Raw genomic sequence first — 51,187 nt, 5'->3', positions numbered from 1 at the left:
GGTGCTGGGTCACACAACGACCATCAACGCCTTGGGTGTGAACTTTGACCGCACGATCACAGCCGCTGCACAAAGCTTGGGCTTGACGGTCAACAACCTAGGCACCACCACCTTCAAGGGCGATGTAGACATTGGTTGGTTAGAGACAGACGGTGGCGGGACTTCAACTAACCAAGTGAACATCAACACAGCCAGCATCAAGAGCACTGGCATGCAGCACTATGGCGAGCGCGTGTCCTTGACGAGCGCGGTACCTGTGACTTTGACCGGTGCAGGTGTGACGTTTGCTGACACCCTCGATGGCCCACAAGCCTTGACGATTGAAGACTCAGGCGTGACGACGTTCACCAAAGAAGTGGGACAGGGCACGGCCTTGGCTAGCTTGACGATCAAGGACAACGGTGGCGTGCATGGCACGGTGCATATCGATGGTGGTGAAGTGACCACGACAGGCGCGCAAAGTTACGGTAACGCCGTGGTGTTGGGTCACACAACGACCATCAACGCCTTGGGTGTGAACTTTGACCGCACGATCACAGCCGCTGCACAAAGCTTGGGCTTGACGGTCAACAACCTAGGCACCACCACCTTCAAGGGCGATGTAGACATTGGTTGGTTAGAGACAGACGGTGGCGGGACTTCAACTAACCAAGTGAACATCAACACAGCCAGCATCAAGACCTCAGGCACGCAGCACTATGGCGAGCGTGTGTCGTTGACCAGCCCAGTGGTCACTTTGAGTGCTACATCAGTTACGTTTGATCGCCCTGTGGATGGGCAAAGCTTGATCGTTGACGCAATTGCCAAGATCAACGGCGGTGGCGTGACGACAACTGGTTTACAAACCTACAGCGATCAGATGATTTTGGGGGATGACACTACGTTGACGTCAACCACGGACACCTTGACTTTCCGAAGCATCACCGATGGTGCTTCGACTTCCACATCGACTCCGATACCCGTGTTCAATCTGAATTTGAAATCAGCCACGGCATTGACCTTGGGTGATGTCGATCTTGGCGGTCAGCTGCAGCTGACCACGCAAACGGGTGGTGTGTCACAACGTGCCAACACCCGTCTGAACATCGGTGGCGCTGCAACCCTGACTGCCGATGCAGGCACACACCAAGTGGCCGCGCTGACCAACGCCAACAACACCTTCACCGGTCTGCTGACCTTCAATCAAATCAACAGCGGTTCATGGGCCGATGTGTCGGTGACGACAGATGCACCATTGACCTTAGGACCGTTGCAAAGTGGTGGCTCAGTCAATTTGCAAACACAAGGTGCATTGACCACCAACACGATCAGCACATCCGGTAGCTTGACGGTGAACAGCCATGGCGGTGCGGTGTCTGTGGGGGCCAGCACTGTGTCTGGCAGCATGAGCGTGCAAACGGGTGGCGGTGCGATGGCGCAGACCGGACAGTTTGTGGTGACAGGTAACACCTCGGTCACCGCAGGCACAGGCACCATCACGTTGTTGAATGCACTCAATAACTTTGGTGGGTCATTGGCATTGCAAGGCACATCCACCTCGGTGGCGACCAGCGGTAATTTGCAATTGGCCAATGTGACCAACACCGGCCCCATGACCTTGCTCGCACCCAGAGGTTCGATTGACCTAGGCACGGCATTCATCACGGGGGGCGACTTGACTTTGCAAAGCCGTGACAACATGAACCTAGGCGGGGCCAACATCACGGGCAGCTTGAACATGAGCAGCACGACTGGCACGGTGTCGTTTGGACAAGCCACGGTGACGGGCAGTTTGACAGCGACAACACAGGGCCAGCAAGTGGACCTGGGTGCTGCCAATGTGGGCGGTAATTTGTCGGTGCAAACCAACGGCGGCAGCATCGTGCAAAGCACAACGCCCAACTCTGCTCTGCAAGTCACAGGCACCAGCACGCTGAATGCAGGCACGGGCAACGTAACCCTGCCCAATATGCCTAACCAATTTGGTGGTGCGGTCAGTTTGCAGGCGAACAACGTGCAGCTGGTGGGCAGCAATGGTTTGATCTTGGGCAACAGCACCGTTAGCGGCAACCTGAATGTGACCGCGGCCACAGGCAACGTCACACAAAGTGCGCCACTGACAGTGATGGGCACCAGCACCATCACCGCCACACGCGGTGATGTGGTGCTTGCCCAAGCCAACACCTTTGTACAGCCCGTGGCTGTGAATGCAGTCAACGTCAATCTGCATTCGACCTCGGCTTTGACCTTGGGGGCGAGCACCGTGACAGGCAATTTGATGGCCACGGTGGACCAAGGTGATTTGACGCAAACAGCCCCACTGACCGTGGGTGGCAAGACAGACCTGATCACCACCACAGGCAACGTGGCGTTGACCAACGCGGCCAACAGCTTTGCCGATCTTGTGTCGGTGGATACCGCTGGCACGCTCAAACTCACCAGCGGCGGCGCCTTGACTCTGGGTCAAGTGAAAACAGTGGGAGACACCGATCTCAAGAGCAACGGCAAACTCGATTTGGGCACATCGGTTTTTGGTGCCAAGGTGAATGCCAACAGCGGCGGTTTTGACATTGTGCAAACCGGCCCCATCAAAGTAGGCGGTAACTCAAACTTTGAAGCGGGCAATGCCAAGATTGATTTGTTCAATCCCAAGAACGCATGGTCGGGTTCCATCCTCTACAAGGGCGGCATCGTGATGATCAACCACCCACAACTGATGAACGCGGTGAATGCCGGTACGTTGGTGGTTCGCGCTGAAACATCAGCGGTGCAGCCCGCCAAAGTGAGTGCGCCGGCAAGCACAGGCAACGCTGCAGCCAATGGTGCATCCTCTGGCACGGCCAACGGTGACAGCGCTGTGTCAGTGTCTGCAACACGCCCAGCATCCAGCAACCAAACGGGCTTGATCACAGTGGCAGTGTCGTCAGAAGCCGCAGCTCCCGGACGCAGCTTCTCGTTCTCAATTGAGTCGCAGGTCCCGGCAGCCGCCGCAACCAACACCGAAGTGCGTGTCACACAAGCAGATGGCAAGCCACTGCCTGAGTGGTTGCGTTACGAGGCCACCACCAAAACTTTTGTGGCGACCACCGTGCCGCCTGGCGCGTTCCCGCTGCAACTGAAAGTGGGCATTGGCGGCGTGGAGACGTTGATGGTCATCAGCGAGAAGCCACCGGGTAAATAAAGACGCGCTTCTTCGTGTCTAGAATTTCACGCTTATGACCGAAGTTTTGTTCGTTTTGTATTTCTTGGTGCTCATCGCCACGCTTGTCGTCAAGACTCCCATCATCAAGGGGCCTTGGCTGTTTTTGCTGCGCGCGTTTTTTCCGAATTGGAAATTTTTTCATGCGGTGGGGCATGTGCCGCATCTGTATGCGCGTTCAGGCGTGCAGCTGGCATCGGGTGAACTGCAGTGGTCCGAGTGGGTGCTGATTTATCCACGCCGCGTACGCCGACTGAGCCATCTCGTGCACAACCCAGACACCAACATGGGTCTAGCCCAGCAAAACATGGTGGACCATTTTTGGGCCGATTTGTATGACTTGCCCGAGGGCGCGGACCCACGCGGTTTGGTCAGCTACAAGATGATGCAACGCCTGTGTGACCAAGTGCTGCGCGCACGTGATGTGAACTTCACACACCGCCAGTTTGAACTGCGCATGGTGCTGGATGGCCGCGCTGAAACTGTGGACACGCAAGTGATGATGACCTCGCCAGTGGAGGCCGCCACATGTTAAGTGCTGCGTTCATGCAGACGTTGATTCACGCTTTGGTCGACGCGCCTACCTTGATGGCCATTCGCGCCACCGAGTTGGTGTTTGCTTGGAGCCTCACGATTCAAACGCTGGAATACTTGCGCATGGGCAAGTACACCGCAGACGATGCGTTTTGGTCTTGGCCCTTGCAACGGGCTGATATTCCTAACGCGCCTGTGCGTGCTTTATTCGATGAGCTGTTCAAGCCGCAGATGCATCAGCTGCATTTGGTGTTGCGCCTTTGTGCGGTGGTTGCGTTGGCAGTGCAGGGCGCCTCGTTGCCGCTGATTGGTTTTTTGTTTGTGGGCAACTTGCTCATCCTCATCCGTTGGCGTGGGGCGTTCAACGGGGGCAGCGACTTCATGACCTTGGTGGTGCTCACGGGCTTGCTCATCTCGCAAGTGGTGGGGGCTTTGGTCAATGTTGAGCTGGGCTGGCAAGCGGGTTTTTGGTACATCGCCATTCAAGCCATCACGTCGTATTTCATGTCGGGTGCTGTGAAGCTGCTGCGCAGTGAATGGCGCAATGGCTCAGCCATGACCATCTTTTTGAACGGTGCCATTTACAGGCCGTTGTCGGCCACACACCCGCTGCGCAACAAGTGGCTGGCCATGCTGGGCTCGTGGGGTTTCATCGTGTGGGAAATTTTGTTTCCCATCAGCTTGGTCGACCCACGACTCGCCGCTGTGTTTTGCGCCGTGGCGGCGCTGTTTCACTTCTTGGTGTTTTGGTTCTTTGGCTTGAACCGATTTTTCTGGGCGTGGCTGTGTGCGTTTCCCGCCATCATTTGGTGCAGCGCGCAGTTCAGTGCGCGCTTCATTTAAATGATTTAAGCCATTGCAGCTTCTATCGCATCCATGGCCTCAGTCAGCTCTAGCCAACGCACTTCTAGCTCGGCCAATTCGTCTTCCACCGCTTTGAGGCGCTTGCCTGCTTCGGCAATTTCAGCAGGGGGCAGAGGTGTGGCAAGTTTGTCGTGCAAGGCCGTCTTTTCAGACTCGAGCGTGGCCATGGTTTTCTCCACGCCATCGAACTCCTTTTTCAACGGACGCTTTTTCTCGTTGATGTCTTTGCGCAGCTGCGCGTCTTCTTTGCGTTGGTCGCGAGAGGCCACCGGCGCAGCAGCTTTCGCTACAGGCGCCGCAACTTCAGCCACCGGCGCCACAACGGCAGGCTTGAGCGCTGCCGCATTGGCAGCCGCCACCGCTTCTGCACGCAAGCGTTTGCCTTCATCGAGCAAGTAGCGTTGGTAGTCGTCCAAGTCGCCGTCAAAGGGCTCCACGCCACCGCGTGACACCATCCAGAACTCATCACACACGGCACGCAACAAAGCGCGGTCATGGCTGACCAGCATCACGGTGCCTTCAAATTCGTTCAGCGCCATGCTCAGCGCTTCGCGGGTGGCGAGGTCCAAGTGGTTGGTCGGCTCGTCCATCAGAAGCAAGTTGGGGCGTTGCCACACCAACATGCACAGCACGAGGCGGGCTTTTTCGCCACCGCTCATGCTGCCTACGGCTTGCTTGACCATGTCGCCGCCAAAGTTGAACTGGCCTAGGAAGCTGCGCAAATCTTGCTCGCGTGTGGCTTGGCCGGCCAGCTTGCCGTCGCTGGTGAGTTTTTTCGCCAACGCAATCATGTGGTCGAGCGGGTTGTCTGCGGGGTGCAACACGTCGAGTTCTTGCTGCGCAAAGTAGCCGATGTTCAGGCCTTTGCCTTCGGTCACTTCGCCGCCCAAGGCACCCAAATCACGCGCAATGGTTTTCACCAGCGTGGATTTACCTTGGCCGTTGGCCCCCAAGATGCCAATGCGCTGGCCCGCCAGCACAGAGCGGCTGACGTTTTGCACGATGACGGTGGGTGGTGTGCCCGCAGGCGCGTCGGCAGGGGCGGGGTAGCCCACGCTCACGCCTTGCATGCTCAGCATGGGGTTGGGCAAGTTGGCAGGTTCTTTGAACTCGAAGCTGAAGTCGGCCTCGGCCAACAACGGCGCAATTTTTTCCATGCGGTCCAAAGCCTTGACGCGGCTTTGCGCTTGCTTGGCTTTGCTGGCCTTGGCCTTGAAGCGTGCAATGAACTTTTGCAAATGCGCGATCTTGTCTTGCTGTTTGGAGAATGCGTTTTGTTGCAGCTCCATTTGCTCGGCGCGCATGTCTTCAAACTTGCTGTAGTTGCCGCCGTAGCGCACCAGCTTGCCGGCATCGATGTGCAGAGTGACGTTGGTCACGGCATCCAAAAATTCGCGGTCATGGCTGATGACCACCATCGTGCCTTCATAGCGCTTGAGCCAAGCTTCCAGCCACACCAAGGCGTCCAAGTCCAAGTGGTTGGTGGGCTCATCCAGCAGCAGCAAGTCAGATGGGCACATCAGCGCACGCGCCAGTTGCAAGCGCATGCGCCAACCGCCGGAGAAGCTGTTCACGGGGTTGTCGAGCTCTGTCGTTTTAAAGCCCAGGCCCAAGATGAGCGCTTGTGCGCGTGACTGCGCATCGTGTTCGCCTGCGTCGTACAAGGCCATGTAGGCGTTGCCCAAACGTTCGCCGTCATCGGTGGCTTCGGCTGCTTTGACTTCGGTACGCGCGTTGTTCAGCACGGTGTCGCCTTCAATCACGAACTCGGTGGCACTTTGCTCGGTCTCGGGCATGTCTTGCGACACTTGGCCCATGCGCCATTGCGTGGGGATATAGAACTCGCCCGTGTCTTCTTGCAAGTTGCCGTTGAGCAACGCAAACAGCGACGATTTCCCCGCACCGTTGCGGCCCACCAAGCCTACTTTTTCACCCGGGTTGAGGGTGACGGTGGCGCCTTCGAGCAACACCTTGGCGCTGCGGCGCAAGGTGACATTTTTAATCGTGATCATTGTGTATTTGCGCCTTCGACAATCGCCTGGCGTGTGAGGAGTAAGACCTGGTCGTCACCAGCACTGGTCGATAGCCACACGACATCTAGGAAAGGAAAGGCTGCTTCAAAGTAATCGCGTTCGTGGCCAATCTCTAGGATCAGAACTGCGTTTTCGCTCATGTGTGCTGGGGCGTCGCGCAGCATTTGGCGAATAAAGTCCATGCCGTCATCGCCACCGGCCAAAGCAAGCGCGGGCTCGGCTTTGAATTCGGCGGGCAACTCGGACATGCTTTGTGCGTTCACATAAGGTGGGTTGCACAGTATCAGATCGAATACACCATCAGCCTTAGCCAAACCATCCGATTCGGCCAACGTCATGCGGCCTTCTAGACCGTGACGTTCGATGTTGATTTGGGCCACAGCCAAGGCGTCTTTGGACAAGTCCAAGCCTTGAACGGTGATGTCTGGATAGGCCAACGCAGCCAAGATGCCAAGGCTGCCGTTGCCAGTGCACAGGTCGAGCACACGCGTGGTGTTGGGGTCTAGCCAAGGATCGATGCTGCCTTCGGCCAAGACCTCCGCAATGAGTGAACGCGGCACGATGGCGCGCTCGTCAATGTAGAACGACACGCCTTGCAGCCACGCCTCTTGCGTGAGGTAAGCCGCGGGCTTGCGGCTGGCAATGCGGTGCTCAATGAAGGCTTGCACACTGGCCACTTGCGTGGCGGGCAGTTCGAGGTTGTGCGCCTCGTCTGACACATCGGTGTCGAGCGGCAAACCCAGCTTCCACAGCACCAGCCAGGCAGCTTCGTCGGCGGCGTTGGTGGTGCCGTGGCCAAAGCTCAAGTTGCCTGCAGTGTGGGCAGCGTCAAGCTGCTGCGCGCTCTGTGCAATGAGCGCGCTGAGTGTGAGAGATGGGTTCATTGTGCGGACGTGTTGGCCGGTGAGGCCAAGCCGTGCAGCTGTTCCAGCACACGGCGATAGATGTTTTTCAGGGGATCCAAATCAGCCACGGCCACAAACTCGTTGATTTTGTGGATGGTGGCGTTGGGCGGGCCGAGCTCAATGACTTGCGGGCAAACTTGCGCAATGAAGCGCCCGTCGCTGGTGCCGCCGGTGGTGGACAGCTCGGTGTCAATGCCGGTTTCGTCGTGGATGGCGCGTTGCACGGCGCCCACCAAATCACCAGGCGTGGTGAGGAAGGGCAGGCCACCGATGGTCCATTTGAGGTCGAAGTCCAAGCTGTGTTTGTGCAGCACCGCGGTCAGGCGCTGTTGCAATTGCTCGGGCGTGGATTCGGTGCAGAAGCGGAAGTTGAAGTCCACCACGCATTCGCCCGGAATGACGTTGCTCGCACCCGTGCCCGCGTGGATGTTGCTCACTTGCCAGCTGGTGGGCGGGAAGAAGTCGTTGCCTTTGTCCCATTCAATTGCCACCAACTCTGCCAACGCGGGGCTGAGCAAATGGATGGGGTTTTTGGCGAGTTGCGGGTAGGCAATGTGGCCTTGCACGCCTTTGACGGTGAGCTTGCCGCTCATGGTGCCGCGTCGGCCGTTTTTGATCATGTCGCCGGTGCGTTCTACCGAGGTGGGTTCGCCCACGATGCACCAGTCGAGTTTTTCGCCACGGGCCTTCAAGGCTTCGCACACTTTGACGGTGCCGTCTAACGCTGGGCCTTCTTCGTCGCTGGTGAGCAAGAAGGCGATGTTGATGGATGGGTCTTTGCACGCAATCGCAAACTCTTCACACGCCACCACCATCGCTGCCAACGACGCTTTCATGTCGCTGGCACCACGGCCAAACAATTTGCCGTCCCGGTGGGTGGGGGTGAAGGGGTCGCTGGTCCATTGGTCGATGGGGCCGGTGGGCACCACATCGGTGTGGCCTGCGAATACCAGTGTTTTGGCGTTTGCCTGTGAGCTGCGCTTGACAGCCCACAGGTTGCTCACGCGAAAGGTGTCTGGCCCGCTGTCGATGCGCTCACACTCAAAACCGATGGGCGCGAGCCGTGCGGTGATGATGTCCAAACAGCCCACGTCCTCGGGTGTGACCGAAGGGCGCGAGATGAGTTGCTCTGTGAGCTGGAGGGTGCGAGACATCGAAACTTGCTTTTTAAAAGATCAGTCGCGCAACAAGTCGTTGATGCTGGTCTTAGAGCGGGTTTGTGCGTCCACACGCTTGACCACGATGGCGGCGTACATGCTGTAAGGCGCGCCGTTGGCTGCGACTTTAGGGATGTTGCCAGCCACCACCACAGAGCCAGAAGCCACACGGCCGTAGCTGATTTCGCCTGTGGCGCGGTCGAAGATGGGGGTCGATTGACCGATGAACACGCCCATGCCGAGCACGGAGTTTTCTTCGATGATGACGCCTTCCACCACTTCAGAGCGAGCGCCGATGAAGCAGTTGTCTTCAATGATGGTGGGGTTGGCTTGCAATGGCTCCAACACGCCGCCAATGCCCACGCCGCCAGACAAGTGCACGTTCTTGCCGATTTGTGCGCATGAGCCCACGGTGGCCCATGTGTCGACCATGGTGCCGCTGTCCACATAGGCGCCGATGTTCACGTAAGAGGGCATCAAAATCGCACCAGCAGCCACAAAGCTGCCGCGACGGGCCACAGCGGGCGGCACCACGCGCACGCCAGCGGCTTTGAGTTCGTCTTCAGTCATGTGGCCAAACTTGGTGTCCACTTTGTCGTAGAAAGCCAAGTCGCCCGACTTCATGAGGCGGTTGTCTTTCAAACGGAAGGACAACAACACAGCTTTCTTCAACCATTGGTGAACCGTCCATTGGCCAACGCCTTCACGGGTGGCCACGCGCAAGCGGCCAGCGTTCAATTCGGCAATCACGTGGTCCACGGCATCGCGCACTTCGTGTGTGGCGTTGTCAATGCTGATGTTGGCGCGGTTGTCCCAAGCGTTGTCGATGACGTGTTGGAGTTGGTGTTGAGTCATGGTTGTCTTCTCTACGTTGAAATTAAGAAAGGAATCAGGAATGGTTTTGTTTGATGAACGCCACGATGCGTTGCGCGGCTTCTAAGCACTCGGCAGTTTCGGCCACCAAGGCCATGCGAATTCGACCGGCACCGGGGTTGAAACCTTGGGCGTCTCGCGCTAGGTAGCTGCCCGGCAGCACCGTCACATTGTATTGAGCCAGCAAGTCGCGTGCGAAGGCCACATCGTCTCCTCCTGGAACTGCCGCCCACAGGTAAAAACCAGCATCGGGCAAACGCACATCCATCACCGCTTCGAGCAGTGGGGTGACAGCCGCAAACTTTTGGCGGTATTGCTCACGGTTGTCCACCACATGGGCTTCGTCGTCCCACGCGGCAATGCTGGCCGCTTGCACCATGCCGCTCATGGCGGAGCCGTGGTAGGTGCGATACAGCAAGAACTGTTTGAGGATGTTGGCGTCGCCCGCCACAAAGCCGCTGCGCATGCCTGGCACATTGCTGCGCTTGGACAAGCTGGTGAAGGCCACCAAGTTTTTAAAGTCGGTGCGCCCCAATTTGGTAGCGGCTTCTAGGCCACCCAATGGTGCTTCTTCGCGGAAATAGATTTCGCTGTAGCACTCGTCGCTGGCAATGACAAAACCGTACTTGTCGCTCAGGGCAAACAGCTTTTCCCAGTCGCTCATGGGCATCACAGCGCCGGTGGGGTTGCCGGGTGAGCACACAAACAACAGCTGAGTTTTGGCCCAGACCTCGGCAGGCACGCTGTCCCAGTTGACGTTGAAGTTGAGCGCAGGGTCGCTGGGCGCGTAATAAGTTTGTGCACCTGCCAACAGCGCAGCGCCTTCGTAGATTTGGTAGAACGGGTTGGGGCACACCACCACCGCATCGCGTGTGGGGTCAATCACCGTTTGGGCAAATGCAAACAAGGCCTCGCGTGAGCCGTTCACCGGCAGCACTTGGGTGGCAGCGTCCAGCTTCAAACCATAGCGGCGCTGCATCCAATTCACACACGATTCGCGCAACGCAGGCAAACCTGCGGTGGCAGGGTAGGCGGCCAACTGCGCCGTGGCTTTGGCCAAGGCATCGAGCACCAATTGCGGCGTGGCATGGCGTGGCTCGCCAATGCCTAGGCTGATGGGCGCATACGCAGGGTTGGGGGTGACGGTGGAGAAAAGTTGCTTCAGCCGCTCAAAAGGATAGGGCTGAAGGCTCGAAAGAAGGGGGTTCATGGCTGCTATTATCCCCGCGCTCTGTGATCAATCTGAACCTTATGTCTATATCTCCCTTGCTTGACCTCACCCGCGCCAAAGAGTTCGCTTTTGAAGCGGGCCAATTGCGCGAGCTGGTGATGACGTTTGAGCAAAGTTTGACCCAAGAAATGGCCATCATCCAAGCGGGTTTGGCAGCGGGCGACGCCTTGAAGGTCGAACATTCGCTCCATGCCTTGAAGGGCTTCATGCCTTTGTTTGCGGCGCAACCGTTGGCGCAAGCCATGACTGACCTGTACCAAACCAGCCGCGAGAAGCCGCTGGACGTGACAGGCCCCATCTTTACTTCATTAGTTCCTAGTTTGGAGACCTTACTGGTCGAAGTTCGCGCGTGCCTCAGCGCTTTATGATTCAGGCTGTGTCTAGAGAGGCTTTTCAGTGCGTCTGAATTCAATCAAGTTATCGGGTTTCAAGTCATTTGCGGAACCCACCAATTTCCTGTTGCCCGGCCAATTGGTCGGCGTGGTAGGCCCCAACGGCTGCGGCAAATCCAACATCATGGATGCTGTGCGCTGGGTGCTGGGCGAGTCCAAAGCGTCCGAGCTGCGTGGCGAGTCCATGCAAGACGTCATTTTCAATGGCACCACCACCCGTAAAGCGGCCAGCCGCTCCAGCGTGGAGCTGGTGTTTGACAACGCCGACCACCGTGCAGGCGGCCAATGGAGCCAGTTCCCAGAAATCGCGGTCAAGCGTGTGCTGACGCGCGATGGCGGTTCTAGCTACTACATCAACAACCAACCCGTGCGTCGCCGTGACGTGCAAGACGTGTTCTTGGGCACGGGTTTGGGCCCACGCGCCTACGCCATCATTGGCCAGGGCACCATCAGCCGCATCATTGAATCCAAGCCCGAAGAGCTGCGTTTGTTCTTGGAAGAAGCTGCGGGTGTTTCCAAATACAAAGAGCGCCGCCGCGAAACCGAAAACCGCCTGAGCGACACCCGCGAGAACTTGACCCGCGTGGAAGACATCTTGCGCGAGTTGAACGCCAACCTTGAAAAGTTGGAAAAACAAGCCGAAGTGGCCCAGCGCTACCACGCGCTCAATGCCGATGTGACCTTGAAGCAGCACCAGCTGTGGTTCTTGCGCCGCGCTGAGGCCGAAGCCGACCAAGTGGGCATCAAAACCCAAGCCGACAAAGCGGTGAACGACCTGGAGTCGCGCATTGCCGATTTGCGCCACATCGAAGCCGACCTTGAAACCGTGCGCCAAGCCCACTATGCGGCAGGCGACCAAGTGAACCAAGCGCAAGGCTCGTTGTACGAAGCCAGCGCCGAAGTGGGCCGCTTAGAAGCTGAAATCCGTTTTGTGGTGGAAGGCCGCCAACGCGCCGAAGCCCGCCTGATTCAGATCAAAGAACAAACGGCACACTGGGCAGCGCAAAGCGAACAAGCACAGCAAGAGATTGAAAACCTGGCCTCGATGGCCATGGATGGCGAAGAAAAAGCCGTCATGCTCGCCGCGCAAGTGGAAGAGCAGGCCATGCAGCTGCCCGAGCTGGAAGATGCCTTGCGCGTCGCCCAACAGCGCAGCAGCGAGCAACGCGGCAGCGTGGCTCAAGTGCAGCAGCAAATTCAGGTGTTGGCCGCGGACCAGCGCAACATCGAAGAACAAAGCCGCAGCCTCAACGCCCGCCAAGAGCGCCTGAGCGCCGACAAAAATGCCTTGGCCGCACCCGATGAAGTGCGCCTGAACAACCTCAAAGACCAGTTGCAAGAGGCGCAAGCCCACGCCGAGGTGACGGCGGCCCAACTGGAAGAGTTGCAAGCCAATGTGCCCGTGCTCGACGACGCACGTCGCACAGCGCAGCAGGCCGTGAACGCTGAACAAACCAAGCAAGCTGACATCTCGGCCCGTTTGGAAGCCCTCAAAGCGCTGCAAGAAAAAGTGCAGACCGATGACAAGCTCAAGCCTTGGTTGGCCAAGCACGGCTTGGATGGTTTGCAAGCCTTGTGGAGCCGCATCCACATCGAAGCAGGTTGGGAAAATGCGTTGGAAGCCGCTTTGCGCGAGCGCATGGCCTCGCTGGAAGTGTCTCGCTTAGACATCGTGCGAGCCTTCCAAACCGATGCACCGCCTGCCAAGTTGGCGTTCTACACAGCCCCAAGTGCATCCGCGCCTGAATCACAAGGCAGCTTGCCTCGCTTGTCGGACCTGTTGCGTCTGAACGATGCAGGCCAAAAAGCGCTCTTGACCGATTGGCTCAACGGCTGTTTCACCGCACCCAATTTGGACGAAGCCTTGGCCAAGCGCAGCAGCTTGCAACCAGGTCAAGTGATTTATGTGCCGAGTGGCCACGCCATCAGCGCGCACAGCGTGAGCTTTTACGCGCAAGACAACGCGCAGTCGGGCTTGTTGGCCCGCGCCCAAGAAATTGAAAACCTCGACAAGAGCAGCAAGGCTCAAGCCTTCATCGCCGATGAAGCGCGTAACACCTTGGTGCGTGCCGAGGCCGCGTACAGCGAGTCTTCGCAACGTTTGGTGAGCATTCGCACCGAGGCGACCGCAGCGCAAGCCACTGCGCACGAACTGCAAGTCGAAACCTTGCGCTTGAGCCAATTGGCCGAGCAAACCCGCGCGCGCAGCGAGCAAATCAGTGGTGATTTGTCTGAGGTCGAAGCCCAATTGGCCGACTTGCAAGAACGCCGTGCCACGGCAGAAGCCCGCTTTGAAGAGCTGGACATGCAACTCGCCGACAGCCAAGAGCGTCACGCCCAGTTGGACGAAGCCGTCATCAACGCCGAGCGCCGTTTGAACGACAGCCGCGAACAACAACGCAGCTTGGAGCGTCAAGCCCAAGAAGCCCAGTTCTCGCAGCGCAGCTTGGCCACACGCGAAGCCGAACTCAAACGCATCATCGACACGGCCACGCAACAAGCCGCCTCGGTCGCGACGGAAGAGCAGCGTGTGCAAGAAGACCTCACACGCCTGACCGATGCCGCCGCACAAGCCGGCTTGCAAAACGCCTTGAACATCAAGATGGAGCGCGAAAACGCCTTGGGCGCCAAGCGCAGCGAGTACGACGACCTCACCACCAAGCTGCGTGCCAGCGACGAACGCCGCTTGCAGCTCGAGCGTGAGCTAGAGCCTTTGCGCCAACGCATCACCGACTTCCAACTCAAAGAGCAAGCCGCTCGTTTGGGGTTGGAGCAATACACACAACTGCTCACAGACGCCGAAGCCGACCTCGAAGCCGTGTCTGCTTCCATCCTCGCCAACAACGTGCGCTTGGGTGGTTTGCAAGGCGAGATTGACCGCTTGCACCGTGACATCACCGCCTTGGGCGCTGTGAACTTGGCCGCTTTGGAAGAGCTGGCCAGTGCCAGCGAACGCAAGCTGTTCTTGGACGCGCAAACCAAAGACTTGACCGACGCCATGAACACGCTGGAAGACGCCATTCGCAAGATCGACGGCGAAACCCGCGAGCTCTTGGGCGGCACCTTCAAGATCGTCAACGAACACTTTGGCCGCATGTTCCCCGAGCTCTTCGGTGGCGGCAATGCGCGCTTGGTCATGACCGGCGACGAGATTTTGGACGCCGGCGTGCAAGTGCTGGCCCAGCCGCCGGGCAAGAAAAACCAAACCATTCACTTGCTGTCTGGCGGCGAAAAAGCGCTGACCGCCATTGCCTTGGTGTTTGCGATTTTCCAACTCAACCCAGCACCGTTTTGTTTGCTGGACGAGGTGGACGCGCCGCTGGACGACGCCAACACCGAGCGCTATGCCAAGTTGGTGTCGAGCATGTCCAAAGAAACACAATTCCTTTTCATCTCGCACAACAAGATTGCGATGGAAATGGCCGAGCAACTCATTGGCGTGACCATGCAAGAGCAAGGCGTTTCGCGCATCGTTGCGGTGGACATGGAGTCCGCTGTGTCCATGGCTGATGCCGTTTGATAGCAATATAAAAACATGAGCACTCTTCAAATTGGTTTAGCGATTGCCGGCGGCGTGGTCCTCGCCGGTGTGGTGGCGCACAGCACGTGGACGTCACGCAAAAACAAGCCACGCCAAGCCGAGCCTTTGCCACAAGAAACAGCCGTCGAACCCACGGCCTACGCGCCAAGTTTTGGCCAAGCGCAAGAGCCCTCGTTTGATGCCGCACCGTCTTACGAGGAGCATCACGCGCCAGAAGTCACCAGCAGCATTGCGCCCACGTATGAAACCAGTGGCGGCCTCGACCCCGTCACCGACATCGCGCGCAGCATGATGGAAGAAGCCACCGCACACGCCCAACGCGTGCCGGATGAAGCCGAGCTGGCCCGCATTGCCGAGAGCAAAGCGGCTGCCGCCAAAGTTGCCGCGGAGCGTGCGGCACAACACGTGGCACAAGCACCAGCCATGACACCGACCTTGGCCAAGGTCATGGATTCGGCCACGGCTGATTTGCCCCAACCCGAAAAGCGCCCAGCCTTAGACGCCTTGATTGACGTCATCGCTGCGGTTGAAATTGACATGCCCGTTTCTGGCGATGCGGCCTTGGCCTCTATGCCCGCCACGCGCCGTGTGGGTAGCAAGTTGTTCAGCGTAGAAGGCCTCAACACCGAAAGCGGCTTGTGGGAACACCCACGCAACGGCCAACGCTACAGCGCATTCCAGTCAGGCGTGCAGTTGGCCAACCGCACCGGCCCCTTGAATGAAATTGAGTTCTCTGAGTTCGTCACCAAGACGCAAGCTTTTGCTGACGCCATCAATGGCGCGCCCGAGTTTCCAGACATGCTCGAAGAAGTGGCCCGTGCCCGCGAACTCGACAGCTTTGCCAGCGCCCACGATGCGCAATTGAGCTTCACCCTGAAGGCCACCAAAGCCGCATGGAGCCCTGGCTATGTGCAGCAAAACGCGGCACGCTTGGGCTTCATCGCTGGCGTGTTGCCCGGCCGCATGGTCGTGCCTGCGCCCGTGCATGGCTTGCCACCCATCTTGGGTTTGACCTTTGACTCGCAAGCCGCGATGTCGGAAGACCCCACGCAATCGGCCATTTACGAACTCGCCTTGTCACTCGACGTGCCGCAGGTGGACCGCAAAGAAGAGCCGTACGCCCGCATGATTCAAACCGCCTACGAACTGGCGCGTGTGATGGACGGCGCGATTTCAGACGACAACGGCCAGCCCTTGTCAGAAACCGCCATCGGCGCCATTGCCCGCGACTTGCTGGCGTTGTACGACACGCTCGACGCGCGTGACTTGTCGGCAGGCTCGCCGCAAGCGCGCCGCTTGTTCAGCTAATTTCAAGGTCACGCAGCATGAGCACCGCTGACTTATTTGGCAGCGATGCTGCCAACCTTCCTGACGGCAGCGATGCCAACGGCCACAACGATGTAGCCGCACGTGCCGCCAAACTGCGCACACAGCTGCACCACCACGGCCACCAGTACTACGTGCTGGATGCGCCCGTCATTCCCGATGCCGAATACGACCGCTTGTTCAAAGAACTGCAAGCGTTAGAAGCGGCACACCCCGAGCTCCTCACCCCCGATTCACCCACCCAACGTGTGGGTGGGAAGCCGCTGGATAGTTTTGCGAGCGTCAAACACGTGGTGCCCATGCTCAGCATTCGCACCGAGACCGACACCGAAGCCAGTGGCGCAGAAGCCTTTGACACGCGCATCCGCAAAGAGCTGGGCCTGACCGACGCTGACCCGTTGGTCGACTACGTGGCCGAGTTGAAGTTTGACGGCCTCGCCATGAGCCTGCGCTATGAAAACGGTGTGCTGGTGCAAGCCGCCACACGCGGCGATGGTGAAACCGGTGAAGACGTCACACAAAACATCCGCACCATTGGACAAATCCCTTTGCGCTTGTCCAGCGACGCGCCCAAGGTGCTGGAAGTGCGCGGCGAGGTCTACATGGCCCGTGGCGACTTTGAAGCCTTGAACGAGCGCCAACGTGCGCGTATTGCCGCAGGCGAGAAGGGCGAAAAAACCTTTGTGAACCCACGCAATGCCGCAGCCGGTGCCGTGCGTCAGCTCGACCCCACCATTGCGGCGCAACGCCCTTTGAGCTTCTTTGCTTATGGTTTGGGCGACATCACGCCAGCCGAAGAAGGCGGCCCATCTTTCAACACGCATTTCGATTTGTTGATGACGCTCAAACAATGGGGCTTCCCCGTGGCTGAGCAAACCGCGTGTGTGCAAGGTGCAGCGGGCTTGGTGGCGTTTCATCAACGCATCGGCCAAGCGCGTGATGCGTTGCCGTACGACATTGACGGCGTGGTCTACAAGGTCAACAGCTTGGCCGCGCAGCGTCAGTTGGGCTTTGTCACCCGCGAACCGCGCTGGGCCGTGGCGCACAAATACCCCGCGCAAGAACAACTCACCACCGTGCAAGCCATTGAGGTGCAAGTGGGCCGCACGGGCAAACTCACGCCCGTGGCCAAGCTCGCACCTGTGTTTGTGGGCGGTGTGACCGTCACCAACGCCACCCTGCACAACGAAGACGAAGCACGTCGCAAAGACGTGCGGGTGGGCGACACCGTGGTGGTGCGCCGCGCGGGCGATGTGATTCCCGAAGTGGTGTCGGTCGTTTTAGAAAAGCGCCTGCAAGATGCGCAAATCTTCACCATGCAGCACGCATGCCCCGTGTGCGGCAGCCCTGCCGTGCGTGAAGAAGGCGAAGCCGATTACCGCTGCACGGGCGGCCTGTTTTGCAGCGCACAGCGCAAGCAAGCCATCCTGCACTTTGCGCATCGCCGTGCGGTAGAAATTGAAGACTTGGGCGACAAGTTGGTGGAGCAACTGGTGGACGCGGGCGTGGTCAAAACCTTGCCTGACCTGTACCGCATGGGCTTTACCGCCTTGGTCACGCTGGAACGCATGGCTGAAAAATCAGCCAACAACGTGCTGGCCAGCATTGAAAAATCCAAACACACCACGCTGCCACGCTTCTTGTTTGGCCTAGGCATTCGCCATGTGGGCGAGGCCACAGCCAAAGAGCTGGCACGTCACTTCGGCAAGATGGACGCCATCATGGATGCCACGCTGGACCAGCTGCTGCAAGTGGCTGACGTGGGACCCATCGTGGCGCAAAGCCTGCGCACTTTCTTTGACCAGCCACACAACCGCGAAGTGGTGGAGCAACTGCGTGCTTGCGGTGTCACATGGACTGAGGGCGAACCCACCGCAGGCGCGAGCTTGCCGCTGGCTGGCCAAACTTTTGTGCTGACCGGCACCTTGCCCACACTCAGCCGCGACGAAGCCAAAGACATGCTCGAAGCTTTGGGCGCCAAAGTGGCAGGCAGTGTGAGCAAGAAAACGCATTGCGTAGTAGCCGGTGCAGAAGCAGGCAGCAAGCTCGACAAAGCGCAAGAGCTGGGCATCAAGGTGTTGGACGAAGCGGGTTTGTTGGCCTTGGTCGCTCAACACGCGGCTGAATAAGGACACGACATGACCGTCCGTGACATTTTGAAAATGGGTGACGAGCGACTGCTGCGCGTGGCACAGCCCATGACAGCCTTCAACACACCCGAGCTGCACGCATTGCTCAAAGACCTAGACGACACCATGCTGGCCGCCAATGGCGCTGGCCTAGCCGCGCCACAAATTGGTGTGGACTTGCAAGTGGTGGTGTTTGGCTCGGGCGAGGTCAACCCGCGTTACCCCGAAGCCCCTGTGGTGCCATACACCGTGCTGATTAACCCTGTGCTCACACCCATTGGCGATGAGGAAGAAGAGGGTTGGGAAGGCTGCTTGTCTGTGCCAGGCTTGCGTGGTGTGGTGCCGCGTTTCAAGCGTTTGCGCTACCAAGGCTTTGATGAAAAAGGTCAGCCGATTGACCGCACGGTGGACGGGTTTCATGCGCGGGTGGTGCAACACGAGTGCGACCACCTCATTGGCATGCTGTACCCCATGCGTGTGCGCGACTTCTCGCGCTTTGGCTATACCGATGTATTGTTTCCAGGGCTGGATGACGCGGACGATTAAGCGTCTAGTAGTCGTTCCATCAAATGCTGGCGGAAATCACGCATGCTTGGAATAAACATATAAATGGTTAGAAGCTCTGCGGAGTGGTGATAAACCACGTAAGCGTTTTTGTACTGATATTTCTTGAATCCTGTAAAACCAGTACCGTTAAGTTCGGGAATGTTGGTGCCTAAGTTTGGGTCTGCTGCGAGCTTATTGATTTTGGTTTGCCATTCGCTGTTGATGGCTGCCCATGTTTGAGCCCCAAATTTATGAGCCACATAATTTTTGATTTTTCGGTAGTCAATTTGTGCGGATTGAAGGACAACCGCTTTTCGCGCTTGTCCCATGTTCAATCATTCATCGCATTGAAAAATGTATCTGCCTCTTGATACTGACCTTGGGCGAGTTCTTTGTTTCCCATCGCAATGAGCTTGAGCAAGGCCATGGTTTCTTGTTGTTGCTCATAAGCCTGAATATCAAGCACAACCATCTTGGCTTCACCGTTTTGCGTGATGATGAGCGGTTGAGGGTTGGTTGCGAAATCTTTGATGATTTCGGCAGCGTGTGACTTGAGATATGAGATGGGCTTGATTTGTTGAGCGAGAGACATAGCAGGCCTAAAAAGTTAATTCAGACCAAATATAGACCGAATATGGTTTTTCGTCAATTCAAAATCAAGCCTGCAACGCGGCAAGCAACTCAGTCTCAATCTCCAGCTGCGCTCTGTTTTGCTGCAAAGCCGCGCCGTCAATCAAGAAGGTGTCTTCCACGCGCTCACCCAAGGTGCTGATTTTGGCCAGCAACAAGTTCACTTTGTGGTTGGCCAATACACGCGCCACGCTATAGAGCAAGCCCACGCGGTCGCTGGCCGAGATGCTCAGCAGCCACTTCTGAGCGCGCTCGTCGGGCTGCAAGGTCACACGCGGTGCGATGGGGAAGCTCTTGACGCGCCGTGACACGCGCCCTTTGCCAACGGTGGGCAGTGGTTTGGCTTGCACGATGGTGTCGGTCAAGCCGGTTTCCACCATGTTGATGAGGTTACGGTAGTGCTCTTCAAAATGGCTGCTCACCACTTGGAAGGTGTCCAGCGCGTAGCCGTTGGTGGCGGTGTGTACTTTGGCGTCCCAAATGTTGAAGCCTGCTTGGTCAAAGTAGCCGCAGATGCGGGCAAACAAATCGGGCTGGTCAGGCGAATACACCATCACCTGCAAGCCTTCACCCACGGGGGACAAGCGCGCACGCACGGTCACGTCCATGGGCTTGTTTTGGGCTTTGGCAATCGACAGGCTGCGCGAAAGCTGGCGTGTGTGCCATGCAATGTCTGCGGCGTCGTGGCGCATGAAGTAGCCCACGTCCAAAGTGGCCCACAAGTCTTTGTGGGCCTCAAACGGCAGCGCGTAGAGCGCGAGCATGGTGAGGGCTTCGGTTTTACGAATCTCAACTTCAGCGGCTGCATCAGGCGCACGACCACCCAAAGCGCGGGCGGTGTAGCGGTACAAGTCTTCGAGCAGCTTGCCTTTCCACGCATTCCACACTTTGGGGCTGGTGCCGCGAATGTCGGCTACGGTCAGCAGGTACAAGGCGGTGAGGTTGCGCTCGTTGCCCACGCGTTTGGCGAAGGCTTGAATCACATCGGGGTCGCTCAAGTCTTGTTTTTGGGCGACGTTGCTCATGGTCAAGTGTTCGCCCACCAAGAACTCAATCAGCTTGGCGTCGTCTTTGCTCAAAGCATGGTCGCGTGCAAATTTGCGCACTTCACCGCGGCCCAGCTGCGAGTGGTCGCCGCCACGGCCTTTGGCGATGTCGTGGAACAACGCAGCGGCGTACAAAATCCAAGGCTTGTCCCAACCCGCGGCGAGTTGCGAGCAAAACGGGTATTCATGCGCATGTTCGGCCATGAAGAAGCGTCGCACATTGCGCAGCACCATCAAGATGTGTTGGTCCACGGTGTAGACGTGGAACAGGTCATGCTGCATTTGGCCCACGATGCGGCGGAAGGGCCACAGGTAACGGCCTAGCACCGAGGTTTGGTTCATCAAACGCACGGCATGCGTCATACCGCTGGGCGCCTGCAAGATGCGCATGAACATCTCGCGGTTGGCTGGGTCAGCGCGGAACTTGCCATCCATCAAGCTGCGTGCGTTGTAGAGCGCGCGCAGGGTGCGGGCCGACAGGCCGCTGATGCCCACGGTGGATTCGTACAACCAGAAGGTTTCCAAAATCGCGTGGGGGTTGTTCACATACACATCGTCGCTGGTCACCTCCAACATGCCCGCCTTGTCGGCGAAGCGTTCGTTGATGGGGTGCAGCACTTGGGTGTTGCCGTTCAAGCGCTCTTCGATGTTTAGCAACAAAATTTGGTTCAGCTGCGTGACCGCTTTGGCCGCCCAGTAATAGCGCTTCATCAACGCTTCGCTGGCCGCGCGTGCGTTGAGCGTGCCGTCTTCTTCCACGCCTAGGCCCAAACTTTGGGCCACGGCATGTTGCAAGTCAAACACCAAGCGGTCTTCACGGCGTTTGGCGGCAAGGTGCAAGCGGGTGCGAATGAGCGCCAGTGCGTCTTCGTTGCGCTTGAGCTGCTTGACTTCAAACTCGGTGGCCAGCCCTTTGCGGCCCAAGTTTTCCCAGCTCGTGCCTAGGCCCGCAGCTTTGGCCACCCACAGCACCACTTGCAAGTCGCGCAGACCGCCGGGCGACTCTTTGCAGTTGGGCTCCAACGAGTAGGGCGTGTTTTCAAACTTGGCATGGCGTTGGCGCATCTCGGCGGTTTTGGCCACGAAGAACGCTTTGGGGTCGAGTGCAATGGCGTAGTGTTTTTGGAAGGTTTTGAACAGCTTGACGCTGCCCACCAAAAAGCGCGCTTCCAACAACGAGGTTTGCACCGTGATGTCCGTCGAAGCTTCTTGCACGCACTCGGTCACGGTGCGCACGCTGGAGCCAATTTCTAGGCCCGTGTCCCAGCAGCTGCCGATGAACTTTTCAATTTGTGCCTTGAGGGCGTCGTCCTTCTCGGGCGAGGTGCCATCGGGCATGAGCAGCAGCACATCCACGTCTGAGTAGGGGTACAACTCGCCACGGCCATAGCCGCCCACTGCGGCCAAGCACATGCCGTTGTCAAAACCAGCAGCGTCCCACAGCGTGCGCAGGGTGTCGTCGGTCATGCTGCACAGCTTGTGCAGCAGCGTCTTCACGCTACGTGGGGTGGTCGAGCTGGACGCGGCCAGCAGCAATGCCGCCTTGTCCTTTCGGTAAAGGTTGGCCAAGGCGTTCATCGCAGGGGTGCTTAACAGCAGGTGGTGGTCACAAAGTCGGGCAGGGCAGGGCTGCCTTCAGAGAGGGTCAACACCTCGTAGCCGGTGGGCGTGACGAGGATGGTGTGCTCCCACTGGGCCGACAACGAGTGGTCGCGCGTGACGATGGTCCAGCCGTCGCCCAACTCTTTGATGTCTTTCTTGCCCGCGTTGATCATGGGCTCGATGGTGAAGGTCATACCTTCTTGTAGTGTTTCGCCTGTGCCCGCTTTGCCGTAGTGCAGCACTTGTGGCTCTTCGTGGAACACCTGGCCAATGCCGTGGCCGCAAAACTCGCGTACCACCGAAAAGCCGTGGCTCTCGGCAAAGCGTTGAATCGCAAAACCAATGTCGCCCAAACGTGCGCCAGGCTTGACCTTGACGATGCCATGCCACATGGCTTCGTAAGTCAACTTAGACAAACGCTTAGCCGCGATAGACGTTTCGCCCACCAAGAACATACGGCTGGTGTCGCCATGCCAACCGTCTTTGATGACGGTGATGTCGATGTTGACCGTGTCGCCCTTTTTGAGCGGCTTGTCATTGGGAATGCCATGGCACACCTGATGATTGATCGAGGTGCAGATGGATTTGGGGTAGGGGTTGTCACCGCTGGGGTTGTAGTTCAGCGGGGCGGGAATGGCCTTTTGGACTTCGGTGATGTAGTCGTAGCACAGTTTGTCGAGCTGGTTGGTCGTCACGCCCGGCACCACGTGCGGGGTAATGAAATCGAGAACTTCGGAGGCCAGTTTGCCCGCGATACGCATGCCTTGTGCGCCTTGGGCGTCTTTGATGGAAATGGTCATGGGCTAGATTATCCCATCCGTCGCAAAACACCTGTCATTGACAGAGATATTGTGTACAAAACACCCTCGTTCGGCACGTAAAATCTAGCCTTTGCCGACCAGCCCCAGTCAGCGGCCCGGCTCGATTCGATTTCCGTCTTTTTCTCAAGGCTCCCTCGTGTCCCTGCACATCAGCATTTTCGAAGGCGGCAACGCCCTCAGCGATTTCCGTGTTCAACAGCTCTTGCCCCGTTTGGCGGCAATTTCCCCGCAAATCCAAGGTCTGAGTGCTCGTTTTGTGCACTTGGCCGCGACCGAGGCCACTTTGGATGCCGCGCAGCAGCAAACATTGGCCGCCTTGCTGACTTACGGCGAGCCCGCACACGCCGCGCCTGCAGGCACCTTGCTGGTAGTCACGCCACGTTTTGGCACGGTGTCGCCATGGGCGTCTAAGGCCACCGACATTGCACACAACTGCGGATTGCAGCTCAAGCGCATAGAGCGCATCACCGAGTTCCACATCCAGCTCAAAGACGGTTTGCTGAGCAAAGCCACGCTCACGCCCGAACAACTGCTGGGCGTGGCCGATGTGTTGCACGACCGCATGACCGAGTCTGTCATGCGCACACGCGACGAGGCGCTGGGTTTGTTCACCGAATTGCACCCCGCGCCTATGGAGCAAGTGGATGTTCTCCAAGGCGGCGAAGCTGCTTTGCAAGACGCCAACAAGCGCTGGGGCTTGGCCTTGGCCGAGGACGAGATTGCGTATTTGGTGAACGCGTTTACCCAACTCAAGCGCAACCCCACCGATGTGGAGCTGATGATGTTCGCGCAAGCCAACAGCGAACACTGCCGCCACAAGATTTTCAATGCCGAGTTCACCATTGACGGCGAAGCGCAATCGCACAGCCTGTTTGGCATGATTCGCCACACCGAAAAAACCAGCCCGCAATACACGGTGGTGGCGTATTCGGACAACGCCTCCATCATGGAAGGCCACACCGTAGAACGCTTTTTGGCCACCAACAATGGCAAAGACCTGCCTCAGTACGAAAAAGTATCCGCCACCAACCATGTGTTGATGAAGGTCGAAACCCACAACCACCCCACCGCCATTTCGCCTTACCCAGGTGCCTCCACCGGCAATGGCGGCGAGATTCGCGATGAGGGCGCAACGGGCCGTGGCTCCAAGCCCAAGGCGGGTATGTCTGGCTTTACCGTGTCTAAGCTGTGGGACAGCAAATTGGGCCGCCCCTCACACATGGCCAGCCCTTTGCAAATCATGACGGAAGGCCCTTTGGGCGGCGCTGCGTTCAACAACGAGTTTGGCCGTCCTAACCTGACCGGCTACTTCCGCGAGTACGAGCAAGACGTGGCAGGCGTGACACGCGGCTACCACAAGCCCATCATGATTGCGGGTGGCTTGGGCGTGATTGACAGCGAACAAACCAAGAAGATCGAATTCCCCGCAGGCAGCTTGTTGATTCAACTCGGCGGCCCCGGCATGCGCATCGGCATGGGTGGCAGCGCCGCCAGCTCGATGGCCAGCGGCACCAACGCGGCTGAACTGGACTTTGACTCGGTGCAACGCGGCAACCCCGAAATTGAGCGCCGTGCGCAAGAGGTGATCAACCATTGCTGGGCGCAAGGTGCGGCTAACCCCATCCTCGCCATTCACGACGTGGGCGCAGGTGGTTTGTCCAACGCATTCCCTGAGCTGACCAACGACGCAGGCCGTGGCGCACGCTTTGATTTGCGCGCTGTGCCGCTCGAAGAATCGGGCTTGGCCCCCAAAGAAATTTGGTCAAACGAAAGCCAAGAGCGCTACGTGATGGCGATTGCGCCAGAGTCACTTGAACAATTCAAAGCCTTCTGCGAGCGCGAGCGTTGCCCGTTTGCGGTGGTGGGTGTGGCGACTGAAGAGCGTCACCTGACCGTTGCCAATGAAGATGCGGCGCTGGCACACCATGTAAGCGCCCCTTCGGGTGGCAGCGAACCACACGAAGCGGGGGCTGCGGTTGACATGCCCATGAACGTGCTGCTGGGCAAACCACCCAAGATGCACCGCGACGTCACACGCGTTGAGCGCACAAGCACCCCCATGGACCTCACAGGTGTGAGCTTGCAAGAAGCTGTCATCAACGTGCTGAGTCACCCCACTGTGGCCAGTAAACGTTTTCTCATCACCATTGGCGACCGTGCCGTGGGTGGCCTGACGCACCGCGACCAAATGGTGGGTCCATGGCAAGTGCCGGTGGCTGACGTGGCCGTGACTTTGGCGGACTACCAAAGCTTCGCTGGCGAAGCCATGAGCATGGGCGAGCGCACACCGCTCGCGTCGCTCGACGCACCCGCCTCTGGCCGCATGGCTGTGGCTGAAGCCATCACGAACTTGTTGGCGGCACCGTTTGAGTTGCCCCGCGTCAAACTCAGCGCCAACTGGATGGCCGCTTGCGGTGAGCCAGGTGAAGACGCGGCCTTGTACGACACCGTCAAAGCTGTGGGCTTGGAGCTGTGCCCCGCCTTGGGCATTTCCATCCCCGTGGGCAAAGACAGTTTGTCCATGCGCACGCAATGGAGCGAAAACGGCGAAACCAAAAAAGTCACCTCGCCAGTGAGCTTGATCATCAGCGCGTTTGCATCCATCGCCGATGTGCGCGGCACGCTCACGCCGCAGCTCAACAACACCGAAGACACTACCTTGGTGTTGGTGCAGTTGGGCGAGGGCAAGCGCCGCATGGCGGGCAGCATCTTGGGCCAAGTGCTGAATCAAGCAGGCGACCAAGTGCCCGACCTCGACGATGCACAAGACTTGGTCAAGCTCGTCAATGCTGTGAACGCTTTGCGCGCACAAGGCAAGATCTTGGCGTACCACGACCGCAGCGACGGTGGCCTGATGGCCGCCGTGTGCGAGATGGCTTTTGCAGGCCAAGTGGGTGTGGCACTGAATGTGGACATGCTCATCACCGAAGGCGACGGCATCCACGACAGCCGCGCTGAGTATGGCGACACCAAAAACTGGGCCTCACAGGTGAGCGCACGTCGTGAAGAGCTGACGTTGCAAGCCTTGTTCAACGAAGAGTTGGGCGTGGTGCTGCAAGTGCGCACGTCTGAGCGCAACGAGGTGATGCAAACCTTGCGTGAGCATGGCCTGTCCAAGCACAGCCACTTTGTGGGCAAAACACGTCCCGCATCGGCTGCGTTGGAGCATGGCAAAGGCGCCATCAGCGTGTGGCGTGACACCAAAGAAGTGTTCACCGCCAAGCTGGCCGACCTGCACCAAGTGTGGGACAGCGTGAGCTGGAAGATTTGCCAACAGCGCGACAACCCCGCGTGTGCTGACGCCGAACACGCCGCAGCGGGCAACCCCACCGACCCCGGCATGCATGTGCATTTGCCCTTCGGTATCACCGACAACGTAGCCGCCCCCTTCATCAACGTGGCCGCCAAACCCAAAGTGGCCGTGCTGCGAGAGCAGGGCGTGAACTCACACATCGAGATGGCCTATGCGTTTGCAGAAGCAGGTTTTGATGCCTACGACGTGCACATGACCGACCTGCAAACCGGTCGCGCTAAGTTGCAAGACTTCAAAGGTTTGGTGGCTTGCGGTGGCTTCAGCTACGGCGACACCTTGGGTGCTGGCATTGGTTGGGCGCGCAGCATCACCTTCAACCCCGTTTTGTCGGAGCAAATGCAGGCATTTTTTGCACGCACCGACACCTTCGGTTTGGGCGTGTGCAACGGCTGCCAAATGTTTGCTGAGTTGGCCGACATCATCCCTGGCGCTGAACACTGGCCGCGCTTCACCACCAACCAAAGCGAGCGCTTTGAAGCGCGTTTGAGCATGGTGGAAGTGTTGGAATCACCGTCACTGTTCTTCGCAGGCATGGCAGGCGCACGCTTGCCGATTGCCGTGGCGCACGGCGAAGGCTTTGCCAACTTCAGCCAACGCGGCAATGCCGCCAAAGCCTTGCCAGCCATGCGCTTTGTGGACAACCACGGTGCAGCGACTGAAGCCTATCCGCTCAACCCCAACGGCAGTGCCGGTGGCTTGACGTCGGTCACCACCGCAGACGGCCGCTTCACCGCCATGATGCCGCACCCCGAGCGTGTGTTCCGCAACGTGCAAATGAGCTGGACCGACTTGGCGGCTTCGGGCGGTGTGGATGCGTTCAGCCCTTGGATGCGCATGTGGCGTAATGCGCGCAAGTGGGTGGGTTAATTCATCTGCTTCACGCATAAAAAAACCGCAGCTTAGACTGCGGTTTTTTTATGGCGTTGTCATCACTTGGTTTTTTCAGGTCTTGTTTTGTAAAACGTCATGGGCGTTTCCGTCATTTCTTTCACGCGCTGATTGAGCACCGACTTCTTCATCTTGCCCACCACATGCATTTCGCAGGGTTTGCAGTCAAAGCGCAGCGTCAGTTTCTCGCTGCCGTTGATCAGCATCAGCGGCTCGGCCTTGACCGTGCCTTGCACGCCTGTGACGCCCTTAGCCTGCTTAGGACACAGGCTCATGCTGAAGCGCACACAGTGTTTGGTGATCATCAAGCTGGCTTCGCCTAGCTCTTCGTGGCTTTCATATGCGGCTTCAATCACCTTCACGCCGTGTTTGGCATAAAAGTCGTGCGCCTTTTGGTTGAACACGTTGGCCAAGTAGGTGAGCGAGTCTTCGGGGTAGCTCACAGGCGGCACTACCGCTGCAGCGCGTTGGGGACGGTCGTAGGCTTTGAGACGCGCGAGTTCTAACTGCTCCACCGCATCGCGGCGCAAGGCGTTGAGCGATGAAGCGGGCACAAACCAAGGCTGGCTGATATTGATTTGCAGGTTGAGCACTTCAAACACGGTTGCGCCGAATTTGCTCAGGTGTTCGCGCAGGCTGGCATCGTTGCGCACCGCATCTTTGGCGAGTTCTTTGTGGCAGGCGAGGGTGGCGCTGCCTGTGTGGCCATCTTCATCGGTGAGCTTGAGCTCAAAGCCTTGCGGAGTTTCAGTAAATTCCACCCATGCGCCGATGCGGCGTTCGCTGGAGTTTTTCTCTAGGCCGCGCACCCAATCCATGTCGCGGTTGCGGTTGATGACCATGCCTGCACGCAAATCGCGAAAGCCCTCCATCGGGTCTTTGGGATACAAACGCCACACGCCTTTTTTTGGGCTGGGCTCTGCGCGGTTGATGGCCACGCCCACCAGTTCTTTTTGCAGGTCGTAGTAGCACAGGCCATCGCCGTTGTGCAGCACGGTGGCCTTGTCGTAAGGCTGCACTTCTAGCCAATTCGGGCCAGTGCCCATCACTTCGCCCAGCACGATGCCTGGGTTCTTGGGTGAGTCAAACGCGCCAATGTCCTCTTTGCGGCCTTGCACAAAGTAGTCGGTGAATTCACGGTTGAAGTTTTGTTCGGGGTTGGGCGTGAAGTACAGCGTGGTGTTGCCACTCGATGCACGGCTGAGCGGTGGGCGCTCAGGATCGGTTGAGTATTGACGTGCTTCCATCAGCTCGTCCATCAACACGCGGTAGTGGCCGGTGATGTTTTTCACATAGGCCATGTCTTTGTAGCGGCCTTCGATTTTGAAGCTGCGCACACCAGCATCGACCAAGGCAGCGAGGTTCTCGCTTTGGTTGTTGTCTTTCATCGAGAGCACATGTTTGTCGTGCGCGATGAAACGGCCTTGGGCATCGGTCACGTGATAGGGCAGGCGGCAGGCTTGGCTGCAGTCGCCACGGTTGGCGCTGCGGCCTGTGTGGGCATGGCTGATGAAGCACTGGCCGCTGTAGGCCACACACAGCGCGCCGTGCACAAAGAACTCTAGGTTGCAGCGCTCGGCGTCGAGCACGTCGGAAATAGCTTTGATTTGCGGCAGTGTCAGCTCACGGGCCAACACAATTTGCGAGAAGCCCACGTCTTGCATGAAGCGCGCTTTTTCAGGTGTGCGAATGTCGGTCTGCGTGCTGGCGTGCAGTTGGATGGGCGGCAGGTCCATTTCCAACAACGCCATGTCTTGCACGATGAGCACGTCGGCACCTGCGCGGTACACGTCCCAAGCCATTTGGCGTGCGCCTTCTAGCTCGTCGTCACGCAAGATGGTGTTGAGGGTGATGAAAATTTTGCTGTTGAAGCGGTGCGCCTCTTTGCACAAACGCTCGATGTCTTGCAGCGTGTTGGTGGCACTGGCTCGCGCACCAAAGGCGGGGGCACCGATGTACACCGCGTCTGCGCCGTGGTGAATGGCGGCAATGCCAATGTCGGCATCACGCGCGGGGGCAAGTAGTTCGAGTTGGTGGTTGAGCAAGGACATACGTGGATTATCTAAAAAAAACAAAAGCGGCCCGAAGGCCGCTGTGTGCATGGGGCGAAGGTGAATTACTCGACCTTGGCTTTGGCGCGCAGTTCTTGTTGGAAAGCGGCCATGCGTTGTTGTGTCATTTGTTGCACGATTTGTGGCTTCACGTCTTCGAGCTTAGGCAACTGGGCTTCGCGCACGTCGTCCAAACGGATGATGTGGAAACCAAATTGGCTTTGCACAGGCGCGGAGACTTCGCCTTTTTTCAGAGCCACCATGGCTTCTGAGAATTCTTTGACGTAGTTACCAGGTGCCGCCCAATCAAGGTCACCACCGTTGGCACCTGAACCTGGGTCTTTGGATTGCTTCTTGGCGATGTCTTCAAACTTGCCGCCTTTTTTCAGGCTGGCGAGGATAGCTTCGGCTTGTGCGGGGGTTTCAACCAAGATGTGGCGAGCGCGGTACTCTTTGCCACCGTTGGCAGCCACGAATTTGTCGTATTCGGCTTGCACATCAGCGTCAGTCACAGCCGACGTCTTTTGGAATTCAGCGAACAACTCGCGAATCAAAATGGTTTGGCGAGCCAGCTCAATTTGAGCTTTGTACTCAGGCGTTGCATCCAAGCCGCGCTTTTGCGCTTCTTGCATGAAGATTTCGCGCGCAATGACTTCTTCTTTGATTTGGGCTTCCACATCTGGCGTGATGGGACGACCTGAGCGGGCCACTTGCTGTGCCAATGCTTCAGCGCGGGCCGTTGGAACAGCCTTGCCGTTGACGATGGCGATGTTTTGCGCGTTAGCGCCCATGCTCAAGCAAGCGAACGCAGCGGCTGCAACAGCGGTCCAAATCATTTGTTTTTTCATGTCAGGTCTCAGGGGGTTTCTATGACTTCAATGGCCAAGGCATGCAAGCCTTGATCTATATATTCTTGCAACGCATCATACACAAGGCGATGCCTTGCCACGCGTGATTTGGCTGTAAAAAGTGGGCTCTGGATGCGTACCCGAAAATGGGTACCGAAGCCTGTCTCGTTGGCGCCTACATGGCCCGCATGGGCAGCGCTTTCGTCTAAAACTTCGACAAAAACGGGGTTTAAGCGTTCTTGTAAACGCTGTGTCAGCGCCTGTGCTGTGATATTCACACTTGGTCCTCTGGCTGCTCTTTGACGAAGCGGCTCATGTAGATGCCTTGCAGCACCACAAACACCAACATCAAGCCCAAACCACCAAAGAGTTTGAAGCTCACCCAGGTGTCGGTGTCAAAGTGGTTGGCCACCCAAATGTTGAGACAACCCATGACCGCAAAGAAGCACGCCCAGCTGTGCAGCAACACGCCCCACGCGTGTTCGGGCAGCTCCACCTGAGCGCCCATGAGTTGCTTCAGGAAATTGCGTTTGAACACGTAATACCCGCCCCACAAGGCGCTGCCCATCAACCAGTACAGCACGGTGGGCTTCCACTTGATGAAGGTTTCGTCTTGGGTGAGCAGCGTGGCACCACCAAACACCACGATGACGCCCAGACTGACCCATTGCATGGGCTCAACAAAGCCTTTTTTGTAACGCAAATAGCCAATTTGAGCCAAGGTGGCAGCGATGGCCACGGCGGTGGCGGCCATGATGCCCCACGCTTTGAAGGTGACAAAAAACAAGATGATGGGAAAGAAGTCGAGCAGTAATTTCATAAAGGCTTTATTTGTTTGGCACGAAGTCTAACGAAGCCGAGTTCATGCAATAGCGCAGGCCTGTGGGGGCAGGGCCGTCGTTGAACACATGCCCGAGGTGCGCGCCACATTGGCTGCACACGGTTTCCACGCGCACCATGCCGTGGCTGATGTCGCGGTGCTCGGCAATGGCATCTTCGCTGGCCGCGGTGTGAAAGCTGGGCCAGCCACAACCCGCGTCAAACTTGGTGGACGCATCGAACAGTTTGGCATCGCAACACATGCAGTGGTAGCTGCCTGGTGCCCAATGGGCTTCGTATTTGCCGGTGAACGGGCGCTCGGTGGCTGCTTTACGCGTCACTTCGTAGGCCACAGGTTCGGCGTTTTTGGCGGCCAGCAGGTCGCGCCATTCTTGTTCTGTTTTTTGAATCGTCATGAGGAGCAGCTGATTTCAATGGATGAAGCCCATTCTGGCGCAAGGCTAGCCCAAGCTTCGTAAGTGGGGTGTTCGTCAAAGGGCGCATGCAGCACTTGCAACAAGTCTTGCACCATCGCAAAGTTGCCGGCTTTGGCTTGGCGAATGGCCAGCTCGCCCAAGTGGTTACGCAAGATGTATTTGGGGTTGGTGCGCAGCATGGTGTCACCCGCGGCTTGGCGGGGGGTTTGGCCTAAGCGCTCTAGGTAGCGCGTACACCACGCGTCAAACACCTCGCGGAGCAGGAACAAGTCGCGCACAGGCTCAAAGGCGTGCGCACTGTGGGCCGACTCGCGCACGGCCACGCTCAAGCGTCGCCAAAACACGGTGTAGTCCACACGGTCTTGTTGCATGGCTTTCAGCAGGTCTTCCACCAAAGCGCGGTCGCCCTCGTGTGTGTCGGTCAGGCCCAACTTGCTGCGCATGCGCTGGTCCATGGCTTCGGGGAAGGCTTGCTTGTAACTCTCTAATGCGGCCAAAGCGGGGGCTTGCTCGTCGATGAGCGGCATCAAGGCTTGACCTAGGCAAAACAAGTTCCAGTACGCAATTTGCGGTTGACGTGCATAGGCATAACGGCCTTGGTGGTCTGAATGGTTGCAAATGTGGTTGGCGTCAAAGCCATCTAAGTACTGGAACGGGCCGTAGTCGAGCGTTAGGCCGAGCACGCTCATGTTGTCGGTGTTCATCACACCATGGCAAAAGCCCACGGCTTGCCATTGCGCCATCAAAGCGGCGGTGCGTTGAGTGACTTCGTGCAACAAGGCGGTGTAGCGCTCGGCCCCTTGCTTGTCTTGCAACGCAGGGAAATGCGCGATGACGACATGGTCAGCCAAGGCGCGCAGCTCATCGATTTGGCCGTTGGACGCGAAATGCTCAAAGTGGCCAAAGCGCACAAAACTAGGCGCCACGCGGGTGACCACGGCGGCGGTTTCGACCTCTTCACGCCGCACATGGGCGGGCGAGCCCGTGACGCACAAGGCCCGCGTGGTGGGAATGCCCAAGCCATGCATGGCCTCGCTGGCCAAAAACTCGCGAATGCTGGAGCGCAACACGGCGCGGCCATCGCCACGGCGAGAGTAGGGCGTGGGACCTGCGCCTTTGAGTTGTAGCTCTTGCAAGCCTGCAGGCGTTTGAATCGCACCCAGGTTCAACGCGCGGCCATCGCCCAGCTGGCCTGCCCATTGGCCAAACTGGTGGCCGCTGTAAACGCTGGCGTAGGTGGTGCGAGCGGCTGGCAGCGCGTTACCTGTGAACAAATCCAGCGCCTCTTGCTGTTGCCAAACGTCTGGTGGCAAACCCAGCTCGGCCCGCAACGCCTCGTTGCAACCCACCCAATGCGCGGCTGGCAAAGGCGTGGGTTCGGTGGGTGTGGCGAACTCAACCCCCAAAGAGGCAAAGCCCGTATCAAAAGACGCATTGAGCCATGGCAAGCTGGCAGTCGGAGTCATGGGGCGGTTAAACATGGCAGACATTGTCTCGGGTTATCCATAGGTTCGTTTTTTGTGGGCTTTTCCTAAAAAAGCAAAAAGAATTGGCACAATACAGAAAAAAGCACGACCGTGCGAAAATCAAAAATCTCCAGGAGACAACATGCTTGGACTGATGCAAGACCAACCGCTGCTGATTTCAAATCTGATTGAGTTTGCAGACAAACACCACGGTGATGGCGAAGTGGTGTCACGCCGCGTGGAGGGTGACATCCACCGCTACACCTGGTCTGATGTGGCGCGCCGTTCGCGCCAAGTGGCCAATGCGCTAGATGGTCTGAAGCTGGGTTTCAGCGACCGCGTGGCCACCATCGCTTGGAACGGCTATCGCCACCTAGAGCTGTACTTTGGTGTCAGCGGCTCGGGCCGCGTGCTGCACACCATCAACCCACGTTTGCACCCCGATCAAATTGCGTGGATTGCCAACCATGCCGAAGACCAAGTGCTGTGCTTTGACATGACGTTTTTGCCCATCATCCAAGCCGTGCACAGCAAGTGCCCGACGGTCAAACATTGGGTGGCCATGTGCGATGCAGACAAACTGCCAGCAGACACCGGCATTCCCAACCTCATCAGCTACGAAGCGTGGATGGGCAACCAAAGCACCACCTACCAATGGCCCGTGTTTGACGAAAACACCGCGTCGAGCATGTGCTACACCAGCGGGACCACGGGCAATCCCAAAGCCGCGCTGTACAGCCACCGTTCCACCACCTTGCACGCCTACGCGGCTGCGCTGCCCGATGTGATGTGTATCTCTGCGCGTGACGCGATCCTTCCTGTCGTGCCTATGTTCCACGTCAACGCGTGGGGCATTCCGTACAGCGCCGCGCTCACCGGTGCCAAGCTGGTGTTTCCAGGCCCCGGCATGGACGGCAAATCGGTCTACGAGATGATTGAGAACGAAGGCGTCACCTACGCCGCTGGCGTGCCCACGGTGTGGCAAATGTTGCTGGGGCACATGAAGCCCCATGGTTTGAAGTTCTCCACCTTGAAGCGCACCGTCATTGGCGGCTCGGCTTGCCCACCCGCCATGATTGATGCTTTCCGTGACGACTACGGCGTGGAGGTCTTGCACGCTTGGGGCATGACCGAGCTCAGCCCTTTGGGTACTTTGTGTACTTTGAAAAACAAACACCTCAAGCTGCCCAAAGAGCAACAAATGAAATTGCTGCTCAAGCAAGGCCGCGCTATCTACGGCGTGGACATGAAGATCGTCAACGACGCAGGCGATGAGCAGCCGCATGACGACAAAGCCTATGGCGACTTGTTGGTCAAAGGTCCTTGGGTGGTAGCCAATTACTACAAAGGTGAGGGCGATCCGCTGATCACCGACAAAGACGGCCAACGCTGGTTCCCCACAGGCGACGTGGCCACCATCGACGCCGATGGCTTCATGCAAATCACCGACCGCAGCAAAGACGTCATCAAGTCGGGCGGCGAGTGGATCAGCTCGATTGACATTGAAAACATCGCCGTGGCGCACCCCGCTGTGGCCATGGCCGCGTGTATTGGTGTGGCGCACCCCAAGTGGGACGAGCGCCCCATCGTGGCGGTGGTGAAAAAGCCCGACGCACAGGTGAGCCGCGAAGAACTCTTGGCCTTCTACGAAGGCAAAACCGCCAAATGGCAAATCCCAGACGACGTGGTGTTTGTCGATGCCATTCCGTTGGGCGCCACCGGCAAGATGCTCAAAACCAAATTGCGCGAACAGCTCAAAGACTACAAGCTGCCAAGCGCCTAACTAACCCCATCAGTTTTCATAAGGAAATGCAATGAGTGCAGACTACCAAGTACACGGCGATGTGGCCGTGATCACCTTGAACAACCCGCCGGTCAACGGCATGGGTTTGGAAACACGCCGCGCCTTGGTGGCTGGCATTGCACAAGCGCAAGCCGATGCAGCCGTCAAAGCGGTGGTCATCACGGGCCACGGCAAAGCCTTTTCGGGTGGTGCAGATGTGCGTGAATTTGGCTCACCCAAAGCCTTCCAAGAGCCCAATTTGCTCAGCGTGATTTCTTGCGTGGAAAACTGCAACAAGCCCGTGGTGGCTGCCATGCACACTGTGGTGATGGGCGGTGGTCTTGAGTTGGCACTGGGTTGCCACTACCGCGTGTGCGCACCTGGAACCAGCATCAGCATGCCTGAGGTGAAGCTGGGCCTGATCCCTGGCGCAGGGGGCACTCAACGCTTGCCACGTGCTTTGGGTGTAGAACCCGCAATGAACATGATCGTGAGCGGTGAAGCGATCAAGAGCGACATGCTCAGCATGTTGCCCGGCCAAAAGCTGTTTGACCAAATGGCCATGTCTCCACAAAGTCTGATGGACGAGGCTATTGCCTACGCCCGTGAAGTGGCCGATGTGCGCCCTCTACCCAAATTGCGTGATCTGCCTTGTAAACACCCCATGGGCGATGCCTATTTCCAGTTCTCGCGCAACATGGTCAAAGGCATGGCAAAGAACTACCCAGCGCCACCCAAAGCGGTGGATGCGGTAGAAATGGCCACCAAGAAAAAGTTTGACGACGGCATGATGTACGAGCGTGAGCAGTTCATCAACCTCATGTGGACACCCGAGAGCCGTGCGTTGCGACACTTGTTTGGCGCACAACGCGCGGCCAGCAAGATAGCCGATGTGCCCAGCGACACACCGGTGCGTGACATCAAACTCGTCGCGGTCATTGGTGCGGGCACCATGGGGGGAGGCATTGCGATGAACTTCTTGAATGCAGGCATTGCAGTCAAGATGCTTGAAACCAAGCAAGAAGCCTTGGACCGTGGCGTGGCCACCATCCAAAAGAACTACGAAGATCGCGTCAAAAAAGGCAAGCTCAAAGAAGAGAAAGCTGCCCAGCGCATGGCGCTGCTCAGCACCACGCTGAGCTACGACGACATCAAAGATGCCGACCTCGTCATTGAAGCCGTGTTTGAAGACATGGGCGTCAAAGAAGCGGTGTTCAAACAACTCGACGCGGTGATGAAGCCAGGCGCGATTTTGGCGTCTAACACGTCCACCTTAGACCTCAACAAAATTGCCCACTTCACCAAGCGTCCGCAAGACGTGGTGGGCTTGCACTTCTTCAGCCCCGCCAACGTGATGAAGCTGCTCGAAGTGGTGCGTGGCAAAGACACCGCCAAAGACGTGCTGGCCACGGCCATGGACGTGGCCAAGAAAATCAAAAAAATTGCCGTGCTCTCGGGCGTGTGCGATGGCTTCATTGGCAACCGCATGATTGACCAATATGGCCGCCAAGCGGGCTTCTTGCTTGACGAGGGCTGCACGCCCGCGCAGGTGGACCGCGCCATTGAAAAGTTTGGCTGGGCGATGGGTCCGTTCCGCATGAGCGACTTGGCTGGCAACGACATTGGCTGGTCCATCCGCAAACGCCAATACGCAGAGAACCCCACGCGTCGCTACAGCAAAACCGCAGACCTGTTGTGTGAGCAAGGCCGCTTCGGCCAAAAAACTGGCGCAGGTTGGTACGACTACAAGCCTGGCAAACGTGATGCGATTCCGAACAAAGACGTAGAAGCCATGATTGCCAAACACCGCGAATCGCTCGGCATCAAGCCGCGCAAGATCAGCGACGAAGAAATCGTGCAACGCCTGAACTTTGCTTTAGTTAACGAAGCTGCCCACATCCTAGAAGAAGGCATTGCCAGCAAAGCCAGCGACATCGACATGGTCTATATCAGCGGTTATGGCTTCCCAATTTTCCGCGGTGGCCCTATGAACTACGCCGACGAGTTGGGCCTGTTTAACGTGGTGCAAGCCATGCAGCGTTTTGCCACCAATCCCCACGATGACGCCGAGTTTTGGAAGCCAGCACCTTTGCTCGCAAAGCTCGCCGCCGAAGGCAAGACCTTCAACTGAAACAGAATTAAGGAATCCCTATGACCCACGCTGTCATCGTCTCTACCGCCCGCACACCGCTTGCTAAAAGCTGGAAGGGCTCTTTCAACATGACCCACGGCGCGACCTTGGGTGGTCACGTCGTCAAACACGCCATTGCGCGCGCCGGCATTGAAGCCGCCGAAGTAGACGACGTCATCATGGGTTGCGCCTTGCCTGAGGGCGCAACCGGCACCAACATTGCCCGCCAAATCGCACTCATGGCCGATTGCCCTGTGTCGGTATCGGGCATGACCATCAACCGTTTTTGCTCTTCAGGCTTGCAAACCATTGCCACCGCCGCGCAGCGCATCATTGCGGGCGAGGGCGATGTGTACGTGGCCGGTGGCGTGGAAAGCATCTCCTGCGTGCAACAAGAGATGAACCAACACATGTTGATGGACCTGGCGCTTAATAAAAAGAAGCCCGAGATCTACTGGAACATGTTGCAAACCGCTGAACATGTGGCCAAGAAATACAACATTGGCCGCGAAGCCATGGACGAATATGGCGCACGCAGCCAACAACGCGCCTTTGCCGCGCAAGCGGCGGGTTTGTTTGACGCAGAAATTGCCGCCATCACCGTCAAAGCCGGTATTGCCGACAAAGTGATGGGCTTGATGACCAAGCAGGTCACGGTCAGCAAAGACGAAGGCATCCGCGAAGGCTCGACCGCCGAAGCCTTGGCCAACCTCAAATCAGCCATGCCCGGTGGTTTGATTTCAGCTGGCAACGCCAGCCAGTTTTCAGACGGTGCAGGCGCTTGCGTGGTGATGAGCGAAACACTGGCCAGCAAGCGTGGCCTGAAGCCGTTGGGCCGCTTCCTCGGCTTTGCTGTCGCCGGCTGCGAGCCTGACGAAATGGGCATTGGGCCTGTGTATGCCATTCCCAAAGTGCTCAACCGCTTAGGCCTGAGCATCGGCGACATTGACCTGTGGGAACTCAACGAAGCATTTGCCGTGCAAGTGCTGTACTGCCGCGACAAGCTGGGCATCCCCGATGACCGCCTCAACGTCAATGGCGGTGCCATCGCAGTGGGCCACCCCTATGGCGTGAGCGGCCAACGCTTGGTGGGCCACGCCTTGATTGAAGGCAAACGCCGCGGCGCGAAACGCGTGTGCGTGACCATGTGCATTGGCGGTGGCATGGGTGCAGCTGGTATCTTTGAGGTCTTGTAACCCCACGAGGAGCACATCATGCAAGAGAGTTTTGGCGCTTACATTCCATTTGTCGACCATCTGGGTTTCGAGATGGTGTTCTTTGACGACGGCTTGTCCGAGCTGCGTTACACGCCTGAGCCCGAGCACTTGAACTCGTTCAACGTGACCCACGGCGGTGCGGTCATGACACTGCTGGACGTCACCCTCGCCAGCGCCGCGCGCAGCGTGGACAGAGGCATGGGTGTGGTCACGATTGAGATGAAAACCTCGTTCATGCAACCGGCGCGTGGCACGCTCACGGCCAAAGGCCGTTTGATTCACCGCACACGCGGCATGGCGTTTACCGAAGGCACGCTGTACGACGCCGAAGGCAACGCCTGCGCGCATGCCACGGGCACGTTCAAATACGTGGACCGAGATGCAGCACCTGCTGAGCTGCATGAGGTTTCGACGGACTAATAAAAAAACGCCCCTCGGGGCGTTTTTTGTTGGAAGCCGCAACGGCTTAGTGGTTGTCGTCTGAAATCAAACGGTAAGCCTGTGCGCCTAACAACGCACCCACGATAGGGGCCAACCAAAACAGCCAAAGCTGAGACACAGCCCAATCGCCCACAAACAAAGCCACACCGGTGCTACGCGCTGGGTTCACCGAGGTGTTGGTGACGGGAATGCTGATCAAGTGAATCAAGGTCAAAGCCAAACCAATGGCGATGGGAGCAAAGCCTGCAGGTGCTTTTTTGTCTGTAGAACCCAAGATCACCAGCAAGAAAAATGCGGTCATCACCACTTCACAGACCAAGGCTGCCAACAGGGTGTAACCACCGGGGGAGTGTTCGCCGTAGCCGTTGGATGCAAAACCTGCCGCCACATTGAAACTGGCATTGCCTGATGCAATGACATACAACACAGCTGCACCAGCAATCGCGCCCAACACTTGGGACACCATGTAGGGTAACAATTGATTGGCTGGGAAACGGCCTGCTGCCCACAAACCCACGGACACCGCGGGGTTCAAATGGCAGCCAGAAATGTGGCCAATGGCAAACGCCATGGTCAGAACTGTCAAACCAAAAGCCAGAGAAACACCGTGCAAACCAATGCCGACGCCTGGGAAAGCCGCTGCCAAAACAGCACTGCCGCAACCGCCCAACACCAACCAAAACGTGCCCAAAAACTCTGCGCTGTAACGTTTCATTTCGAATCCCTTCATGATGAATAATGAGAGTGCTACTTTAAGATGTTTGTAACTATTTTTAATTAACAAGTGTTAACTTGTTTGTGGGTTTCACCCCCTATGCCTTCAGGCAAAATTGCCAACTTTGACGAATTCGACTGACTGAAAACATGCAAAAAATTACCCGCCAACTGGCGGACGAAATCAAAATTTCCGAAGCCCAAGTGCGCTCTGCTGTTGAGCTGCTTGATGGTGGCGCCACCGTGCCCTTTATTGCCCGTTACCGCAAAGAAGTCACGGGTGGCTTGGACGACATTCAATTGCGCGAACTCGAAGCCCGCCTGAGCTACCTGCGCGAGCTGACCGACCGCCGCGCTGCGGTGATCAAAAGCATCCAAGAACAAGGCAAGCTCACGCCAGAGCTGCTGGCCGCCATCGAAGCCGCGCCCACCAAGCAAGAGCTGGAAGACATTTACTTGCCCTTCAAACCCAAGCGCCGCACCAAGGGCATGATTGCCAAAGAAGCGGGCTTGGAGCCACTGGCCGACAAGCTGTTTGCCGACCCCACGCTCAACCCCAATGTAGAAGCCGAAGCCTTCATCTTGCCTGCAGGCAAGATTGAAGGGGCCGACTTCACCACCGTCGCCGCTGTGCTGGACGGCGTGCGCGACTTGTTGAGCGAGCGCTGGGCCGAAGATGCCGTTTTGGTGCAAGGCTTGCGCGAATGGCTGTGGACGGAAGGCTTGTTCCGCAGCAAGTTGTCTGCGGGCAAAGACGAAAACAACCCCGATGTGGCGAAGTTTCGCGACTACTTTGAGTACGACGAACCCATTGGCCGCGTGCCCTCGCACCGCGCCTTGGCCGTGTTCCGTGGCCGTGCGTTGGAAATGCTCGATGCAAAACTCGTTCTTCCTGTTGAGCCTGAGCCGGGTAAGCCCAGCTTGGCCGAAGGCAAGATTGCCTTGCACCTCGGTTGGAGCCATGCCAGCAGGGCAGGGGACGACCTGATTCGCAAATGCGTGGCATGGACATGGCGCGTGAAGCTAAGCCTATCCACCGAGCGCGACTTGTTCACGCGTTTGCGTGAAGAAGCCGAGAAGGTCGCGATCAAAGTGTTTGCCGACAACCTGCGCGATTTGTTGCTGGCAGCCCCCGCAGGCCCCCGCGTGGTGATGGGCCTAGACCCAGGCATCCGAACTGGTGTGAAAGTGGCCGTGGTCGACGCCACGGGCAAGCTGGTGGAAACATCCACCGTCTACCCCCACGAGCCCCGTAAAGATTGGGACGGCTCGCTCTACACCTTGGCCAAACTGGCCGAAAAACACGGTGTGAACTTGATTGCCATTGGCAACGGCACCGCCAGCCGCGAAACCGACAAACTGGCGGGTGAGTTGATCAAACTCATGTCAAAGCACGACGCCACCAAGGTCATCGACAAAGTGGTGGTCAGCGAAGCGGGCGCGTCGGTGTACAGCGCCAGTGAGTACGCCAGCAACGAAATGCCCGATGTGGACGTGAGCCTGCGCGGCGCAGCCAGCATTGCACGGCGATTGCAAGACCCCTTGGCCGAGCTGGTGAAGATCGACCCCAAGTCCATCGGCGTGGGCCAATACCAACACGATGTGAACCAAAGCGAACTCGCCCGCACCCTCGAAGCCGTGGTGGAAGACTGCGTGAACAAAGTGGGGGTGGATCTGAACACCGCCAGCGTGCCGCTGCTCACCCGCGTGTCGGGCCTCTCGACCACCACCGCCAAAGCCGTGGTGCGTTGGCGCGAAGCCAATGGTGCGTTTGCCAACCGTCAACAGTTGCTCAAGGTCACGGGCCTGGGTGCGAAAACGTTTGAACAAAGCGCAGGCTTCTTGCGCATCCGCGATGGTGATAACCCGTTGGACATGACCGCGGTTCACCCCGAAACCTACCCAGTGGTGGAGCGCATCATGGCGCAAACCGGCAAGCCCGTGGCCGAGCTGATGGGCCGCGCCGACATGCTCAAAACTTTGAAGCCCGAGTTGTTTGCCAACGACACCGTGGGTGTGATCACCGTCAAAGACATCTTGAGCGAACTCGAAAAGCCAGGCCGCGACCCGCGCCCCGACTTCAAAGTGGCCAAGCTGCAAGACGGCGTGGAGGACATCAAAGACTTGAAGGTCGACATGGTGCTCGAAGGCACGGTCAGCAACGTGGCCGCCTTTGGCGCGTTTGTCGATTTAGGCGTGCACCAAGACGGCCTCATTCACGTCAGCCAACTCAGCAACAAGTTCATCACCGACGCCCGCGAAGTGGTGAAGACCGGCGACATCATCAAGGTCAAAGTGCTGGAAGTGGACGTGGCCCGCAAACGCATCAGCCTGACCATGAAGATGGACGCTGCGCCTGCGCGCAAAGACGGCCCTCGCGACAACCGCTTTGAACACGCGGGCCGCGATAACCGTCAAAGAAGCGGGTCAGGCGGTGGCGGCAGCTACAGCAGTGGCTACACCGCACCGCCACAAGCAGCAGCGGGTTCGGCCATGGCGAGTGCGTTTGCCAAGCTGCAAGGTTTGAAGAAGTAAGCCCAAAGCCGCGCGTTGAAAGCTCTGCACATCTACGCTGGCCCCAAAGCCTTGGCCCACATCGAAGCCAACGGTTTGATGCCCGAACACGTTGGCGTGATTCCCGCTGCGGCGGGGGGCCCCAAGGGTTTGATACTCGGACCGCTCGACCGCTTTTTGTTTGGTGAATGGCTGCCGCAAAGCACGCAGCCCATCGACTTGGTGGGCGCATCCATTGGCGCATGGCGTATGGCCACGGCGTGTTTGGACAACCCTGTGCAAGGCTTTGATCACCTGTCGCACGACTACATCCACCAAGAGTACAAAGTACCCGAAGGCCAAAAGCGCCCCAGCGCAAAGCAGGTGAGCGACGAGTTCAGCCAAACCCTGCAAGCTTTTTATGGCGGCCATGTGAGCGAAGTGCTCAACAACCCGCGCTATCGCCTGCATGTGGTGACCTCGCGTGGCAAACACATCTTGAACCGGGAGCATCCGCTGCTGACGCCTTTGGGCTACGCCGGTGCGTATCTGTGTAATGCCGTGCAACGCAAAGCCATGGGCGCGTGGTTAGAACGCGTGGTGTTTTCAAGCCGTGGCGAGCTGCCGTTTGATGTGTCTGACTTTGCCACCCAACACATGGCGCTGAACGAACACAACTTCATGGCTGCGCTGCAAGCCAGTTGCTCTATCCCGTTTGTGCTGCAAGCCGTGCACGACATTCCTGATGCACCCACGGGCGCGTATTGGGACGGCGGCATCACCGACTACCACTTGCACCTCAACTACAACGGCTTGGCAAAAAGCCCTTTGGTGCTGTACCCTCATTTTCAAAAAGCTGTGGTGCCCGGTTGGCTGGACAAAGCCCTCAAGTGGCGACACAAAGCCACCCCGTTTTTAGACAACACCATCGTGTTGGCCCCCAACCCCGAGTGGGTCAAAACCTTGCCCAACGGCAAGCTGCCAGATCGCAGTGACTTTGTGACTTATGCCTCTGACTTTGAAGGTCGGGTGAAGGTTTGGAAAGCGGCGGTGCGCGCGAGTGAGCAAATGGCTCACGAATTTGCAGACTGGTTGGTCAATCCAAACTGGACTACTGTTCATCCTCTTTAAGGAGTTGAGATGCGTCACGCTTACGTCGTCGGTCAAATGACCGTGAAGAACGAAACCAAATGGGCCGAATACCGCGGTCAAGTCTTGGCTACCTTGACGCCTTGGGGCGGCGAACTGGTGTTTCGTGGCCAACAGGCCAGAGCGCTGTCTGGCGAGTGCCCGCATGCCGATATCGTGGTCATTCGGTTTCCCTCGCTCTCTGATGCCGATGGCTGGCATCACTCGGCGGCATATCAGGCGCTGATCCCGCTGCGCCAAGAAGCGGCACATGTGGTGCTGACCACTTACGAGGCGTAACGAACGTCTGTGCCGGCCATCAGCCAATAAACAGTCTTTTCAAAGCAAATCTCCATGAGCCACTCACGCAACCCGCAAAGCCTGTTGACCCCCGCCATGCGTGATGTGTTGCACGCCATTGCCAAAGCAGGCCGCCCACCCATGGCGCTGCTCACGCCCGAGCAAGCCAAACAAGCCTACGCCTTGGGTGCCGGTGTGCTGGAAGTGAACGCACAAAAAATGGCGCGTGACGACACGCTGCACATCCCCACGCGCGATGGGGCCACGCTGCGCGCCAAACTGTGGGCTGAACACGCCAAGCCCAATTTACCGGTGCTGCTGTACTTTCATGGCGGGGGCTTCACCGTGGGTAGCCCCGAAACGCACGAGGCGCTGTGCAAGCACCTGGCCCATTTGGCGCACTGTGCTGTCGTGTCGTTGGACTATCGCCTTGCGCCCGAACACACATTTCCCGCCGCACACAACGATGCGCTCGATGCCTTGCAGTGGCTATGCGCCAACGCCCCCCTCCTGGGACTAGATGCCACACGCATCGCCATTGGCGGTGACAGTGCGGGCGGCACGCTCACAGCGGCCACCGCCATTGCTGCGCGCGATGCGGGTATTGATTTGAAACTGCAGCTCATGTTCTACCCCGGCTGCTCGCCTGAACACATGCCGTCGGCCCATACGTTTGACAAAGGCTTTTTGCTGGAAAAAGCCAGCATCGACTACTTCTACGGCCATTACATGCCCAATGCCGCAGACCGCCAAGACCCGCGCTTTTCGCCCTTGCTGGCCGAGGTATCAGGGGTGGCCCCAGCGTGGCTGGGTTTGGCAGAATGCGACCCGCTGGTGGACGAGGGCGTGGCCTATGCCGACCATCTGCGTTTGGCGGGTGTGCCCGTAGATCTTGAAATTTACAAAGGCGTGGTGCACAGCTTCATCCAAATGGGACGCGTGATTCCCGAAGCACTGACCGCACACATGGATGCTGCACGCGCGTTACGACACGCGTTTGGGGTGTGACGTGATGACGATGACTTACATCGAAATTGGCGAATGGCCCTTGATGCAAACCGCTGCCCAAGCGGTACGCACCGCCGTGTTTGTGCAAGAGCAGGGCATCGCCCCCGAAGACGAATGGGATGCGGATGACGCCACAGCTTTGCACGCCGTGTTGTTGGATGGAAATGGTCAGCCGCTAGGCAATGCCCGTTTGTTGCAACCTTGCGCCAATACAGCCAAAGTAGGGCGCATGGCGGTGCTTCGCGAGATGCGCGGCAAAGGCTACGGCGCGCGATTGCTGCAAGCACTACTGCTAGAGGCGCGCCGACGCGGTAACCAAGAAGTGCGGCTCAATGCACAGCGAACGGCGGAAAGGTTTTATGCGGCTCACGGCTTTGCAGTGGTGGGGACGCCGTTTGATGAGGTGGGGATACCGCATGTGGAAATGCGTTTGAGCTTGGTGTGACTGACGTTGCGACCGTGTGAAAATATGTGCGATTCAAACTTTTAGAAAAATACCTTGATGAACATCGTTCAGCGCTTTCTTCCCATCACTGTCGCAGTCGCCGCCGCTATGGCGATCAGCCCCCAAGCGACAGCGGCTGACTTGAGTAACTTCAACACCCTCAGTCAAGCCGAGTTTTTGGCCGTGAGCAAAGACCTCGCAGCAGTGACCAGCACCAAGGCCATTGAGCCAGCCGCACCTTTGGGCTTGACCGGCTTTGATGTCAGCGCATCCAGCACCCTGACAAGAATTCAAGACGGTGCCGCTTGGGCCAAAGTGTCTGGTGACAACGCGAGCAACCTGATGCAAACCAAGTTATCAGTCAGCAAAGGTTTGTCTGGCGGCTGGGATGTGGGCGGCTTCGTGTCTAAAGTGCCTTCGACCAATGTGTCGGTTGCGGGTGTTCAGGTGAAATACGCTTTGCTGGAAGGCAATGCCATCACCCCTGCCATTGCCCTGCGCGGCAGCCACAGCCGCATGGGCGGTGTATCGGGCATGGAACTCAACAACACCGGTTTTGATGTCTTGATTTCCAAAGGCTTTGTGGGCATCACGCCTTATTTAGGCGTCGGCACGGTTTACTCAAGCGCCAAAGCCACAGGCCAGAGCAATGAAAGCTTCACGCAAAGCAAGTCGTTTGTTGGCGTGAGCTGGAACGTGTTGTTGGTCAATCTCTCTGCGGAGTACGACCGCACAGGCAAAAACGCTTCTGTGGGTTTGAAGGCCGGCCTTCGTTTCTAAAACGCGCAGCGCGTTGCGCGCGACATGTCAAATGTCGTCGCGCAGCGTATAAGGCAATGGCAACAGGTTCAGCCGTGGGCCATCTGCCGCACCCAAATGCAAGCTGCTGCTTTCAGTGGCACTGAGTTGCAGCTCAAGCACCGCCACATGGCTCGCACCATCGCTGGCCGCTTGCGCCACCAGACCACAAGGCTGCGTGGCATCCAAGCTGGAAAACACTTCTTGGCCAGCGGCCAACGGGGTGGCACTTTGCGCAATAAACGCACGGCGTTTCAAGGTGCCACGGAATTGGCTGCGCGCCACGATTTCTTGGCCGGGGTAGCAACCTTTTTTGAAGTTCACGCCATCGACTGATTCGTAGTTGAGCATCTGCGGCACAAAGGCTTCGAAGGTCGCCAGCTCGACCCATGCAATGCCGCTCATCACTTCACCCACTTGCCACAGGTCTGCGCTGAGGGCTGGGCCTGTTGGCGCTGCCACGTCTTTGGGGGCAAGCCAAAAGGCGCGGGGTTGGCCAAGGGCAGGGTAGAGGGTCAGCACATCTGCACTGGGCGATTCACCTGCGTTGAGGACAAATCGTTGCCATGGGGCCGGTGACGTGGCTGCTGCGTTGCCAAGGACCGATGCAACAGTGTCCCCAACCAAACCCAACAACTGAAACTCATCGCTGGCATCGCTCAGCTTGGCTTTGGCACGCAGCACAAACATCGACAAGCGTTTGACGGTTTGGGCCATCAGATCTTTGCGGCAAATCAGCAGCACTTCTTCGGCTGAACGTTTGTAAACCACAAAGCTCGCTTGCATGCGGCCTTTGGCGTTGCAAAAGGCGGCCAAGCGGCATTGGCCGTCTTTCATCAACAGCACATCGTTGGTGAGCTGGTTGTGCAAAAAGCTGGCTGCGTCTGCACCTGCAGCGCGGATGACGCCAAGGTGGGGCACAGGTGCAATGCCGTTCAAAGGCGCGGAGGTGGAAAAATCGTTCAAAGACATGCGTGAATTATCATGCCCGCTTGATTAACGTGATTGGACATAGGGTTGTGATGCGGCTCATCAAGCGAATCTTTTGGACGGTGTTGAGTCTGGCCCTGTTGCTGTCGGCGGTCTCTGGCTGGTGGGTGTTGACCCCCATGTCGCTGTCCACACCTACCGTGGACTTGTCCATCGAGCCACAAACGCCGGTGCGTGGCATTGCCCAAGCCGTCGCCGATGCGGGGGTGGATGTGCAGCCCGTGGTGCTGTATGCGTTTTTCCGTGCCAGTGGTCAGTCGCGCAAATTGCGCGCGGGCAGCTATGAGCTGAGCCAAGGCAACACACCGCTTGATTTGCTGCGCAAACTCAGCCGTGGCGAAGAAAGCCTCAAAGCCATCAGCCTGATTGACGGCTGGACGTTTCGCCAATTCCGCGCGGCGCTGGCCAAAGCCGAAGGCCTCAAACACGACACCCAAGGTCTGAACGATGACGCGTTGATGGCCAAGCTGGGCATGCCAGGTGTGGCGCCCGAAGGCCGCTTTTTCCCCGACACCTACACCTACGGCAAAGGCACGTCCGAGCTGCATGTGATGGAACGCGCCGCCAAGGCCATGAACAAGCAACTCGCCGCTGCGTGGAAGTTGCGTGGCCCCAACATTCAATTGAAAACGCCTGAAGAAGCCTTGGTTTTGGCCAGCATCGTTGAAAAAGAAACAGGCCGAGAGAGCGACCGCACCACCATCAGCCGCGTATTTCACAACCGTTTGGCCGTGGGCATGCCCCTGCAAACCGACCCCACCGTGATTTACGGCATGTTCGACAACTTCGATGGCAACCTGCGCCGCGCCGACCTGCGCACCGACCACCCGTGGAACACCTACACCCGCAAAGGCCTGCCACCCACGCCCATTGCCATGCCTGGACGCAACGCGCTCAAAGCCGCCGTACAACCTGCTGCCAGCAACGCGCTGTACTTTGTGGCCAAGGGTGATGGCACAAGCTACTTCAGCGCGACGCTGGATGAGCACAATGCCGCGGTCAATCGCTACCAACGCAAAGCCTCTGGACAGTGATGCCGAACAGGCAAAATAGCGGGCTATGACAAAAACAGGTCTGTTCATCAGTTTTGAAGGCATCGATGGTGCGGGCAAATCCACGCACATCGATGGCTTGGCCGCAGCGTTCAAAGCGCAAGGCCGCCAAGTCACGCTCACCCGCGAGCCCGGTGGCACGCCTTTGGCCGAAAAGCTGCGTGAGATGGTGCTGCACGACGCGATGGATTCGCTGACCGAAGCCTTGCTGATCTTTGCGGCCCGCCGCGACCATTTACACCACGTGATTGAGCCCGCTTTGGCACGTGGCGATGTGGTGCTGTGTGACCGCTTCACGGACGCCACGTTTGCCTATCAAGGCAGTGGCCGTGGCTTTGATTTAGGTGTGTTGCAACAGCTTGAGCAATGGGTACAGGCGATTCCCGCTGACGCAGTCAGCCCTTCAAGCAATGGCTTGCGTCAACCCGATGTGACCGTTTGGTTTGAGCTTGACCCAGCCATCGCCGCCGTGCGCCTGGCCGGTGCCCGCGTGCCCGATCGCTTTGAGGCGCAGCCCGTTGAGTTCTTCCAAAAAGTGTCGGACGGCTATGCCGCCCGCGCCCAAGCCGATGCACAGCGCTTTGTGCGCCTAGACGCCGCTCAAACCCGTGAAGCCGTGTGGCAGCAACTGCACCAGAACTTTGTGCAGCGCGGCTGGCTGAGCGAGACTTGAGCTCTAACGTCGCATGACCGAAACCACAACACCACAAGCGAGGCCTGTGCTCAGCCCTTGGCTGCAAGGCCAACTCACCACCTTGCTCGAGCGACGCGGTCACGCATGGCTGCTGCAAGGCCCATCGGGCTTGGGCCAATACACGCTGGGCCTAGAGCTGGCCCGTGCTTGGCTGTGCGAAGCCCCAACCAAGCAGGGCGCTTGCTACCAGTGCCGCAGCTGTCACGCGGTGGATGTGCGCACCCATGCGGACCTGCGCACACTCATGCCCGAAGCCTTGGCGTTAGAGCTGAACTGGCCTCTTGACGAGAAAACCCAAAAAGACCTCGACGACAAAAAGCGCAAACCCAGCAAAGAAATTCGCGTCGAAGCTGCACGCGACATGGTGGCTTTCAGCCAGCAAACCCGCTCGGGCGGCTCGACCAAAGTGGTGTTTGTGTACCCCGCCGAGCGCATGAACCATGTGACGGCCAACACCATCCTCAAAACGCTGGAAGAGCCACCAGGCGAGTGCCGCTTTGTGCTGGCCAGCGAAGCGGCCCATCAGCTGTTACCCACGATCCGCAGCCGTTGCCAAACCCACACCATGATTTGGCCCTCCGAAGCCGAGTCATTGAGCTGGCTGCAAACCCAAGGCGTGCCCGCCGCCGATGCCGCCGTGTTGCTGTGTGCTGCGGGCGGTCGACCTGAAGATGCGCTAGACCTAGCCAATGCAGGCCTCAAAGCGGCCATTTGGGCGGGCTTACCCAAAGCCGTGCTGCGTGGGGATGTGGGCGCGGTGTCTGACGCCACGCCATCGCAGGCCATCGCCATGCTGCAAAAGCTGTGTCACGACTTACTGGCTTTGCGCACCGGCGGCGAGCCACGGTTCTTCATGGCGGCAGATTTACCGGCTGCTGGCACGGTCAACTCACTGACCCAATGGTCCAAAGACTTGATGGATGCTGCCCGCACATCTGAGCACCCGTACAACGCAGGCTTGATGTTTGAAGCCTTGGTGGCGCGTGCGCAAACGGCCCTGCGCGCCAAAGACTAAAAAAGAAATATGTTCACCGATTCCCATTGCCACCTGAATTTTCCAGAGCTGGCCGAAAACATCCACACTATCCGCGACGACATGGCCAAAGCCCAAGTCACGCGCGCCTTGGTCATCAGCACCACACTCGAGCGCTTTCCTGAAGTGCATGGCCTCGCCACGCAGTTCGACAACTTCTGGGCTACCGTGGGCGTGCACCCCGACAACGAAGGCGTGCAAGAACCCACGCTCGACGACCTGCTGACCCGCGCCAAATTGCCCAAAGTGGTGGGCATTGGTGAAACCGGCCTCGACTATTTCCGCTTGGGCGAGCGCACCGTGGCCGACATGGAATGGCAACGCAACCGCTTTCGCATCCACATCCAGGCCGCGCAGCAAACCCAGCTGCCTTTGGTCATCCACACCCGCAGCTCGTCGGCAGATACCGTGGCGATTTTGAAAGAGCAGGGCGAAGACGGCTCCGCAGGCAGTGCAGGGGGCGTGTTTCACTGCTTCACCGAAACCGCCGACGTGGCCCGTGCCGGCTTGGACCTCGGGCTGTACATCTCGTTTTCAGGCATCTTGACCTTCAAAAATGCCCAAGACTTGCGCGATGTAGCGAAGTTTGTCCCCATGAACCGCATCTTGATCGAGACCGACAGCCCGTATTTGGCGCCTGTGCCGCACCGTGGCAAGACCAACAACCCGTCTTATGTGCCGTTTGTGGCGAAGCAGATTGCCGAGATCAAAGGCATGTCCGTGGAAGCCGTGGCCGAAGCCACCAGCCGCAATTTTGACCAACTTTTCAGTGCTGTTTTAAAATGAGAAATTGCTTTAAGTATTTTCTTTATCTATATGTTTTTATTGGATATTCTTTATCCAATGCAGGTTCGTATGATGACTTCATCTCGGCACTTCATTTTGACAAGCCAGAAGTCATCGAAAAGCTACTGGCCCGTGGTTTTGATCCCAATACACCCAACGAGAAAGGCATTCCTGGCTTGCTGGTTGCGCTTCAATCTGAGTCACCCAAGTCTGCGCTGGTTTTAGCAAAACACCCGCAAACGCAAGTCAATGTGCAAAACCACCTGGGCGAAACCCCCTTGATGCTGGCGGCCATCCATAACCAACTGGCGCTGGCCAAGCTGCTGATTGACCGCGGTGCCGATGTGAACCGAGCAGGCTGGACGCCGCTGCATTACGCCTCTACCCGTGGTCACCGCGACATGATGCGTTTGCTACTAGACAACGATGCCTACATTGATAGCGAATCCGCCAACGGCACCACACCGTTGATGATGGCGGCTTATTCAGCACCACCGTTGGCCGTGAAGTTGCTGCTGGAAGAGGGGGCCGACCCAACTTTGGTCAATCACGGCAATGCCACAGCCTTGGACTTGGCTTTGAGGGGTGACCACCAACAAAGCGCGTTCTACATTCGCGCATTCATTGAATCTTGGTATATCCAAAATCCAATCAAAGAATAGCCTCACTCAATAGGCAATCTATTTACATACTGGCGCATAACGCAAAGCCTTGGCAGCACCCGCGCTTAAACAACGATTCGCAGACCTTGGCGCCGAATCCACACCTTTGGAAACAGCCGCTTTTCGCAAGCTGTTGGCCGACGAGAGAACCGCACCAGATGCGGTTTTCTCTGATTCTTTAACTTTACATAATATACATCGTATCAAACGATACGTATCAAAAGTTAATGGTCTGTATGCGCCCAAAGCAGCAACGCATCACGGTCTTCCACGACCAGATCAATCTTTTGGCCCACAGGCAAGCACAGCTTGGTTGGCACGTGCCCGAACGGCAAATCGGTCAACACCGGCGCTTTGATTTGCGTGCGCAACCAATCGATCACGCTTTGCAGCTTGAAGCCTTTGTCGTGCGGCGTGAGTTTGTAATTGTTGAATTGCCCCAACACAATTGCTTTTTGATGGGCCAACACACCGGCGTGCAACAACTGCGTGAGCATGCGCTCAATGCGGTACGGGTGTTCGCCCACATCCTCAAGAAACAACACGCCGTTTTTGATCTGCGGGAAATAGGGCGTGCCGAGCAATGAAACCAACACAGCCAAGTTACCACCCCACAGCACCGCATCGTGCGCCCACACGCCGGAGCGGCGCTTGGCGTTAGCCGTGGCGCACGCGGTAGAGAAATGCCAACCTGCGCCCTCACCCTGCCCACTGACCATGTCGTCAAAACAGGCTTCCATGATGTCGTCGGGTTGTTCTGCACCAAAGTCTTCACCCAATGCAGGGCCAGCCCAAGTGACGGCACCAGTTTTCGCCAATAGCGCGTTTTGGAAAGCCGTGAAGTCGCTCAAGCCCACAAACTGCGTGCCTTTGGCAATGGCT

General features: G+C 57.9%; 42 protein-coding genes (1 of these 42 running past the window's edge). 24 read left to right on the top strand and 18 right to left on the bottom strand.

Annotated elements, in window-relative coordinates; translation table 11 throughout:
* The 3 genes from B9Z44_RS15220 to B9Z44_RS14265 form a co-directional block, all read left to right on the top strand.
* A partial coding sequence (locus B9Z44_RS15220) for a beta strand repeat-containing protein (protein ID WP_170108507.1) occupies nucleotides 1-3,160 on the top strand: 3,160 nt, incomplete at its 5' end.
* Nucleotides 3,161-3,194: 34 nt separating this feature from the next.
* A complete protein-coding gene (locus B9Z44_RS14270) occupies nucleotides 3,195-3,713 on the top strand; it encodes a hypothetical protein (RefSeq protein ID WP_108402744.1) in 519 nt (172 codons plus the stop codon).
* An 11-nt stretch (nucleotides 3,714-3,724) separates the two neighbouring features.
* Nucleotides 3,725-4,555, top strand: a complete 831-nt coding sequence (locus B9Z44_RS14265) for a hypothetical protein (RefSeq protein WP_170108506.1) — start codon at nucleotides 3,725-3,727, stop codon at nucleotides 4,553-4,555.
* 5 nt (nucleotides 4,556-4,560) lie between these two features.
* Here B9Z44_RS14265 and B9Z44_RS14260 read toward each other — a convergent pair whose 3' ends face one another.
* From B9Z44_RS14260 to dapC, 5 genes are read right to left on the bottom strand one after another with little or no spacing between them, the layout of a single operon-like run.
* The gene (locus B9Z44_RS14260; RefSeq protein ID WP_108402743.1) at nucleotides 4,561-6,588 is read right to left on the bottom strand and encodes an ABC-F family ATP-binding cassette domain-containing protein; all 2,028 of its coding nucleotides are present in this window, start codon (nucleotides 6,586-6,588) and stop codon (nucleotides 4,561-4,563) included.
* Nucleotides 6,585-7,493 carry a 50S ribosomal protein L3 N(5)-glutamine methyltransferase gene (gene prmB / locus B9Z44_RS14255; protein WP_108402742.1) on the bottom strand — a complete coding sequence of 303 codons (909 nt, stop codon included), beginning with the start codon at nucleotides 7,491-7,493 and terminating at the stop codon, nucleotides 6,585-6,587. The genes B9Z44_RS14260 and prmB overlap by 4 nt, the downstream gene beginning before the upstream one ends.
* Nucleotides 7,490-8,668 (bottom strand): succinyl-diaminopimelate desuccinylase, encoded by a 1,179-nt coding sequence (gene dapE, locus B9Z44_RS14250; protein ID WP_108402741.1) that lies wholly within the window; start codon nucleotides 8,666-8,668, stop codon nucleotides 7,490-7,492. The genes prmB and dapE overlap by 4 nt, the downstream gene beginning before the upstream one ends.
* Before the next feature lie 21 nt (nucleotides 8,669-8,689).
* The gene (dapD, locus tag B9Z44_RS14245; RefSeq protein WP_108358660.1) at nucleotides 8,690-9,526 is read right to left on the bottom strand and encodes a 2,3,4,5-tetrahydropyridine-2,6-dicarboxylate N-succinyltransferase; all 837 of its coding nucleotides are present in this window, start codon (nucleotides 9,524-9,526) and stop codon (nucleotides 8,690-8,692) included.
* Nucleotides 9,527-9,560: 34 nt separating this feature from the next.
* Nucleotides 9,561-10,754, bottom strand: a complete 1,194-nt coding sequence (dapC, locus tag B9Z44_RS14240) for a succinyldiaminopimelate transaminase (RefSeq protein WP_108358659.1) — start codon at nucleotides 10,752-10,754, stop codon at nucleotides 9,561-9,563.
* A gap of 41 nt (nucleotides 10,755-10,795) precedes the next feature.
* Here dapC and B9Z44_RS14235 point away from each other — a divergent pair, with 41 nt between their 5' ends.
* The 5 genes from B9Z44_RS14235 to def are packed head-to-tail and all read left to right on the top strand — an operon-like array spanning nucleotide 10,796 to nucleotide 18,709.
* Nucleotides 10,796-11,143: an Hpt domain-containing protein gene (locus B9Z44_RS14235; RefSeq protein WP_108358658.1), complete on the top strand. Its 348-nt coding sequence runs from the start codon at nucleotides 10,796-10,798 to the stop codon at nucleotides 11,141-11,143.
* A gap of 28 nt (nucleotides 11,144-11,171) precedes the next feature.
* On the top strand, nucleotides 11,172-14,687 hold the full coding sequence (gene smc, locus B9Z44_RS14230; protein ID WP_108402740.1) for a chromosome segregation protein SMC: 3,516 nt from the start codon (nucleotides 11,172-11,174) through the stop codon (nucleotides 14,685-14,687).
* Between the two features lie 15 nt (nucleotides 14,688-14,702).
* Nucleotides 14,703-16,016, top strand: a complete 1,314-nt coding sequence (locus tag B9Z44_RS14225; RefSeq protein ID WP_199220186.1) for a cell division protein ZipA C-terminal FtsZ-binding domain-containing protein — start codon at nucleotides 14,703-14,705, stop codon at nucleotides 16,014-16,016.
* A gap of 17 nt (nucleotides 16,017-16,033) precedes the next feature.
* Nucleotides 16,034-18,163, top strand: a complete 2,130-nt coding sequence (gene ligA / locus B9Z44_RS14220) for an NAD-dependent DNA ligase LigA (RefSeq protein WP_108402739.1) — start codon at nucleotides 16,034-16,036, stop codon at nucleotides 18,161-18,163.
* Between the two features lie 9 nt (nucleotides 18,164-18,172).
* Nucleotides 18,173-18,709 (top strand): peptide deformylase, encoded by a 537-nt coding sequence (gene def / locus B9Z44_RS14215; RefSeq protein WP_108402738.1) that lies wholly within the window; start codon nucleotides 18,173-18,175, stop codon nucleotides 18,707-18,709.
* On the opposite strand, the gene B9Z44_RS14210 is transcribed toward def, so the two are convergent.
* The 4 genes from B9Z44_RS14210 to map form a co-directional block, all read right to left on the bottom strand.
* Nucleotides 18,706-19,038 carry a type II toxin-antitoxin system RelE/ParE family toxin gene (locus B9Z44_RS14210; protein WP_108358654.1) on the bottom strand — a complete coding sequence of 111 codons (333 nt, stop codon included), beginning with the start codon at nucleotides 19,036-19,038 and terminating at the stop codon, nucleotides 18,706-18,708. The genes def and B9Z44_RS14210 overlap by 4 nt on opposite strands.
* A gap of 2 nt (nucleotides 19,039-19,040) precedes the next feature.
* Nucleotides 19,041-19,301 carry a type II toxin-antitoxin system Phd/YefM family antitoxin gene (locus tag B9Z44_RS14205; protein WP_108402737.1) on the bottom strand — a complete coding sequence of 87 codons (261 nt, stop codon included), beginning with the start codon at nucleotides 19,299-19,301 and terminating at the stop codon, nucleotides 19,041-19,043.
* 64 nt (nucleotides 19,302-19,365) lie between these two features.
* Nucleotides 19,366-21,963 carry a [protein-PII] uridylyltransferase gene (locus B9Z44_RS14200; RefSeq protein ID WP_108402736.1) on the bottom strand — a complete coding sequence of 866 codons (2,598 nt, stop codon included), beginning with the start codon at nucleotides 21,961-21,963 and terminating at the stop codon, nucleotides 19,366-19,368.
* A gap of 11 nt (nucleotides 21,964-21,974) precedes the next feature.
* A complete protein-coding gene (map, locus tag B9Z44_RS14195; RefSeq protein ID WP_108402735.1) occupies nucleotides 21,975-22,787 on the bottom strand; it encodes a type I methionyl aminopeptidase in 813 nt (270 codons plus the stop codon).
* 157 nt (nucleotides 22,788-22,944) lie between these two features.
* Between map and purL the strand changes: the two genes are divergently transcribed.
* Nucleotides 22,945-26,988 (top strand): phosphoribosylformylglycinamidine synthase, encoded by a 4,044-nt coding sequence (gene purL / locus B9Z44_RS14190; protein ID WP_108402734.1) that lies wholly within the window; start codon nucleotides 22,945-22,947, stop codon nucleotides 26,986-26,988.
* Nucleotides 26,989-27,050: 62 nt separating this feature from the next.
* On the opposite strand, the gene B9Z44_RS14185 is transcribed toward purL, so the two are convergent.
* From B9Z44_RS14185 to B9Z44_RS14160, 6 genes are all read right to left on the bottom strand, one after another.
* On the bottom strand, nucleotides 27,051-29,060 hold the full coding sequence (locus B9Z44_RS14185) for a peptidase U32 family protein (protein ID WP_108402733.1): 2,010 nt from the start codon (nucleotides 29,058-29,060) through the stop codon (nucleotides 27,051-27,053).
* Nucleotides 29,061-29,125: 65 nt separating this feature from the next.
* Entirely contained in the window at nucleotides 29,126-29,908 is a 783-nt protein-coding gene (locus B9Z44_RS14180; protein WP_108358646.1) for a peptidylprolyl isomerase, read from the bottom strand.
* An 8-nt stretch (nucleotides 29,909-29,916) separates the two neighbouring features.
* On the bottom strand, nucleotides 29,917-30,186 hold the full coding sequence (locus B9Z44_RS14175) for a BolA family protein (RefSeq protein ID WP_108402732.1): 270 nt from the start codon (nucleotides 30,184-30,186) through the stop codon (nucleotides 29,917-29,919).
* Nucleotides 30,183-30,728, bottom strand: a complete 546-nt coding sequence (locus B9Z44_RS14170; RefSeq protein ID WP_108402731.1) for a septation protein A — start codon at nucleotides 30,726-30,728, stop codon at nucleotides 30,183-30,185. The genes B9Z44_RS14175 and B9Z44_RS14170 overlap by 4 nt, the downstream gene beginning before the upstream one ends.
* 7 nt (nucleotides 30,729-30,735) lie before the next feature.
* Nucleotides 30,736-31,143: a peptide-methionine (R)-S-oxide reductase MsrB gene (gene msrB, locus B9Z44_RS14165; RefSeq protein ID WP_108358643.1), complete on the bottom strand. Its 408-nt coding sequence runs from the start codon at nucleotides 31,141-31,143 to the stop codon at nucleotides 30,736-30,738.
* Nucleotides 31,140-32,645 (bottom strand): protein adenylyltransferase SelO, encoded by a 1,506-nt coding sequence (locus B9Z44_RS14160; protein ID WP_425437189.1) that lies wholly within the window; start codon nucleotides 32,643-32,645, stop codon nucleotides 31,140-31,142. The genes msrB and B9Z44_RS14160 overlap by 4 nt, the downstream gene beginning before the upstream one ends.
* A 127-nt stretch (nucleotides 32,646-32,772) precedes the next feature.
* On the opposite strand from B9Z44_RS14160, the gene B9Z44_RS14155 reads away from it, so the two are divergent.
* Genes B9Z44_RS14155 through B9Z44_RS14140 form a run of 4 tightly spaced genes read left to right on the top strand, consistent with a single transcriptional unit; the run spans nucleotide 32,773 to nucleotide 38,181 of the window.
* Nucleotides 32,773-34,413, top strand: a complete 1,641-nt coding sequence (locus B9Z44_RS14155; RefSeq protein WP_108402729.1) for a 3-(methylthio)propionyl-CoA ligase — start codon at nucleotides 32,773-32,775, stop codon at nucleotides 34,411-34,413.
* A gap of 31 nt (nucleotides 34,414-34,444) precedes the next feature.
* Nucleotides 34,445-36,544, top strand: a complete 2,100-nt coding sequence (locus tag B9Z44_RS14150) for a 3-hydroxyacyl-CoA dehydrogenase NAD-binding domain-containing protein (RefSeq protein WP_108402728.1) — start codon at nucleotides 34,445-34,447, stop codon at nucleotides 36,542-36,544.
* Between the two features lie 20 nt (nucleotides 36,545-36,564).
* The gene (locus tag B9Z44_RS14145; protein WP_108358640.1) at nucleotides 36,565-37,740 is read left to right on the top strand and encodes an acetyl-CoA C-acyltransferase; all 1,176 of its coding nucleotides are present in this window, start codon (nucleotides 36,565-36,567) and stop codon (nucleotides 37,738-37,740) included.
* 18 nt (nucleotides 37,741-37,758) lie between these two features.
* Nucleotides 37,759-38,181: a PaaI family thioesterase gene (locus B9Z44_RS14140; RefSeq protein WP_108358639.1), complete on the top strand. Its 423-nt coding sequence runs from the start codon at nucleotides 37,759-37,761 to the stop codon at nucleotides 38,179-38,181.
* A 46-nt stretch (nucleotides 38,182-38,227) separates the two neighbouring features.
* Here the strand turns inward: B9Z44_RS14140 and aqpZ are convergent, their stop codons facing one another.
* On the bottom strand, nucleotides 38,228-38,917 hold the full coding sequence (gene aqpZ, locus B9Z44_RS14135; RefSeq protein ID WP_108358638.1) for an aquaporin Z: 690 nt from the start codon (nucleotides 38,915-38,917) through the stop codon (nucleotides 38,228-38,230).
* 149 nt (nucleotides 38,918-39,066) lie between these two features.
* On the opposite strand from aqpZ, the gene B9Z44_RS14130 reads away from it, so the two are divergent.
* The 6 genes from B9Z44_RS14130 to B9Z44_RS14105 are packed head-to-tail and all read left to right on the top strand — an operon-like array spanning nucleotide 39,067 to nucleotide 45,070.
* Complete coding sequence (locus B9Z44_RS14130; protein ID WP_108402727.1) at nucleotides 39,067-41,451, top strand: Tex family protein; 2,385 nt, start codon at nucleotides 39,067-39,069, stop codon at nucleotides 41,449-41,451.
* Between the two features lie 15 nt (nucleotides 41,452-41,466).
* Nucleotides 41,467-42,540 (top strand): patatin-like phospholipase family protein, encoded by a 1,074-nt coding sequence (locus B9Z44_RS14125; protein ID WP_108358636.1) that lies wholly within the window; start codon nucleotides 41,467-41,469, stop codon nucleotides 42,538-42,540.
* Nucleotides 42,541-42,549: 9 nt separating this feature from the next.
* Nucleotides 42,550-42,837 carry a DUF1330 domain-containing protein gene (locus B9Z44_RS14120; protein WP_108358635.1) on the top strand — a complete coding sequence of 96 codons (288 nt, stop codon included), beginning with the start codon at nucleotides 42,550-42,552 and terminating at the stop codon, nucleotides 42,835-42,837.
* Nucleotides 42,838-42,891: 54 nt separating this feature from the next.
* The gene (locus B9Z44_RS14115) at nucleotides 42,892-43,845 is read left to right on the top strand and encodes an alpha/beta hydrolase (RefSeq protein ID WP_108358634.1); all 954 of its coding nucleotides are present in this window, start codon (nucleotides 42,892-42,894) and stop codon (nucleotides 43,843-43,845) included.
* Nucleotides 43,808-44,290, top strand: coding sequence for a GNAT family N-acetyltransferase (locus tag B9Z44_RS14110; RefSeq protein ID WP_108358633.1), 483 nt, complete (start codon nucleotides 43,808-43,810; stop codon nucleotides 44,288-44,290). The genes B9Z44_RS14115 and B9Z44_RS14110 overlap by 38 nt, the downstream gene beginning before the upstream one ends.
* A 57-nt stretch (nucleotides 44,291-44,347) precedes the next feature.
* Nucleotides 44,348-45,070, top strand: coding sequence for a hypothetical protein (locus B9Z44_RS14105; RefSeq protein ID WP_108402726.1), 723 nt, complete (start codon nucleotides 44,348-44,350; stop codon nucleotides 45,068-45,070).
* A 27-nt stretch (nucleotides 45,071-45,097) separates the two neighbouring features.
* On the opposite strand, the gene ygfZ is transcribed toward B9Z44_RS14105, so the two are convergent.
* Nucleotides 45,098-46,060 (bottom strand): CAF17-like 4Fe-4S cluster assembly/insertion protein YgfZ, encoded by a 963-nt coding sequence (gene ygfZ / locus B9Z44_RS14100; RefSeq protein ID WP_108402725.1) that lies wholly within the window; start codon nucleotides 46,058-46,060, stop codon nucleotides 45,098-45,100.
* Between the two features lie 50 nt (nucleotides 46,061-46,110).
* Between ygfZ and mltG the strand changes: the two genes are divergently transcribed.
* From mltG to B9Z44_RS14075, 5 genes are read left to right on the top strand one after another with little or no spacing between them, the layout of a single operon-like run.
* Nucleotides 46,111-47,112 (top strand): endolytic transglycosylase MltG, encoded by a 1,002-nt coding sequence (gene mltG / locus B9Z44_RS14095; protein ID WP_108402724.1) that lies wholly within the window; start codon nucleotides 46,111-46,113, stop codon nucleotides 47,110-47,112.
* Nucleotides 47,113-47,137: 25 nt separating this feature from the next.
* Complete coding sequence (gene tmk, locus B9Z44_RS14090; RefSeq protein ID WP_108402723.1) at nucleotides 47,138-47,803, top strand: dTMP kinase; 666 nt, start codon at nucleotides 47,138-47,140, stop codon at nucleotides 47,801-47,803.
* A 13-nt stretch (nucleotides 47,804-47,816) separates the two neighbouring features.
* Nucleotides 47,817-48,839, top strand: coding sequence for a DNA polymerase III subunit delta' (locus tag B9Z44_RS14085; RefSeq protein WP_108402722.1), 1,023 nt, complete (start codon nucleotides 47,817-47,819; stop codon nucleotides 48,837-48,839).
* 9 nt (nucleotides 48,840-48,848) lie between these two features.
* Nucleotides 48,849-49,643 (top strand): TatD family hydrolase, encoded by a 795-nt coding sequence (locus B9Z44_RS14080; protein ID WP_108402721.1) that lies wholly within the window; start codon nucleotides 48,849-48,851, stop codon nucleotides 49,641-49,643.
* Nucleotides 49,640-50,305, top strand: coding sequence for an ankyrin repeat domain-containing protein (locus tag B9Z44_RS14075; RefSeq protein ID WP_108402720.1), 666 nt, complete (start codon nucleotides 49,640-49,642; stop codon nucleotides 50,303-50,305). Before B9Z44_RS14080 ends, B9Z44_RS14075 begins: the two co-directional genes overlap by 4 nt.
* A gap of 224 nt (nucleotides 50,306-50,529) precedes the next feature.
* Here the strand turns inward: B9Z44_RS14075 and B9Z44_RS14070 are convergent, their stop codons facing one another.
* On the bottom strand, nucleotides 50,530-51,187 hold the 3' portion of the coding sequence (locus tag B9Z44_RS14070) for an LD-carboxypeptidase (RefSeq protein WP_108402719.1). It continues 272 nt past the right edge of the window; the window shows 658 of its 930 coding nt (coding positions 273-930); its start codon lies off the right edge, out of view — the gene reads right to left on this strand; it ends in the stop codon at nucleotides 50,530-50,532.

The sequence above is a fragment of the Limnohabitans curvus genome, from assembly GCF_003063475.1.
Taxonomy (GTDB): Bacteria; Pseudomonadota; Gammaproteobacteria; order Burkholderiales; family Burkholderiaceae_C; genus Limnohabitans; species Limnohabitans curvus.
The sequence above is the reverse complement of the archived record's forward strand: the minus strand, read 5'-3'. Positions and strand labels throughout refer to the sequence as shown.

Excerpts from the sequence above, each read along its gene's own strand:
- ygfZ (WP_108402725.1), bottom strand. The coding sequence starts at position 46,060 with ATGTCTTTGAACGATTTTTCCACCTCCGCGCCTTTGAACGGCATTGCA.
- B9Z44_RS14140 (WP_108358639.1), top strand. The coding sequence starts at position 37,759 with ATGCAAGAGAGTTTTGGCGCTTACATTCCATTTGTCGACCATCTGGGT.
- B9Z44_RS14160 (WP_425437189.1), bottom strand. The coding sequence starts at position 32,645 with ATGTTTAACCGCCCCATGACTCCGACTGCCAGCTTGCCATGGCTCAAT.
- B9Z44_RS14170 (WP_108402731.1), bottom strand. The coding sequence starts at position 30,728 with ATGAAATTACTGCTCGACTTCTTTCCCATCATCTTGTTTTTTGTCACC.
- B9Z44_RS14205 (WP_108402737.1), bottom strand. The coding sequence starts at position 19,301 with ATGTCTCTCGCTCAACAAATCAAGCCCATCTCATATCTCAAGTCACAC.
- map (WP_108402735.1), bottom strand. The coding sequence starts at position 22,787 with ATGACCATTTCCATCAAAGACGCCCAAGGCGCACAAGGCATGCGTATC.
- mltG (WP_108402724.1), top strand. The coding sequence starts at position 46,111 with ATGCGGCTCATCAAGCGAATCTTTTGGACGGTGTTGAGTCTGGCCCTG.
- B9Z44_RS14120 (WP_108358635.1), top strand. The coding sequence starts at position 42,550 with ATGCGTCACGCTTACGTCGTCGGTCAAATGACCGTGAAGAACGAAACC.
- B9Z44_RS14150 (WP_108402728.1), top strand. The coding sequence starts at position 34,445 with ATGAGTGCAGACTACCAAGTACACGGCGATGTGGCCGTGATCACCTTG.
- prmB (WP_108402742.1), bottom strand. The coding sequence starts at position 7,493 with ATGAACCCATCTCTCACACTCAGCGCGCTCATTGCACAGAGCGCGCAG.
- B9Z44_RS14105 (WP_108402726.1), top strand. The coding sequence starts at position 44,348 with ATGAACATCGTTCAGCGCTTTCTTCCCATCACTGTCGCAGTCGCCGCC.
- ligA (WP_108402739.1), top strand. The coding sequence starts at position 16,034 with ATGAGCACCGCTGACTTATTTGGCAGCGATGCTGCCAACCTTCCTGAC.
- B9Z44_RS14260 (WP_108402743.1), bottom strand. The coding sequence starts at position 6,588 with ATGATCACGATTAAAAATGTCACCTTGCGCCGCAGCGCCAAGGTGTTG.
- B9Z44_RS14180 (WP_108358646.1), bottom strand. The coding sequence starts at position 29,908 with ATGAAAAAACAAATGATTTGGACCGCTGTTGCAGCCGCTGCGTTCGCT.
- B9Z44_RS14115 (WP_108358634.1), top strand. The coding sequence starts at position 42,892 with ATGAGCCACTCACGCAACCCGCAAAGCCTGTTGACCCCCGCCATGCGT.
- def (WP_108402738.1), top strand. The coding sequence starts at position 18,173 with ATGACCGTCCGTGACATTTTGAAAATGGGTGACGAGCGACTGCTGCGC.
- B9Z44_RS14225 (WP_199220186.1), top strand. The coding sequence starts at position 14,703 with ATGAGCACTCTTCAAATTGGTTTAGCGATTGCCGGCGGCGTGGTCCTC.
- B9Z44_RS14130 (WP_108402727.1), top strand. The coding sequence starts at position 39,067 with ATGCAAAAAATTACCCGCCAACTGGCGGACGAAATCAAAATTTCCGAA.
- B9Z44_RS14110 (WP_108358633.1), top strand. The coding sequence starts at position 43,808 with ATGCTGCACGCGCGTTACGACACGCGTTTGGGGTGTGACGTGATGACG.
- B9Z44_RS14235 (WP_108358658.1), top strand. The coding sequence starts at position 10,796 with ATGTCTATATCTCCCTTGCTTGACCTCACCCGCGCCAAAGAGTTCGCT.
- msrB (WP_108358643.1), bottom strand. The coding sequence starts at position 31,143 with ATGACGATTCAAAAAACAGAACAAGAATGGCGCGACCTGCTGGCCGCC.
- B9Z44_RS14145 (WP_108358640.1), top strand. The coding sequence starts at position 36,565 with ATGACCCACGCTGTCATCGTCTCTACCGCCCGCACACCGCTTGCTAAA.
- B9Z44_RS14080 (WP_108402721.1), top strand. The coding sequence starts at position 48,849 with ATGTTCACCGATTCCCATTGCCACCTGAATTTTCCAGAGCTGGCCGAA.
- aqpZ (WP_108358638.1), bottom strand. The coding sequence starts at position 38,917 with ATGAAACGTTACAGCGCAGAGTTTTTGGGCACGTTTTGGTTGGTGTTG.
- B9Z44_RS14155 (WP_108402729.1), top strand. The coding sequence starts at position 32,773 with ATGCTTGGACTGATGCAAGACCAACCGCTGCTGATTTCAAATCTGATT.
- dapE (WP_108402741.1), bottom strand. The coding sequence starts at position 8,668 with ATGTCTCGCACCCTCCAGCTCACAGAGCAACTCATCTCGCGCCCTTCG.
- B9Z44_RS14265 (WP_170108506.1), top strand. The coding sequence starts at position 3,725 with ATGCAGACGTTGATTCACGCTTTGGTCGACGCGCCTACCTTGATGGCC.
- B9Z44_RS14185 (WP_108402733.1), bottom strand. The coding sequence starts at position 29,060 with ATGTCCTTGCTCAACCACCAACTCGAACTACTTGCCCCCGCGCGTGAT.
- B9Z44_RS14085 (WP_108402722.1), top strand. The coding sequence starts at position 47,817 with ATGACCGAAACCACAACACCACAAGCGAGGCCTGTGCTCAGCCCTTGG.
- B9Z44_RS14270 (WP_108402744.1), top strand. The coding sequence starts at position 3,195 with ATGACCGAAGTTTTGTTCGTTTTGTATTTCTTGGTGCTCATCGCCACG.
- B9Z44_RS14210 (WP_108358654.1), bottom strand. The coding sequence starts at position 19,038 with ATGGGACAAGCGCGAAAAGCGGTTGTCCTTCAATCCGCACAAATTGAC.
- dapD (WP_108358660.1), bottom strand. The coding sequence starts at position 9,526 with ATGACTCAACACCAACTCCAACACGTCATCGACAACGCTTGGGACAAC.
- tmk (WP_108402723.1), top strand. The coding sequence starts at position 47,138 with ATGACAAAAACAGGTCTGTTCATCAGTTTTGAAGGCATCGATGGTGCG.
- B9Z44_RS14075 (WP_108402720.1), top strand. The coding sequence starts at position 49,640 with ATGAGAAATTGCTTTAAGTATTTTCTTTATCTATATGTTTTTATTGGA.
- dapC (WP_108358659.1), bottom strand. The coding sequence starts at position 10,754 with ATGAACCCCCTTCTTTCGAGCCTTCAGCCCTATCCTTTTGAGCGGCTG.
- B9Z44_RS14200 (WP_108402736.1), bottom strand. The coding sequence starts at position 21,963 with ATGAACGCCTTGGCCAACCTTTACCGAAAGGACAAGGCGGCATTGCTG.